Here is a 57,671-nt window from a genome sequence, read left to right as displayed (position 1 = left end):
TCTCAATAACAATATTCCTCCAAGCAGAAAGTAGGCACCAATAATAATACCAATGATTTTCAAAATATATTGCGAATAGTTAACGCCCAAGAGACAGAATATCAGTATCCAAACTCCATTAATAATTAATAATAATCTAAACGCTACAATTGCCATTTGAATTCCTTCATATGCTAAATATGAAAGCAATAGATAAACACCCAACACAGAGATCTTGACGAATAACATTTTATTATAATGATGACTTATCTTGTATTTATATAAAAAATCAATAAATTCAACAGCCTCAACAGCAACGAATACTAAAATCATGATATTCCTACGTTTAATTAGCCTAAGTATATTCTTATATAGACTGGAACAGTACATATATATTAATGAACTTATGTTATTATACATACAAAACTCCAATATATTATTTATTGTATAATGAATATATGTATTATTAACTTACATACATGGCCTTGTCTTTTGAAATTCTTTTCTATAGTGTTTTACTGCCTCATCTACATCATACCATATCCAGTCAAATCCTGCATCCAATATCGAATATTTATTATGTAAACTCTCCCACTCTTGTTTATAACATTGATCATGTATTGCCTGCTCCTTTGCCTTCTCCAAAATTTCATTTTTATAATTTAATATTTCAAATAATGTACTTAACAGTTCAAACTCAAAAATATAGTGTTCCTTAAGACCGTGCGAGTCTACCCAATTGATCGGATCACTTAAGCAGTACCCATACAGGTTCGTATCCCCACCCCCAAAGCCGATCGGATCCTTTGCCGTCCAGCGTCCCACTTCCGGATCATAGTCCCGGAAGCCGAAGCGCACAAGGCCGGTGTCCGGGTCGTGGAGGCCGCCCGCAAAGCCGAACGGAACATAGAACCCCGGGTTGGTGTCGCCGATGAGATTGCCGAAAGAATCGTAGACGAGCTCCTTCACGACGGCGCCCGATGCGTCGGTCACCGTCCTGAGCGTCCCCACCTGGTCGTAGGAAAGGGAATATTCCGTGCCCCCCTTCGTGAAAGACAAAGGCATCCTGCCGTCGGCATACCGGAAGCGCAGGATCAGATCGTCGTTTCCGCCAAAAACCGCAAGCAACCGGGTACGCCCCTGCCAGAGGTATTTTTGCGTGATCGTCCCGTTCACTTTCTTGGCGATCCGCCTCCCCAGGGGATCGTTGACGTACTCGATCCGTTTCCCGTCGGGCAGGGTCACGGATAATAGCTCTCCACGTGAAGAATACACGTAGCGGGTCACCGCCGAGCCTTCCGTCCGGGTGGTGAGAAACCCGTCGGCGTCGTAGCGGTAGACGGTTCCGCCCGAAGTCAGCAGGTGGTCCTCCTCGGAGTAGGTCGAAGTCCTTCCGATGATGCCCAGCAGAGTGTTGGTCTCCTGCGTGCGGTTGCCGTTGGCGTCGTAGCGGTACTCCTCCGCCGGCACCCCGTCCCGCCGGACCGCCAGAAGCCTCCCAAGGGAATCATATTCGTAGGCGTACTCAACGGTTGAACCGTTCACGGTTTCCGTTTTGGTCGCGATCCTTCCCGCCGCGCTCCGGGAAACCGACCAGGAATGAACGGGATTGTCCATCGACCGGTACTCCACCCCGTCCAGTTCCCCGTAGCCGTTGAACGCCCGGTTTTGGGCAGTGGTCGCCCCCAGAACCGCCTCCGCAAAACCGCTTGTCGCATCCCGGCGAATGGTGAAATCGGTGGTTCCGGTCAAGAGGCCGTCGTTGTCGTAGGTATGGGATTCCGTTGCCCCGGCGTAACTCAGCAAGGTCACCCTGTAGTACTCGTCATAGGAATACTTCAGTGTCCCGCCCAGCGTCCCCGAGAAGGTCTCGGACGTCACGAGCGGCCCGTCGTAACCGTAAGCGATTCCTTCCCCGCCCCTGTTGATCGATTCCGGAAACCTGCCGGAGCACAGGTACCCGTATTCGATGTTGCCTTCGGGAGTCTCGACGCGAGCCAGGTTCGCCTTCTCGTACACATTGCGGATTTCCTTTCCCGAAGGGAAGAGCACCCGGGTCAAACGGCGGTCCCGGTCGTAGGAATACAGGTAGCTCCCGCTGAGCGGGGTCTGATACGACCCGTTCAGATTCACCCGGTTGTAGCCGAAAGCATGGGGCGTGCCCGCCGGATTGGCCAGGACCGTTATATTGCCGTTCAGATCATAGCTGAAACCTATGGTGCTTCCGTCCGGGCGCGACACTCCCGTCGTTCGGCCGACAGCGTCGTACGCGTATGACGTGGTCCGGTTCCCGGGGTCGGTCACGGAACCGAGACGGCCTTGATCGTCGTAGGCCAGCTTCGTCTCACGTTCGCCGATTACTATCGAAGTCGGGCGCCCCCGGGTGTCGTACCCGAAGCTCTTGTCAAGATAGCCCGGCACCCTGAGATCCGTCGTGAGCAGCGTATGGGGATCGTAGAAGGAGGTGACCGTTCTGCCCTGGGGGGACGTCAACGTTTTTCGGTGCTGGACCGTGTCATGAACGAGAGTCGTGGCCTTCCCGTTGACGGCGACGGTTTCCGTGATCCGGTCGGGAACCCCGTTGGAATCCGTGTCTTCATAAGTTCTGTACCGCTCGGTGATCCTGTCCAGAAAGCCGGTCGTGGTATGCTCCCTGAGCTGCCTGGTGAACCGGAAACCGTACTGGGGGTCATAGTCGTAGCGGAACTCCAGAAGCAATCCACAGGCGGACCACTTCAAATCCTGGAAGGCGGCCGGAAACGACCTATAGAACGTCGCAGCCCCGTTGGGGTCGGTAATCGTGGAGGTGAAGATCCCGCTTCCGTCGTTTTTGTCCACGTAGGACGTGAGGTTGCCTTCCCCGGTGAGCATCTCCGCCCGGATTTCCCCGGTTGAGGTCACTTTCTGGGAATACCGCCAGTGCCCGCCCTCCTCATCGATGATGTCGGTCAGCTTCCCCGCGGCGTCAAAGCCATGTTCGAACCGGTTTCCCCCCTGCTGGACCTGGACCGTCATCAAACCTCCCGCGTTATATTCAAATCGATATGAACCGCCGTCCGGGTAGATGATTTCTCGGAGGCGGTTGGCGTCGTCAACGACCAGGCCGGTGGTGTGACCGTCGGGAGAGACGATCGCAGTGGGCACCCCGTCGGCATTTCTGGCGAGGGTGGTCCGGTTGCCGAACCGGTCGGTAATGGAGCTCAACCGTTTGCCCTCATCATAGTCGAATTTATAGACCAGCGCCCCGGTATCGAGATCCACCGTTTCTCGATGACGTCCCCCCGCGAGTGCATACCCCAAGCCATTGTCATCGGCAACGACCGTCCCTCCCGCACTTTTCACCTCGACAAAAGGAGAACGGCCGCGGACTTTGCGAACCCGCTGGTTCCACTGCTCCGTGGCGTACAAGTCCCCCCGGGGATCGACCGCCACATCCATCGGAAAAGCAAGCCTCGCCCTGAGCGCCAACCCTCCGTCCTCGCCGAACGTTCCGTCATCGGAGCCCGCCACGGTGGTGATGATTCCCATGGTGTTCACGGCCCGAACACGGTTTATCCAAGGGTCCGCGAAATACAGGTTGCCCCCTCGATCGACTGCCAGACCTCGAGGAGACCCTATGTACGCCTGAGTTGCCGGGCCTCCATCACCCAGGGTTCCTTCCCAATCATGACCAGCCACGGTTGTGACGAAACCGGTAGGGTCTATCTTGCGTATGCGGCCGTTGCCCTCGCCATGGGAAAGATCGGAAACAAAGAGGTTGCCTCTTGAATCGGCGACCACCCCAACGGGGCTCAAATGAAGCTGGGTCGACGGCCATCCGTCGGCACCCGAACCAAGCTCTCCATCGCCGGCCACCGTGGAGATCGTGCCGCTCGGGGCCACCTTGCGAAGGCGCCGGTTGCCCGTGTCCGCGATGTAAAGGTTGCCCGATGCATCCGTGGCCACACCCGACGGATTGTTGAGCTTGGCCTGGTCGGCGGGCCCCTGGTCTCCGTCGAAGCAGGGCGCGTCGTATTCCTGGTAGCCGCCATAACCGTCTTCCACCTTCAAATGGCACAATCCGGACCCGGCCACGGTCGTGATGACGCCATCCGGTCCGACCTTGCGGATGCGGTGGCTCTCGGTATCGGAGATATAGAGGTTTTCCCGCGAATCCACCGCCACGAATGCCGGATACCCGAGCTGCGCCTCGACGGCCGCTCCCCCGTCGCCGGAGTAGCCGCAACTGCCGTTGCCGGCAACCGTCGTGATGATACCGTAGGAGTCCACCTTGCGCACACGGCAGTTGCCGGAGTCGGCAATGTACAGGTCGCCTTTCGCATCAACGGCAACACCTGTCGGCCAATTCACCTCCGTATGATTTGCAGCGCCCCCGTCCCCGCCGTAACCTGCGGTCCCGTTGCCCGCAACCGTGTCGATGATGGATGAATAGAAGAACGACCTGGACTTGTGGCTCGAATTCTTCTCCTCCAGGATAGTCCCATCGCCTTTGTGCAGCACGGGCAGGACCCAATCCGCCTGGTGGTGGTTCGAGAGGCTCCAGCCTTCCCCCATGGATGTGGCTTCTCCGACCTGAAAAGACCGGATCACCATCTGATGGTGCTTCCACGCGATGGCCTCCCTCGCTTCCTCCCGGGGCCCGACGGGGGTAACGATCAGCCCCAGCGATGCAAACGCTTCCTTGATTTCCTCAGGCACCGCGTAGCGTGTTTCGTATATAAACCCTATGCTGGTATTGGCGATTGCCGAGGCAGTCCGTCTTCCGAGGCAATCCAGACCGTCCCATACGAATTCGGTGCCCTGGTTGGGCAAGGGAGGGAGCATCTTCTTGAAAACACGGCCGGCAACTTCCAGCTTCACGACAATTCCCCTGAGACTATCCGGCAGCACGTCATTGCCGCTTGCCGGAACCGCGATGATGTGTTGCGTGCCTTGAACGCGGCTGCTCGCATAATGCAAAGTCAGTTCAGTCCCGGGGACGGGAATGTCTTCATGGTAAGTCCGGGCCCTGTGAGTGGCATACGAGTTCGTCTGATTGGAGCAGTCATCCTCCTCTTTTCTTTCGTCGTCAACCTCCGGATCGCCCAAGGGGTTGGGGTCTATGAAAGTACCCAGGTATTGATCAACCACCGAAGGCGCCCAGTTGAAATCGAACGGACTGAAATGCTTCACCTCCACGCGCCAAAACGACGCCCCCGCCGGGTACTTCTGCGGATTGTCCAGGCCCGCGACCTCGTCGGCGAAGGACCCGTTCCCGTTGAGATCGTCGGCCTGCCCGTCGCCGTCGGCATCGAGCGCGTCCGCCACGCTGTCGCCGTCGGTGTCCAGGAGCCTCACCACGCGCCCGTTCGGCTGCGGCACCCACACGCCGCGGTCGCGGTCGTAATAGCCCACCGGAACGATAATCCCGACGTCGAATCCCAGGAAATTCTCCACCCACAGCGCGACGGGTTTCTCGAACCGCACCCGTTCGGCTCCGTCCACCTGCAGCTCCGCGCAGTAGGTGTAGGCGGAAGTGGGCGGGAGTTTCGCGGGCATGGAGTCCTCGGTGGCGTACTCCGTCGCCCGGACCGTGACGGTGGTGAGCTCGGCGATGGTATTGCCGCCCGCATCGACGGAATACGCCCGGTTGTCCCCGGTGAACACCATGGTGCAGGAGCGGCTGCCGGAAACGTCGCTCACCACGCTGGAGCGGTGCGTGAGCACCGTGTCCGGGTTGCCGTCGAAGGTCAGGGCGGTCGCTGCGGGATCCTCGGGAATCATCCGCAGCGTCTCGGCCACCGCGAAATCGTTCCACGGCAGGTTGACCTGTCGCTGCGACGGGAGCAAACCGGCCTTGTGGTAGACGACGGTGAGCGTGCCCCCGCCCTCGGCCGGCAAAGTGAAGCGCCCCGCGGCATCCGTCGCCGCCGTGCCGTATTCCGGGTGCGAAAGAATCGACACGACGACCCCGGCGAGCGGCACGTTGCCGCGTCATTCACGATTCCCGTGACGAGGCCGAATCGCCTGGGGTTGTACTCGGCAATCGTGGCGTCCCGCGGCACGAGATCCCGGTAAAAATATCCGAAACTCCCCTCCGGAAGCTTGTCCGCGGCGGGCGACCCCGCCGCGGGAACGGCGAGGTTCGCGGCCGGACCCGAATTGCCCGCCTTGTCCCGCACCGCGATGGAAAGCGTTTCTCCCGCCCGAGCCCCGATACTCACCGTAAAGCTGCCGTCGGCGTTCGCGGTGACGATTTTTGTCTCTCCGGTGACACTGTTTGTCACCACCACCTCGGCCCCGCCTTCCACGCTGCCCGCGGCACCTGTGACGGTGACCTGGCCGTCGACCGGGTCGCTCACCGCGATGAGCCCCAGGTCGGGAATGCCCGGAGCAACGGTGTCCAGGGTGAGGTTCAGGATGAGCCGGGCGTTGTTCCCCGCCCGGTCCACCGCCATCAGCTCAACGGTGTTCGTCCCTTCGCCCAGGGTGATGGTTCCCGAAAAGCTCAGACCTTCCCCCAGGGTGAGCGGCAGCCCGTTAGAGGTGAGCGTTGCCGGCTCGCTCACACTCCCGGCAATCGCCTGTCCCGCCTGGTTGGTCACCAGGCCCTGCGGCGGGGCGCTCAACGTGATCCCGGGAGGCACCGTATCGATCGTGAAGCTCACCTGCGCCGGTCTGGAGACGTTCCCCTCGTAGTCCTTCACCGTGGCAATCACGGTATTTTCCCCTTCCCGCAGGACGGCCGGAAGGGCGCAGAGGGCGCCGGTATCGGTGGCGCTGCACACCCCCGCGCAATCGCTCCCGTTGACCCTGAAGAAAAGGCTCCCCGGGTCCACGCCCGTTCCGGCGTCACTGTAAGTCACCGCGATTTCCGGCGACGACGTGTTGATCCGGGTTCCCTCGGCAGGACTCGTGATGCCTACCGCCGGGGGCGCCGCGTCCCGGTAGAGCACAACGGCATGCAAGCGGGTCCGGTGGGCGGCGTCGGGATCGAAAACGCTCGATACCGCTCCCGTCGCGCTCACGTGAGCCAGGAACTTCCCGTTCACGACCCAGGCGGAACCGTCCAAAACGTCCGGAGCAAGATCGTTCGGGCCTCCGCCTTCCCGCCCTTGGAAAGGATCGACTTCAAAGAGCGTCTTCCCGTCGCGATCCAGGCGCGCGACCGTTCGCTCCCTCGCAATCCACAGCCCGCCCCGGCCGTCCGCGCCGATCCGCCGAATCCGGTGAAACCGTTTTTCGAAGAGGAGCGCTCCGTTATCGTCATAGCGCTTCAGGAAGTGATCGAGAGCGATCCAGAGGCCCCCCGAAACGGGGTCGAACGCAATGTCGCGGACTTCGGAGCGACGACGAAGCTCGATTCCCCCGACGGCATGCCCCTCCTGGTCGTAGGCGGTGACGGCCCGGTCGGTCGCAACCCACAGGTGCGACTTCGAACGATCCAGGGCAATCCCCCGAATCGGGTGGTGCAGCTTGAGGGAAACCTTGAGCTCTCCCTGCACGTCGAACCGGAACAGCCATTCCCCCGCGGCATGCCAGACCGCCCCGTCGGCGGGATCGACCGCAAGACGCGCATCCTCCGTTCCGACAGGACCCGGCGGTCCGCAACCGTCCCGTTCGTGGTGGTGCCGGTACGGAAAAGGAATCCGCAACAATTGCGCGCCGGCGAAATCAAAGGCGTAAAGAGCGTGATGCCCCCGCGCCCAGACCCTTGCGTTCCATTCGTCCACCGCAATCGCGCCGACTTCTCCCGCGGTATCGACCCGCAAAAGGAGCGCTCCCGTCCCCGGGGCGACTTTCGTCATGCCCCGCGAATCCCCGATCCACAAAGCGCTGACGGCATCGGGACGGGCCGATTTCAAGGTCTCGCTGTGAATGGAAAAACCCAGGAGGAGAGTGACAAGAATTGTCATCACGATTGCCGGCAATGAATTTCTTCTAGAAATCGCTTTTTGCCCCCATTCGTTCTCGTGTTCGCGATTGATTCACAGCTCATCTGCATCCAAGGGCAAGGAATCCAAACACATTCACACGGGCTACAGTATCCATCGGAATGGGTAAACCACTGACCTAAGACCAAGATTTGCATATTTTGAACGTCAGTGAAACACTACGCAATAAATGTGCCGCAAGGGGTCAAACCTACACTTTTCACATTTCTTTATAAACCGGCGGCTCACATCAATGCATAACGATTGGAATCGTCATTCCCGAGGGGATCGGCAAGGTGGGCAGGGGTCCTGCGTGGCCATGATCAGGCTGAGCCTCATGCACCCGCCCTTGTCATGATCGATGTGAAACCCGGCGGACGCCGGCCCCTCCAGGTGGGCGTTCCGCACGTGAGCTCCGGATCGTTTATAACACCGAGCCCCGGGCCAAGGGCATTAAAGCCGTGGGCTGCGCTGCGCTTGGCGCACTCCACAGGGCCCCAATGGCCGGCAGGATTAAGGCCCGCGGGCCTCATGATTGTGTGCTGCGCCGTCGCGCACCCCACCCTTGTATGTTGGGTATGACGGCAGGGAAAATGGTATTGAGACCGTGAGTTGCGCTGTCGCGCACCCCCCGCCTTACGCGACTCAATACTCGAGAAGGAACACTGTTGCTATGCGATTTGGCTTGCCGTGGGCAGATCACAACGAAGGATGAAAATGTGCCGGGCCGAAACTATTCTCCCACGAAGATGCGGGCGACGATTCTTGCGGGTGCGGGCGATGATTCTTGCGGGGCGGGTCTTGGTGCGGTCAAAGGGGTCCGGTTTCGTCATGCGGTGATACCCCTTAGCTTTGACGCCGAATCGGAGGAATTCGAGGAACTTGAGGGGAGTCGGGGCCCAGCAGGCGGGACTACCCCTTGTCTTTCCCCTTGGTGAGCTTTGCCTGCTGCTTGGTTTTCTGGGCGGCCGCGCCTTTCTTGGAAGGGCAGGCAGCGGCCGACCGGGTCGCTTTCGAAGGCTTTTTGGATTGGGCAGCGGCGCTTTTCTTCGCGTTGCCGGACTTGCCGGTATCCTTTGACTTCGCGATCTTGTCCCGGGAGGATCTCGTCTTATTGACGGCCGCCATTTGTTTCCCGGAGCCGGCTTTTTCCGCCACGCGGAGATCCTTTACGGGCTTTCCTCGAGCGGTCCGCGCGTTGATCTTGCCGCCCTTTGCGGACGTGTCCCGGCACACCTCGGCCGGGGCTCTCTTCGAAGACTTACCCGAGGACTTCGCAACCTTCACCGCCTTGTCGCGCCCGGACACCTTCACCACCTTGTCATGCCGGGACGATTTGCCCGACTTGGCCGTCTTAGAGAGCCTGATCCGCGCGGCTTTTCCCTTCCTGCCGGAGCCGGCCGGGACCCTCACGTACGACGGCCTTTGTTCCCCGAAGTCGTCGGAGGCAAGGGTTGCATATCTCATGTCCGCCAGTTCCGGAGCGACCTCCGCGAACCCCGCTTCCAGCAGCTTCGTCGTCTCGCGCAGCCGGACCCCCGGAGTGGGCGCTCCCAGCACCACCGCGAGGATGCGCGTGTTCCCGCGCCTGGCGGTCGCCGTGATGTTGTAGCCCGACGCGCAGACGAACCCGGTCTTCAGACCGTCCACGCCGGGACAGGTCGCGAGCAGCCGGTTGGCGTTGTGGTGACTTGAAGTGCCGTAACTGTAGGCCTGCATCGAATGGATGGTCAGCGAATCGGGAAAGCGCCTCAAATAGGCGATGGAAAGCCTGGCGATATCCCGGGCTGTCGTGAGCTGCCCTTTGGCCGGAAGGCCGTTCGGCGTCATGAACCGGCTGCTGTTCATGCCCAGTTCCCGGGCCTTGGCATTCATTTTCCGAACGAACGCTTCGACGTTTCCGCTGATGTGCTCGGCCACGGCCACGCAGGCATCATTGCCGGACACCACCGCCATGCCCTTGATGAGCTCTTCCAAGGACACGCGCGTGCCGGCCTTCACCCCCATGCGGGACCCGGTCGTCTTCGCGGCGCGGGAGCTGATTTCCACCCGGTCGTCCAGGCGGATGCGGCCTTCCCTGATGGCGTCGAAAACAATGTAGAGGGTGAGGACCTTGGTGATGGAAGCGGGAGCAATGAGGTCATCGGCATTCTTTTCGTAGAGAACCACGCCGTTGGACATATCGACGACCATTGCCGATCGGGCGTTCACGGTAAACGGCGCGGCCAGGACCGATTGAACCGATACGACACTCAACGCCAGCGCCAGCCCCCATGCCGCAAACCGCCATCGATCCCGCATCGCTCTCCCCCTCCCCGTCGAATCGGCACGGCGCCGATCCGACTCCGCGTATCACACAATTCCGATTTGCCGTTCGCCCCCGCCGACGGCCGGTACCCTCCCCGATCCCGGCACAGTCGCGACTTCACGAAAAAGCTCAACGATTAACAGTGTATCGTTAGACTCGACTGATTTGTCAACAAAAAAACTTCATCATCAATCCATCATCGTTGATGATTTTTCCACTCTTACACTCTTTACGGAAAGAAAAGCAAAGTCCATAACGGATAAATTCTCGGATATCGCCCGCGGTGAACGAACTTTTTGCAAACGGCTCGAAACATTTGCTATAAGGGGATGATCGACGGCAACGGACAGAACCCACACTACAGCGCAAATTGAGGAAGGGAAACGAAAAATGATCGGTCGCATGCTCGACTTTCTCTCCAAGGACATGGCCATGGATTTGGGTACTGCAAACTCGCTCATTTACGTGAGAGGGAAAGGCGTGGTTCTGGACGAACCTTCAATGGTCGCCCTCGACAAGGAAACCAACCAGGTGATTGCCGTGGGCAACGAGGCCAAGAACCTCGTCGGGCGGCACGGGAGGAACACGCTGATTTCCCGCCCCATGAAAGACGGGGTCATCCATGATTTCGAGACGGCCACGTTCATGATCCGATCGTTTCTGGGGAAGGTGTTCAAGCGGTTGCCCCTTTCAAAGCCCAAGCTGGTGGTGGCGGTGCCGGCAGGGATCACTTCGGTGGAGAAGCGGGCGGTGATCGAGGCCTCGGAGATGGCGGGAGCGGGTAAAGTCAGCCTGATCGAAGAGCCCATGGCCGCGGCGATCGGCACGGGCCTGGCGATCGATCAGCCCGCGGGGCAGATGGTGGTGGACATCGGCGGCGGGACCACGGAAGTGGCGGTGATCTCGATGTTTGCGGTCTCCTGCAGCGAGTCGTTGCGAGTGGCCGGAGACGAGGCCAACGAGGCGATCTGCCAGTTCATGCGGCGCGAGCACGGGATGAACATCAGCGAAACCATGGCGGAAGTCATCAAGATCAAGATCGGCTCGGCCGTGCCGCTCAAGCGAACCCTGGAGGTCAAGCTTCGAGGCAAGGACCTGGCCACGGGCATGCCCAAGGTCGTCTCCGTCACCGACGCGGACATCCGCGATGCGATCAAGGAACCGACCATGGCCATTGTCGAGGCGGTGCGCAGGGTGCTGGAACGGGTTTCCGCGGATTTGGCTTCGGACCTCGCCGAAAACGGCATCTGGCTGGCGGGGGGCGGGGCTCTGCTCAAGGGCCTGCGCATGTTGCTCCACCAGGTCACGGGCCTGGAGGTGAAAAAGTCCGAAGACCCTCTGCGCGCGGTCATACGGGGCGCGGGGGCCGCCACCGAACATTACGACTACTACCGGGACGTCTTCCTGAACTGATGGGCTCCATCCAAGGCGACGGTTTCACTGCAAAGCAATGGAGCGAGGGAATGATTACCCAGCCTTATCCGGGTTGCGGCCCGCGCACAGGCGCGAGGCCGGCTTGAAGTCGCGGGACGAAAAGAGCCTGCCGCGGACGGCCTCCCCCGGCGTGCCCGGCAATCCCCCCGCCCGGCCCGGACGGCCTTTTCCGTCCAACCGTTCGCCCGGTCGCTCCGGTGCGTCAAGAATTCAGTCCTTCACCGGTCGTCGCAACGCCCACCATAGAATTCGAGCTCGAAACCGACACCGAACCCCGATTCGCGGGACAGGTCGTCGCAATCGTTCGAAAACTTGATGTCATCCACTATCACTTCATGATATGTAGAGCTCTGCGTGATACCCCCCCTTTCGCGAACGCCGTTTGACTGGATAGCGACGGCGTCCGGCAACTTCAACGGCCTCACTTGTTCAGGCGTTCCGATTGAAGCTGGAACTGTCGAGTTTTCGATGGAGCTGTCGGCGCATACCGACGGGAGACGTTCGTGAGTCGAGGGAACGAGAAGAATTCTCGGTTTTCAGATAGTGTTACATTGACAGCCTCAAGCCTTTCCGTTAGCATTTTTTTGGGGTGGACCGGGGCTGCAGCAATACGAGTGGGCGGATGTTCCGCGCTCGATTCCCGTCAACGGCGGCTGACCGATCCGGCAAAACGCAGGGGAACGCCATGATATTAGGGTTGGATGTGGGTGGCACTCATACCGATGTCGTTCTCATCGACAAGGACGGCATTCATCGCCAAACGAAAGTCCCCACGGACCATGCCGATTTGCTGGGGTGTGTCCGGGCGGGCATCGAAGGGGTCACCGGCGGAATCCCCCCCGACGGCATCAGCCGGGTGGTGCTGAGCACGACCCTGACGACGAACGCCATTATCGAAGGCAAGACGAATGAAACCGCAGTGATCGTATCCGCCGGCCCGGGTGTCGACCCCGAATTCTTTCGGACCGGCCCTCATTACTACTGCGTGGCCGGCTCCATCGACCACCGCGGCCGTGAAATCCAGTCCGTGAAAACTTCGGAAATCCAGGCGATCGCCTCGAAGCTCAAGACCGACGGGGTCCGGCAGGTGGCGGTGGTGAGTAAGTTCTCCGTGCGGAATCCGAAGCACGAGACACAAGTCCGCGACATCCTTGGAGATTCCTTCTTCAACGTGGTATTGGGCCACCGCCTTTCGGGAAACCTGAATTTTCCGAGGCGTATCGCCACCGCGTACCTCAACGCCGCAGTCTGCGAAACCCATCGCAGGTTTTTCGATGCGGTCCGGGAATCGCTTGAAAAGAAGGGATTGAACGTTCCCATTTACGTGCTCAAGGCCGACGGGGGCACCATGAGCCTCGAGGCATCGCTCCAGTGCCCGGGCCAGACCATTCTATCCGGGCCGGCGGCGAGTGTCATGGGTTCCTTGCCGTTCGCCTCGGAGACCGAGGAAACCCTCGTCCTGGATATCGGCGGGACTTCGACGGACATGGCGATATTGATCCGGAAAGTGCCGCTCCTGGACCCGCTGGGATGCGAGTTGGGCGGGTACAAGACATTGATCCGCGCGCTCAAGACGGTCTCCATCGGCCTCGGCGGGGACAGCGTCGTCCGCCTGGCGGACGGCGGGCTTTCCATCGGGCCCGACCGGAAGGGCCCGGCCATGGCTTATGGAGGGCCTGTGCCCACCCCCACCGACGCGCTGTTTGTGCTGGGCAAGGTGAACGACGGCGATGCGGGGTCTTCCCGGCGCGGGCTGCAGCCCATTGCCGACGGCCTGGGGATGTCCCTGGAGGATACCGCCAACCGTGTCTTCGACGAAGCCTGCCGCAAGATCCTGTCCGCAGCGGGGGAGATGATTTCGAACATCAACAGCAAGCCCGTGTATACGGTGCAGGAACTGCTCGGAGGTTACCAGGTGCGGCCCGGCGAAATCCTCGTTCTCGGAGGGCCGGCGCCGCATTTCGCCCGGCGCCTGGGCGACTTCACGGATTCACGGGTGCGGGTTGTCCCCCGTTGGCAGGTGGCCAACGCCCTCGGAGCCGCCCTGGCCAAGAACACCTCCGAGGTTACGCTCTTTGCCGATACCGAGAGAGGTATTGCGGTGGCACCCGAAGAGGATTTCTACAAGACGGTGAAGCGCGACTTCGACCGGGAATCGGCGGTCCGGTTGGCATTCGATCTGCTCCGGGACAAGTGTGTCAAGCAGGGGGCGGTAGAATCCGAGCTGGAAATGGAAGTCATCGAAGACATTCAGTTCAATATGGTCCGGAGCTTTTACACCAGCGGCCGAAACATACGCGTGAAAGTCCAGGTCAAACCCGGCCTGATTCCCGGCTACCGGGAAATTGCGGACCGGCTGGCCGAATCGGTCCCGCCGCAGACATGAGGCGTCCGGTCCGCCCGGCGTTCTTCGAGTGAAGGCGGCAAGCCGGGCGGCGTTATACGGGAACTCCGCCCCGAGCCGTTCGCTTGCCTGAAAGGAGCGAGGACATGCTTACGAGCAAGACGAGAACGGGTGTGGTCTTCTTCCCCGCCTTCGACTGGGCGATCAGTGCGACCCACCCGGAGCGGGAAGAACGGCTGCTCTACACCCAGGACCAGGTGTTCGAGGAAGGGTTGCTCGACATCGAAGGCGTGATCGAGTTCAAGCCGGACCTGGCGACGGTTGACGATATCAAGCGGGTCCACTTCTGCGTGCCGGATGAAATGAGCGTCGTGACCGAATCACACCTGATCAGCGCCGGCGGGGCCAAGACCGTCGGCATCCAGGTGATGGAAAAGCACATCGAGCGGGGGTTCGCCCTGGTCCGTCCGCCCGGTCACCATGCCATGCGGGTCGTGCACGGCGCGCGGGGATTTTGCAACGTGAATATCGAAGCCATCATGATCGAGTACCTGCGGAAAGCCTATGGCATCGACCGGGTGGCCATCGTCGACACGGACTGTCACCACGGTGACGGAACCCAGGACATTTACTGGCACGATCCGGACACGCTGTTCATCTCCCTGCACCAGGACGGCCGAACGCTCTACCCGGGCTCGGGGTTTCACTACGAAATCGGCGGCCCCACCGCGGCGGGCATGACCGTCAACATTCCGCTGCCGCCACGAACTTCCGAGGAAGGGTTTCTGTATGTGCTGGACCAGGCGGTGCTGCCGATTCTCGAAGACTTTAAGCCGGAGCTGATCGTCAACTCGGCGGGGCAGGACAATCACTACACCGACCCGATCACGAACATGAGCTTCTGCGCCCAGGGTTATGCGGAGCTCACCCGCCGCCTCAAGGCCGACATCGCGGTCCTCGAGGGGGGCTACTCCATCGAGGGCGCCCTGCCCTACGTCAATGTGGGAATCCTCCTGGCGATGGCGGGACTCGATTTCAGCCAAGTGAGGGAACCGGACTACCAGCCCGACAAGATCCGCCAGTCCGGCGAGGTCACCAAGCACATCCACCGGGTCGTGGAAGAGGTCCTGGCCGGATGGAAAAAGGCTCCCGAGATCCGGAAAAAGCAGCTTTCGGGCAGGAAGTTCGCCGAACGCGAGCGGTCCATCTACTACGACACCGACAATATCCTCGAATCCCAGCGGGAAACGCTGCGGGTCTGTCCCGACTGCAGCGGGGTTTTATCCATTGATTCGTCAACGGACACGGGCTACCATATACTTGCGGTGCACATCCCCAGGAAAGCCTGCAAAGAGTGCGTCGACCAGGGGGTCAAGTGGTACGATTCCGCGGACGCCCGTCGTTTCAACAGGATTTTCCTGCAGGACAGGATGAACGATCAATATCTGGTGCGCAAGGGTTGAACCCGTCCGATATGGAACCGGTTTGCGTCAAAGATTTCACGCTTCCCGAGCTTGAAGAGTGGGTTCAGGGCATCGGGGAGCGTTCTTTTCGGGCTCGGCAGCTGTTTCGCCACGTCTACGGGCGTGGCGTTCGCAGTTGGAGCGAATGCAGCGATTTGAGCAGGATGTTCCGCGTTCAACTGGAACACGGCGTGGAGCTGGACGCCCTGAGTGTCCTCAAGAAAGAACAGGCCGACGACGGCACGTCGAAATACCTGTTCGGCCTGCGCGACGGTCATTCCATCGAAGCCGTACTGATTCCCGACCTTCCCCGCTCGACCTTGTGCGTTTCGAGCCAGGTAGGGTGCGCCCTGGGGTGCAAGTTCTGCCTCACCGGGTCCCTGGGGTTCAAGCGAAACCTCTCCGCGGCCGAGATCGTCGACCAGGTGTGCCAGGTGCAGCGCGACCTCGGGTCCCGATCGCGCATCACCAACATTGTGTTCATGGGCATGGGAGAACCTCTGGCCAATTTAGATTCGGTCCTGAGAGCGATACGCGTCATCGCGGAGCCCAACGGAATGGCGTTTTCTCACCGCAGGATCACGCTTTCCACGGCCGGGTTGGTTCCACAGCTGCGCCGGCTGGGGCGGGAGTCCCCCGTGAACCTGGCGGTCAGCCTCCACGCCGCCGAGAATGAACTGCGCGCCGAGCTCATGCCCGTCAACCGGACCTATCCATTGGAAGTGCTGATGGCCGCTTGTCGCGAGTACCCGCTCCCGCCGCGCAAGCGAATCACCTTCGAGTACATCCTGCTGGACGGAATCAACGACGATCCGAAGCAGGCCAAGCAACTGGTGAAGCTGCTCCACGGCATACGGGCCAAGGTGAACCTCATGCCTTTCAATCCACACCCGGGCTCGGTTTTTCGAAAACCTTCCGAACAGCGCGTTTTGGCTTTTCAGGAAGCGCTTCAAAACGCACGGATCACCACCCACGTCCGGCGCAGCCGGGGCGGCGAAATCGGCGCCGCCTGCGGTCAGCTCGTGGCGGAATACGGATAGAACGCGGCGACTTTTGTTCTGAAGGATACGGAGCTTCGGGACGATTATGAAAGATGGAGAGGAGCGTTGACATTGGATCCCGATTTTTCTAAGAATGATGGGTTGCTCCCGGTCATCGTGCAGAGCGCCGACGATGACAAGGTCCTCATGCTGGCCTATATGAACGAGCTCGCCTGGCACAGAACCCTGGAGACCGGCAAGGCGCACTACTGGAGTCGGTCCAGGCGGAAACTGTGGCAGAAGGGCGAAGAATCGGGAAACGTTCAGACGATTCGGGAGATTTTGCTGGACTGTGACCTGGACACGATACTGCTCAAGGTTGTGCAAACGGGCGGAGCGGCGTGCCACGACGGGTACGAAAGCTGTTTTTACCGGCGCTATGCGGACGGGAAGCTCGAGGTGGTCGGCAAGCGCGTGTTTGATCCGAAGGAGGTTTACAAGAAGTGAAGCAACTGGCTCTGGGCGTACCCAAAGGAAGCCTGCAGGAATCCACGATAAGGCTGTTTCGCCAGTCCGGGTGGAAGATCTCCCTCTCCGACCGGAACTATTTCCCGGAAATCAACGATTCGGACATCAACTGTTCCATATGCCGCGCCCAGGAGATGTCCCGCTACGTGGAGAGCGGGACCTTCGACGTGGGGCTCACCGGCCGCGACTGGATCATGGAAAACGATTCCGACGTCATTGTGGTGACGGATCTCGTGTATTCGAAGGTGAGCCAGCGTCCCGCCCGCTGGGTGCTGGCCGTGCCCATGGATTCCCCCGTGCGCGATCTCCAGGACCTTCAGGGGAAGAAAATCGCCACCGAACTGGTGAATTTCACACGCCGTTATTTTGAGACCGAGGGGGTGAAGGTCAACGTGGAGTTCTCCTGGGGCGCGACGGAAGCCAAAGTCATCTCCGGGTTGTGCGACGCCATCGTGGAAGTCACCGAAACGGGAGCGACCATGCGGGCCAACGGCCTGCGCATCGTCAAGGAGCTCATGCAGTCCAACACTCAGCTCATCGCCAACCGGCAGGCATGGGAAGATCCCTGGAAGCGGGCGAAAATCGAGCACATCTCGCTGCTCCTCCAGGGCGCGTTGCGCGCCGAGGACCTCGTGGCCCTCAAGATGAATGTCCCCGAGGAAAAACTCAACGAGGTCATCAAGCTGCTTCCCAGCCTCAACGCGCCGACCATCGCGCATCTTTACATGAGCACCTGGCTGTCGGTGGAAACCGTGGTCTCCAAGAATATTGTCAGAGAGTTGATCCCCAGGCTCATTCAAGGGGGAGCGGAAGGCATCATAGAGTATTCCCTCAATAAGGTGATCTGATGTTAAGGACAAAAAGGTTGCAGCTGTTGTGCGTCGTTGCGGTTCTGCTGTGCGTGGCGTGCGCCACGCCGAGTAGTAAGAGTACGCCGGGACAGTACAGCGCCGAACAATTGCGGGTAATGGGAGAGAAGTTCCTGGCGGCCGGCGATTCGATTCAAGCCGTGAAGTATCTCACGGCCGCGGAACAGAAGACCCCCAAGGATCCCACTCTTCTCTACTATATCGGCGTTGCCTACAGCGGTCGGAACATGCACGCAGAAGCGCTCTCCTACTATCAGAAGGCACTCGCGGAGAAGCCGGACTACCCCGAAGTCTATAACGCCATGGGGGTGCTCTACGCCGGTCGGGGGCAGTACGATCAGGCCCAGGCCGCCTTCCAGAAAGTGCTCGCCAGCCCGTTCTACGAGACGCCGCAGTTTGCCCGGTACAACCTGGGACTCGTCTACGAAAAGAAAGGGGACCAGCAAGCCGCTCTCCAGCAGTACCAGGAAGCCGCCCGGCTCCAGCCGACACATGCCCTGTCCCATCACCGCACGGCCATGATCCTTGAAGCGCAGGGTCGTGCCGGTGAAGCGCAGAAAGAGTTCGCGATGGCATTGCAGTACTCGCCCGACCTGGCCGAGGCGCACATGCACTACGGCATCCTGTGTTTCGGCACGGGGGATTTCGACACCGCCGTCCATTCGTTTGCCCGCGTGATCAGACTCATGCCCAATACGGTCGAGGCGGACGAAGCCCGCAAATACCTGGACCGGATCGCCGCGGCCCAGGATGCCGCCTCGCGTTCCATGCCCTTTCACCCTCCCGAGAGACGGGTCCGCATGGAAGTGATCCCGCAACCCGATGAGCGCTACTCGGAACCGCCTCAGCCCACGTTCCGGACGCTTCCTTCCAAGCCGTCCCCGGAGCCGTCGCGGATGGAACCTCCCGTACGAGTCGAAACGGCTCCAGGGGTGGATGCGGCAGTGAGGATGGAACCGCCGGCAAGACTCGAGCAGCCTGCCGGTCTGGAACCGCCCCCCAGGGTTGAGCCGCCGCCGAGGGTGGAGCCCCCCGCCGATGCCGGACCGAGCAAATCCGAGTTGAGCGTCGTGCGTGACGGAAATACGATCAGAGTGGAACAGATCCCCAAAGCAGGACTGCCCCTCAAAGCGGAAGAACCCGCAAGAATGGAGCCGCCGGGAAGGATCGACCAGGGCGCCAGGGTTGAACCGCCTGCCATGCCGGAGCCGCCCGCGCGAGTGGAACAGCCCGTCAAGGTGGAAGAACCGGGCGGCAAGGAAGCGATCGCCGTCACGGACAAGGCCCCGCCCGCGGGCGCGGCGGACGCGCCTGCGGTCGAACCCGACCAGGCTCCGCCACCGCCGCCCCAGTTCAAGTTCGTGGTGCAGGTCGGGTCATTTCCCGAAAAAGCAAATGCCGAGGAAATGCAGGCCTCACTGCTCAAGAAGGGCTATGCGACGGTGCTCAGACGGGTCAAGGACCGTACCCGGGGCATGGTCTACGTGCTGCAGCTCAAACCCGTCGAGTCCCTCTCCAAGGCCAGCACGCTGGCGACCCAACTGGAAACCGAAGTCCAGGGCACACCGACGGTTCTGAGGGTGCGGGCCGACTGATTCGTTTTTCAGGCAAGAACGTCCAATTCCCCTGACGCCGGGCAGGATCGAGTGCGCGCCTGCCGGCGGTAGAGGGTGGAATATCGCCTTCCCTTCGGCGCCCAGCCGGTTTATCATGCATTTCGAGTCGACGGTCCCACTACACCTCCACATCTCACGCTCATGCGGGAAGCTCTGGAAAGGCGGGTATTATCATGATCTGCAGACGAGTCGAGGAACTCAAGTCATTCATCGTCATGGACGTTCTGGAACGCGCCCAGGAAATGGAACGGGCCGGGCAGTCCATTATTCATCTCGAAGTGGGGGAGCCCGATTTCAACACCCCCGAAGCCGTCAAACAGGCGGCGGTTCGCGCCTTGGAGCGGGGAGAGACCCATTACACCCACAGCCTCGGCCTCGCGCAACTCCGGGAAGCGGTCTGCGATTACTACGAAGAAACTTACGGCGTGAGCAACCTGGAGCCCGAGCAGGTGCTGATCACGTCCGGGACTTCACCGGCTTTCCTGGTGGCCATGGGCACCATCCTGAACCACGGCGAGGAAGTGATTCTCTCGGACCCTCACTACGCCTGTCATCCCAACTTCGTCCGCTTCCTCGAGGGCATTCCGAAGTTCGTCCCCGTGTACGAAGAAGACGCCTTCCAATACAGGCCGGAAGCCATCCGGGCGGCCTTGACGCCGCGGACGAAGGCAATCCTCATCAATTCGCCCGCAAACCCCACGGGAAATCTGCTGGAACCCGACCGCATGGCCGAAATCGCGGACATGGGCCGACTCGTTTTGAGCGATGAGATCTATCACGGTCTGGTCTATGAAGGGCGGGCCCGCTCGATTCTCGAATTCACCGATAACTGCATCGTCTTCAACGGCTTTTCCAAGCTTTTCGCAATGACCGGCTGGCGGCTCGGGTACCTGATCGTCCCCCCGAGGATGGTCCGTCCCATGCAGAAGATGCTCCAGAACTTCTTTATCTCCGCGAATTCCGTGGCACAGGCCGCCGGATATGTCGCTCTGACCGACCCCTGTGTCCGGGAGGACATCCGGCATATGCTCGACCGGTACAACAAGCGCCGGCAGTTCATCATCCCGCGCCTGAGGGAAATCGGCTTCGGAATCACGGTGGAGCCCACGGGGGCCTTCTACGTTTTCGCCAATGCCCGGCGGTTCACCGGCGATTCCTATGCCTTTGCCTTCGAAATCCTCGAAAAGGCCAAGGTCGGCATCACTCCCGGCGTGGACTTCGGACCGAACGGAGAAGGCTACGTCCGGTTCAGTTACGCGAACTCCCTGGAGAACATCGCCGAAGGGCTGAACCGGATCGAGGACTACCTGCGCAAGCGGAGCTGAAGGAGCCGATGCCATCCGCCATGGTGATCAAATCCGCCGAATTCAAGACCGCGGCCGTGCGCTCAGGCCAGTATCCGGACGATCATCTTCCGGAAGTGGCCTTTGCCGGGCGTTCCAACGTCGGGAAGTCCTCCCTCATCAACTGCCTGTTGCAGCGCCGGAAACTGGTACGCACGAGCCGCACCCCGGGGCAGACGCAGACCATCAATTTTTTCCTGATCAACGGGCTTTTCTACTGCGTGGATCTCCCGGGATACGGTTTTGCCCGGGTTCCGATGGCGGTGCGGGCCCAATGGGGTCCCATGGTGGAATCATACCTGGGGGGCCGGCCGAACCTGCGCGGCGTGGTCCAAATCCTGGATGCACGGCACCCGCCCAGCCCGGATGACCTGAAGCTCTGGAACTGGCTCATCGATCGCAAAATCCCGGCCGTTCCGGTTTTGACCAAAGCGGACAAGGTTCCCCGTACGAAATGGGATGCAGCCGCATCCCGGGCATCTCTGAGCCTCGGAATCCCTCGCGACAGGCTCCTCCTCTTCTCCTCCGAAACCCGGCATGGGCGCGATGCGCTGCTGCTCCAGGTCGCCGCCTGGATCGATCCTTGATACCCATTGTCCTGGAGACACCCCCCTTCATGCTCCGGGGTATCGCCCGGTATAGGGCGATTACTTGGAAAATACCGGTCTTCACGCCTCCCGGGTGAGTCTGCCTGCATGCTTCGCGGGTGACGCGGTCGCCATGGGCAATTGCATTCAAGATGGGAGCCGTGACGGGAGGGCATGAAGTCCTCCCCTTGTATGTTGGCTATGACGGCAGGGGAAAGGGTATTGGGACCGTGAACTGCGCTGCCGCGCATCCCACCCTTGCTGGGCGACTCAAGCGTTGACAAGGAACACGATTGCCGTGTCCGACCGGCATATTGGTCCGCAGGAGCGGTTATCCCCGCCTGCGTCATCCCTCCCGCCGGGCAGGTGATGTGTAATCTTGAACGCGAACCGGCATGAGGCGGTTCCGGGAGACAACGTCAGAATGCTTCCCCCGGATGGTTTCAACGAGCCGCTAATCGGCGAAAATCACACGCAGTACCCGGTCCGCCTTGCGCAGCTCTTCTTCGATCCTTCGGCATTCCGTACCGCCCAGTTTGCCCTGCCGGTTCAATGCGGCCAGTTCCTGGAGCGACTTGTAGAGGAAATCGAACGCCCCTTTGACGTTCAGATCGTCGTTCATGTGTTTTTCAAAACCCGGCAGCAGACCGTCCACCAGCTTCTTTGCCGCTCCCGGGGACTTGTCGGGAGCGGTTCCGCCGGCCTCGCCGGTGCATCCGATTTCGCCCAGCACCTCGGTCAGATCGTCGAGCTTGCGGCTCAGCGTCTTGAACCGGTCCATCGTCAGGTTGATGGTCTTGCGGTGGTTCCCGTATATGAGATAGAAGCGGATGTGCCGATGCTCGGCCCCTTCTTTGAGCAGGTCTTCCGGATAGAGGATGTTCCCGACGCTCTTCGACATCTTCTTGCCGTCGACGAGCAGATGCTCTCCATGAATCCAGTAGCGGGAGAACTCCTCGCCCGAAATTGCCTCGATCACCGCCAGATTGTAGTCATGGTGCCGGTAGAGATTGTCCACGCCGCCGCAGGCGATATCGATCGTGTACCCGAGATGCCTGGTGATCATCGCGGGGTCCTGGATGTTCCAGGCAGGCCGCCCTTTCCCGATCGGAGTGTCCCAGTAGAGGGGGTCCCCCTGCCGGTAACCGTGCCAGAGCACGAAATCGCCGAGGTTCCAGCGCCGCCCGGGATAGGTGTCCTGCTTGAAGCGTCGCTTCGCCTTGGGCCACTTGCTCATGTCGAGCCGGAAGAGTCTGCCGAAACCCTTGACCTGGAGCGGATCGAAGAAGACGTCGCCCTCGTGCCAATAGGCAATCCCCTTGGACAAAAGGAGCAGGATGAGCCTGACCGCTTGCTCGACGGTAGTGGATGAGCGCGGGACCAGGCTTGGCAGCTTGATCCTGAGTGCCCCCGCTTCCTCGAAAAAAAGCCGGGTGTTCCTGTCGGTCAATTCCAGAACGGTAGTACCGGCCTTCTGCGCCTCCGAGATCGCCTTGTCCTCCACGTCCGTGAGGCTGAGTGCCCTCTCGACCGTGAAACCGAGATGCTCGAGATACCTCTGAAGCACATCCTCCCAGAGGAAACTGCGATAGTTGCCCACATGCGGTCTGCCGTATATGGAGGGACCGCAGGAGAACATCTTCACGGCCCCTTCATTCCTGGGTTCGAACCGCTCCTTGCGTCGGGACATGGTATTGTAGAGTTGAAGCATGCCGAATCCATCCTTTGCCGTTGAGAATTCCCGCGCCTGCGGCCGTTCACCGCCTGCGTGAGGGTTGGTCGACTCCATGCCGGGACCCCGCTCCCCGTCCTTGAAATGGTCCCTTCGAATGCCTTCCCTGCCGGTCATGACCCGTTCTTTTCCAACGGGATCACCAGTACGAACCGCTATGCGCGAAACGTCCAGGCGGCCCCTCGGGGAAAACGACTTCCCGCACACCGCGCTCATCGGCCGGGCAATTCACCACAGCGTCCTTCCGGGCGCCGGAGCGAAGCCCCGATGACCCGCCCGGTCCGGCAGCCGTGGCACCACGCCCCCCGGTGCAGGCCGTCGTCCGCCGCTCGGCGGAGGATCATTCCGACGGTTCCGGCGACTCCTTGTCCACCGCCTCGATAAAAACCTTGTCGACGCGATGCCGATCCATATCGACGACCTCGAAGCGCCAGCCGCAACACTCAAAGTGATCGGCCGTCCTGGGCACACGCTTCAGGTAATTCATCACGAATCCGCCCAGTGTCTGGAAATTCCCGGCCCTCTCCCCGGGCAATTTCCGAATGTCGAGATAGACCTTCACCTCGCCTATGGGCAACGTGCCGTCCATGAGCCAGGAGCCGTCATCACGCCGCACCACCCGAGGCTCTTCGGATTGGTCCTCCGAGGGGATGCTCCCGATGATCGCCTCCAGCACGTCATTTATCGTCACCAGACCTTCAATGGTCCCGTATTCGTCGATGACCATCGCAACCTGCATGCCGGAATCCCGGAAAAGCTCCATCACCTTGAGCGCATGCATGCTTTCCACCACGAACAGGGGCTTCTGGATGCAACACCGCAGGTCGATGGCCTGTCCGGCCGCAGTGTGTGTGAAAAGATCCCTGACATGGACGATGCCGAGGATATTCCCGAGCCTTCCGTGGCATACCGGAAATCGGGAATGATTGCTCATGGCGACTTTTCGCTTGATCTTGTCGGCGGAATCGTTGATGTCGATCCAGGAGATCTTCTGCCGGGGCGTCATGAGTCCCCCGACCCTTCGGTCGCCCAGCCGGAAAACCCGTTCGACCAGGTCCTGCTCGGTCTGCTCGAAAACTCCCGCCGTCGTCGCCTGTCCGATCATAGCCCGAATCTCCTCTTCCGTGAAGGGAGGTTCCGTGGATGGCCGGACCCGCAGCAACCTGAGCGCCAAATCCGTCGACATGCTCAAGAGCCGCACCACAGGTGACCCCGCAATCGACAGCCAGCGCATCGGGCCGGCGCTCAGGGAGGCGATCCGTTCCGGGCTGTTCAAAGCCAGCCGCTTGGGAACGAGCTCTCCGATCACAAGCGACACATAGGTCAGGGCAAGGACCACGACGGCCACGGCGATGGTTTCACTGTAAGGGCGGAGCATCGGATAGGACGACAGGAGACCCGCCAGGCGGTGCGCTACCGTCGCGCCGCCGAATACGCCGCTCATCACGCCCACCAGGGTGATGCCGATTTGTGCCGTCGAGAGGAACAGGTTCGGGCTGTTTGCGAGCTCCAACGCGTTCCGCGCTTTCACGTCCCCCTCTTCCGCCAGTCTCTGCAGTCGTGCCTTTCGGGCGGAGATGATGGCGATTTCGGACATGGAGAACAAGCCGTTGATCAGGATGAGGAAGAGAATGACGACGATGTCAAAATCCCCGAAGGACATTCCCGATTTTCCCATGACTCTTCTTCAGACCTCACCTTTCGGTCGAGTCAAGTCGGAAGCACGCTCCATTTTCGACGATACCGGCCCCCCCATCCCATCGCCCCCCACGGATGTAACCGGGAACCGGAGGCACCCACCGACGATTCCAAGCCGGCATTGGCTCTCGAAATCCCCGCGGTGCCCGGCGGCCTTGCCGCTTCCCGGCCTATATCACAAAGACCGAGCTCGCCTGCGATCCCTTCTCCCCTTCCCTTTCGACGAAGCTGACGGGGGTCCCCACCGCGAGGTCCTTGAACTTTCCGTTGAGCAACGCGTTTTCGTGAAAATACACTTCGCGACCTTCGGGTGTCGTCAGAAAACCGTATCCCTCCTCGGAAAACAACCGGCTCACGCGGGCGACCGGCCGTTCCTCATGGTATTTCACCTCGCCGCGCTGTTTCTCTGCGACTTCCTTGAGCCGGCGTTGCGCGGTCTCGAAGGAACCGACGATGGCCGCATGAAGGTCCTCATCAGGCTCCCGTTTGATGACGATGTCCCGACCGGGGACCGCCAGTTCGATGCGCACGCTGTACAGGATGCCGCTGCGCTGACTGCGATGGGGTATCTCCACCCGCACTCGGCATCCAATGAGCTTGTCGTTGATCCGGTCGAGCTTTTCCGCTTTTTCACGGATCAGTTCTTCCGTGGCGTCCGAAATATGAACGTTGTGAGCGCTGATTTCCAGTGGAAGCTTCATTGGTTGATCTCCAAACCCGTTGAATTGGAAGTTGATGTCCTGCCGGGCCATTTCCCGGCCTGGAATGAATCGAACCCATCCCGGTGGATGACGGCCATCCGCCCCGGCCCGATATCCCTCTCCACGCCCGGCAATCCGCGCCGGGCCGGCATCTCGCCCGCCCGACCGCATCGCCCTCGCCACGCCCGGCGGCGGTAATCCAGTACCCCGTTCGGAGGCTGGCACCCCGAACCTTTTGTCACCGACACCCATTTCCATAGGGGACGACGCGAATTGCGCGAATCGGCGGGCATTGACAAAGGACAACCCGGGCAGGCGCAGGCCCGTGCAAAAATAAAGCTCAAACCCGAAGCATTCAAGCATTTTCTGCACTTCCCGGCTCGAATCGAGAAAAAAGATCTCATTCAACGCCGTTTCGAGCCGGCGGCGGCTCTTTCAGGTGCGATCTGACCTCGACCATCGAATGCAATGTGCGGTGCACCGGGCACTTGTTCGCAATTTCGAGCAGCTTCTGCCGCTGAGCATCATCAAGAGGGCCGGAGGGTTCGATCTCCCGCTCGATGGAATCGATCGTCCTGCTCCCATCCTCGCAATCCCGGCAATCATCACGGTGGATTTTGCGATGCCGCAGCCGCACGGTGATGGACTCCAGCGGCCATCCCTTGCGGTCGGCGTACATCCGGAGCGTCATGCCGGTACAAGCTCCCAGTGCCGACACCAGGTAGTCGTAGGGAGTGGGACCGGTGTCGGCGCCCCCGACGGCAATCGGTTCGTCCGCGATCAACCGGTGCCCGTTGGCCAGGATCTCGGTTCGGTATCCCGTCCTCCCGGTGCGTGCCACCACGCGGTTGTCGGTGAGGTCCCTCAGGGCGGCGGTCGTTTCGGGCATCTCCAGGTACCTGGACGCCCACGCCGCCAGCACCGAGCCGGCATAAAGGGAATCCGCACGGTTGGACAGAAGATGGTCGGCGGTATCCAGAGAAACGAAGCTTTTCGGGTGTCCGGCAGCCTGGAAAATTCTGGCCGCGTTGTCCACGGAAACGATGCTGTCCAGGGGGGAATGCATGATGAGCAACGGCTTGCGCAGGTCGCGGATGGTCTGCTCCATGCGCTTTTCCTCCAGGTCCTCGAGGAACTGCCTTCGGATGACGAAGTCACGGCCCGCAAGTCTCACCTCCGCCTCCCCCCGGGCCTTGATTTCCGCCCTGGAACCGCCCAGAAGCTCCGCCACGTGGGCCAAGTCGGACGGGGCGGCAATCGTCGCCACCGCCATAGCCGACGGGATGAGTGCCGCCGCCTGAAGCACCGCCGCCCCGCCCAGGGAATGGCCGAGCAGCAACCGTGGCGCTTCGAAGTGCGATTCCAGGAACCGGGCCGCCGCAACCAGGTCGGATACATTGGTGGAGAAATTCGTCTCGGAGAAATCTCCTTCACTCTCGCCCAGACCGGTGAAGTCGAACCGGAGCACGGCAATCCCCCGGCTCGACAAGGCGCGATTGACGTTGACCACGGCGTTGAAGTTCTTTGTGCATGTAAAACAATGTGCAAATATGGCATAAGTCAAAGGTTTCTCATCGGCGGGCAAATCGAGCCGCGCCGAAAGGTTCTTGCCGTCCGCGTTTCTGAAAACGAGCTTTTGAAAATGCATTCGCCCAAGACCTCCTTGTGACGACGGTTCGAGGAGTGTCGCTCCGAACGCCCGGTCCGTACCGGGTCGGACGTCAATTAGAAGTTTAATCATTTCGGACTGCGTGGCAATTCGAAATCCTGCCGGATACTCCCCGGCGGCAGACCGCAGACGTTCCCGCCGACTTGTTCCCGAGCCTGTAGAGCCGCAATCGCCGCAATCGGAGAATAAGTTGCTTGACATCTAGAGAAATTCTTCACTAGAATGCAACGAGTTTGCTTGTAAACCGGTTACAGCTGACTTTTTTAAAGAGGAGAGAAGGAGAGTAGAATGAGGAGAGGTTCAAAGCTGTTTTCATGCGTGAGCGTAGCGGTCACCCTGATTTTCGCTGCTGCGGTGTTCGTGTTCGCCGCCGAGAAAGCGCCCGACGTGATCACCATCAAGGATGGGCTCTGGCCGACTCCGACCAAGGCGGCGGTGGAATTGACCCACAAGAAGCATGCGGAAGACTACAAGATCGCCTGCGCCGAGTGCCATCACGTCTACAAGGACGGAAAGAATGTCTGGAAGGAAGGCGACGCTGTGGACAAGTGCAGCAAGTGCCACAATGAGCCCACCATCCAGGGCGAGCTCAAGCTTCCTCCCGAGCAGCAGAAACTGAACCTGAAGATCGCATTCCACAAGAATTGCCAGGAGTGCCACAAGAAGCACAAGCAGGAAAAGCCGGACACCAAAGCTCCGGTCACCTGCGCCGGCTGCCATCCGGCACCCCAGAAGTAAGCAGTCATACCGACCATCACGGACCCGCCTCGTCCCGGGACGAGGCGGGTTTTCTTATGTCGCCGCTTGGACGCAAAAAAGCCATCCGGACGACCGGATGGCTTCGGGTACCGACAAAATGTCGCGAATATGCGCGGGACTAGACTTCTTCCACGGTGATCGCGCCCTGCTCGCACACTTCCACGCAGCTCTCGCAGCCGAGGCACTCATCCTCATTGACCGGTTCGGCCTTGCCGTCAACCAGTTCGTACACATCAACGGGGCACACATCTACACATTCGGCATCGCCAACGCACTTATCCTTATCAACCGTAACCTTAAACATCTTTTTTCCTCCGTCGTCGCTTGAAATGAGTAACATGGGCATTGAGTTACCGGGCAGACTTCCTGTTCTGGTCCCTGACCTTTTCCGAGTCTTTTCCTCGTAACCCCTTCCACTTTCATTGTCAAGCTGAATCGATAAACCTAAAAGTTCACCTTTTCCCTTTCACTCGACATCCCCTCCGGCTCACGGATCGCACGCGGCCGAGCGCCTCGAAGAGACCCGGATGTTCTGAGCATTGCTTCTTATCACCGGACGGATTTCAGAGCAAGCACAGAAAGGCAAATTGCTCCCAGATTTTCGGAAAGAATGGGAACTGTTTCACATGAACGGACCACGCGGCGCTCCAAGGGGCTTTGAGGAAAGTGCCGAAATCGCGCGGGGGGAGGGACACCAGGGCGGGAGAACCCGCCCTGGCGCAACGATTCGACGAACTAGACGCAACCGGTGGGCTTGGGAAGACCCGCCATCTTACAGGCGCCCTTGCCCGGTCCCGACGGGAACAGCTCGTAGATGTATTTCAGCTTGTATCCGGTCACCTTGGTGAGAATCCTGACCATGGGGGCGATACCATGCTTCTTGTAATAGTCCTGAAGCACGTGGATGACCTTCCAGTGCTCTTCGGTGAGGTCCGTGATGCCTTCGGAGGTCTTCACATATTCAACCCAGTCGGGATTCCACTGATCAAAGCTGCTGATGAAACCGTCTTCATCCACTTCAAACTGCTTGCCTTTGAATTCGATCTGTCCCATGGACAATTCCTCCTTTAACAATCAGTTAAGAAACCACAGATTCCCGACACACTTCGTGTGTCCACTCATTATCGATAGATCCGTGCGCTTTGGCCTGCCGAAAGCACAAGGCTGCGCGTACCAGCCCTTCAGCCCAGCAGTCATGCCCCACGGCATGGATGTGGGAATAACTGGCCAATACGTTCTTATAGCACATTCCATCCCAGCCCGCCACAATGCCGTGTCCCTTTTCCAACCGGAAAACGAACGGAAAATCCCGGGCCGGACCGATAATCCTGGAGTAGTGAAATTCGTGCCCTTTGCACGATTGCCCCACTCCGAGGAAAGGATTTCCCCTCACGCATTCCATGACCGTGTAACCATGTCCCTGCGGCCTGCTTCCCAGCACCACATCGAACGGGAACACACCCGTCATCGGAAACGAATTCCCTCCCTGGAGGATCCCCCGGCACAGATACATCAGACCGCCGCATTCCGCGTACACGGGAAGGCCGATTTCGATCCGGTCCTTCAAGGATTTTCGAAAGGTCTCGTTGAGTGAGAGGCGTTCGAGGTGGGTCTCCGGAAAGCCCCCCCCGATGTACAACGCATCGACGTCGGGAAGCGGACGATCGGCGAGGCTGTTGACCTCGACGATGGCAGCACCCCGTTCCTCCAGCGCTTCGATGTTCTCGGGGTAATAGAACTGAAACGCCGAATCACGGATCACCCCTATGGACACGGGTCCTCTCATCCCGGCACCCGCCTGCAGGTCCGCCATCCGGGTGGGCCATCCAAGCGGTTCGGCAGTGGAGGCAATGTCCCACAAGGCGTCCAGATCGATGCACTCCTTCATTCTGCCCGCGGCAAATTCCACGGCACCGGAAATGTCCCCCGCCTCCTGGGGCGGAACGAGCCCCAGGTGACGCTCCGGAAAGAAGTTCGTACTCTCCTTGGGAACCACCCCGAGCACCGGAATCCGGCAATAACGCTCGATGGCCCCACGAAGAACCCGTTCATGCCTCCTGCCGGCCACCTGGTTGAGAATAACCCCTGCGATTCCAACCTCGGGGTCCAGGTGTTGACAGCCGAGCACCAGGGCGGCTGCAGTGCGTGTCACCTTGGTGGCGTCGAGCACGATAATAACCGGAGTTCTCAACAACTTGGACAATTCGGCGGTGGAGTAACTGCCTTGAACATCCACTCCGTCGTAAAGCCCACGGTTGCCTTCGATCACTGCTCCGTCCCCCTTGTTGGCGCGTCGGAGAAAGGAGCACAGCATTTCATCCGGTTTCATCAAGAACGGGTCCAGATTGTAACAAGCGTGCCGTGCCGCCGCGGACAGCCAGGCGGCATCGATGTAGTCCGGTCCCTTCTTGAAAGGAACCACCCGCAACCCTTTGTACAGACGCCAAGCGGCCGCGAGCCCCAGGGAAACGACGGTTTTCCCGGACCCGCCACGTAGCGCGGCAATCATCAGGCGCGGTTTCTCAAAAGTCATCGAAAACATCTCGCAGGGAAGGTGCCGGCGTGCAACAAGTCCGCAGCCGACACCCGAACAAGATCATTTAGAACTTGAACTGCGTCGTGGTTCTCCAGGTCGTCATGGCAAGGCGGTAGTCGTCGATGTGCTCGTGCCTGAATTCCAGGCCCGTCTTCTCGAAGAACCGTTCCCAGCCGATCCGGTTGATCCACTCGCCCACGCGCTCGTAGCGGCGGCCGCCGGCAGCGTATTCGGTCACGATCTTCTTGACCGTTTTGACCGCGGTCGGCCAGCGCGGCGGCTCATTGGGAATGTAAGGAACCGCCAGCTTGGAGAACATCGGGACGGACTTGACGTTGGAGACCTTTCCGCCGACCCAGATGGCGATTCCATCGCCCTCGCCGTCGGCCAGAGGCAGAGCCGGGCACATGGTGTAGCAGTTGCCGCAGAACATGCAGCGGTTCTGATTGATCTCAACGCTCTTCATCTCGCCGACCTTCTTGGGCTTGATGGCGGCCGTCGGGCAGGCGGCGATCACGAGAGGAATCTCGCACACGTTCTGGACACGGTCATGCTCGATCAAAGGCGGTTTGCGGTGCACGCCGAGGATGGCGATGTCCGAGCAGTGCACGGCGCCGCACATGTTCAGGCAGCACGCCAGGGCGATGCGCACCTGTGCGGGGAGCTTGTGCGATCCGAAATACTCGAACAGCTCGTCCATGACGGCCTTGACGACGCCGGAAGCGTCGATGGCCGGGGTGTGGCAGTGGGCCCAGCCCTGGGTATGAACGATATTGGTCACGCTGTTTCCCGTACCGCCGATGGGGAACCAGTTTCCGCGGCTGCGCAGATGATCGATCAAGGGCTGCAGCTTGGATTTGTCGCTCACCAGGAACTCCACGTTGTTCCTGGTTGTCCAGCGCAGGAATCCGCCACAAAATTTGTCGGCGATGTCGCACATTTCGCGAATCAGATCGACACTGATGAGGCGGGCGGACCCGATGCGCACCGAGTAGATTTCGGCGCCGGATTCGGCAACGTGCACCAATACACCAGGTTCCAGGATTTCATGATACTTCCACTTCCCGAAGTTTTCCTTGATGACCGGGGGGAAGAACCTGTCGTACTTCGGAGGACCAATGTCGGTTATCCGATCTTGCATGAGATTATTGGGATCAAAAGCCATAATCAAAACCTCCTAAGCTTGGTGCCGTTGACGGAAAGCTACGCCATCATGTTCCCAACCACCGGGGACCTCGGCCGGATCGTAGAAAATGTAGGGATTGTACCGCGGGGTGTTGATCATGCGAGGATCGGGGGTCAGGTCGGTCGCCTTGAGGAACTCCCGCAGGCCGACCCGCTGGATCATCTCGCCCAGCCGCTCGCGGTTCTTCCCATTTTCCATCCAGTAATCCCACACCTTTTCGACGAATTCCTTGAACTCCGCGTAAGGCGGTTCCATTTTCATAAAGGGAATCACCACGCTGGAGAGCTGAGCGCCTTCAAGGATGGGGGCCTTCGCGCCCACAAGGATCGTCGCGCCGGTGTCGACTCCGGGCCGCAGAGCCCGAGGCATGACGCGGATGCAGTGCATGCAGCGGGTGCAGTCTTCATCCCAGATTTTGAGGGCCTTTCCGTCCCATTCCATGCATTTGGTCGGACAAAGGTCGATCACTTCCGCAGTGATGTCAAAAGCGCGTTTCTCTCTTCCACCGGCTCCGGCGTGCGGAACGAGTTCCCCAGCCGCGTAGGCCTTCACCGCATCCTGATCGATCCGAATCTTGTCACGCCAGGTCCCGATGATGGAGCAGTCGGAACGTGCGATGGCGGCAACGCAGTCCATCGGGCAGCCGGATGCCTTGAACTTGAACTTGTAGGGGAACATGGGCCGATGGAGCGCGTCCTGGTATTCCATGGTGAGGTCGTAGATGATGTCCTGAGTGTTGATGCAGGACCATTCGCAACGGGACATCCCCAGGCAGCCTTCAGGGGTTCTCAGGTTGGAGCCGGAACCGCCGAGGTCCATCTCCATTTCATGAGTGAGCTCGTAAAAGATGGGTTCCAATTGGTCCGTGGTGGTGCCGAGGAGCACGATGTCGCCGGTGGAACCGTGCAGGTTGGTGAGCCCGCTGCCTCTCGGTTCGAAGAGATCGCACAGCTTGCGCAAAACCTCGGTGGTGTAATACTTGCTGGCAGGCTGATTGATTCGAATCGTATGGAAATGCGCAACATTCGGGAACAGGTCGGGTCGGTCGCAATAACGCCCGATGACCCCTCCGCCGTAGCCGAGAACGCCGACGATGCCGCCGTGTTTCCAGTGGCCTTCCTTATCCCGGTAGGACATCTCCATGATTCCCAACCAGTCCTCGCACATGCGATTCTTAGGGGCCATGCGCTTGACGTCGGTCACGAAACTCGGCCAAGGTCCCTTCTCTAATTCATCAAGCATAGGAGTTGCATGCTTCAGTGCCATTCCATCTACCTCCATAGGCCAAATTCTCTCATCACTCCAATAGTACTCATCCTCATCTTCCCTACGAAGAATCTTCGAAGCCCTCCCGTTTCACCTCCTTTTTTTCAAATGAAAACAATCAATTCCAAAATGTGGACAGACGTCTTGATGGTATATACCCGGTTCGATTACTGAGCAATGGCAGGGGGAGTCGGCGGGTTAGTTCATACCTTTTTCTTCTTTTTCCACGTCGCCCTCTATGGGGAGCATATACATCGTGGTGCTTCCGCTGGACCAATATTTCAACTTGCCCTCGGCGACAAGCTCGTTAATGATCTTCTTCGCCTGCATCATTTTGATTTCCGGCACCGCTTTGCACAAATCGTTGAAGTAGTGTTTCGTCTTCTTCTGCTCCTTGACCCATTCGATGATCCGCTGCTTTGCATCCTCGCTCATGCTTGTCCTCCATGGTCTGACCAGTGATGCGTTCATTCAAAACAGGAACAGGGATGTTCCTGTCAACCTCGAAAATTCACTGAAAAAACGGAAAACATCGAATCATTTGATTAACGCGACGAGGCTGCTTTGTCAATAGAAAATTCCCTATAAAATCAGCACAAAACCGGCTCCAGGATTGAGAAAACAAGCACATGAAAACCCCTTTGTTGACATCATCTCCGCCTGTGGTTAACAATCGCTTGGCCCGGTGGTTACATTGGCGGTTCAATCCCGTGAATACCGCCCGAAACCGTGCGAAAGCGTATACAAATCGGCACATTGCCGATGACATTCAAACCCCGGCCCTCCCGCGGCGATCCGCCCGGCGGGGTTGGAATGAAAATCACCCATGCATTGAAGGGGCGCACATCCACCATGACACATCCGGACCAAGCCGAAGCAAAGTTGAATCTCTACATCAAGTTCTTGAAGGAAAGGCTTTTTTTCGAGCCGCAATCCGCCACGCTCCACTATAACCTCGGCCTCGCCTACTCTCAAAAGCAGCTTGAGGACGAGGCCATTTCCGAATTCAAGCAGGCCCTCGAATGCGACCCCGGACTTGCCCAGGCTCACGTGAACCTCGGAGGGCTCTATCTTCGCAAGGGCGACCATGCGCAGGCGCTGGCGGAGAATCTCAAGGCGGTCGAGCTCGACCCGAACCTGCCCATGGCCCACAACAATGTGGCCTTCGCGCGCCTGCAGGAGGGCGACTACGAACGGGCCATCGAGTCCAGCCGGAGGGCCGTCGAACTGATGCCCGGACTGATCCAGGCGCACAACACCCTCGCCGTGGCGCTCATTCAGGCCGGCGATCTCGACTCCAGCATCGCCGTCTCCCTGGACATGCTGAAAATGAACGAACGGTTCGGACCGGCCCACTACAACCTGGCTGTCGCCTATAAAGTGAAAGGGGATCTGGAGCGCGCTCGAGTTCACTACGCTCAGGCACTTTCCCTGGGAGGGCCCGTGGATCCCCTGCTGGAAGCCGAGCTGAGTCTCGAAGACCGCCGATCCTGAGTGCCCGCGAGTCGGAAAGCGCTTTATCCCCTCCTCAACAAGGAACACGAAAACCGCTCCCGGGTTTTGCCGCGAGTCCCCGGCGCAGGGCGGTTCGCGGATGAATCGCGGCAGATTCCCACAATACCGGAGAAATCATGGAGCAGGATCGATCGGGCATGGAAATAGGGCAGGATATGTTCGCCGTCATCGAATACACCGTGCAACTGGACGACGGTTCCTTCGTGAAAGGGGAAGACGGGCCGGTATCCATGAACTTCGTGGTGGGCTACAACCAGATCATGCCCTCCCTGGAACTAAAGCTCATCGGACTGCGCGAAGGCATGGAAAAGGAGTTCGTCATCCCGGCCTGCGACGCCTTTGGAGAGTACGACCCGCACCAGGTCCGCATCAGACCCCTGGAAGAGTTTCCCGAAGGCCGGAACCTGGAGGCAGGTAAATGGGCCATCGCGACCAATCCCGAAACGGAGGCCCAATTCAGCTATTTCGTCAGGGAAAAGACCTCGGAAACGGTCACGCTCGATTTCAACCACCCACTGGCGGGGCGGGCTCTGCATTACCGAGTGCGCGTCATGCGCGTCAGGCCGGCCGACGAGGAAGAACTGCTGTACCTGCGGCCCTGCGGACAGGAAGGAGAGCCGGCCCCGGGGGAATGACGCTTCGAGGCGGCCGGTCCCCGGTTCCCGGGACAAAAACGGGCATCATGCCCGGTCCCGCGCAGCCCCGTTCATTGATTCTCCATCCTCTTTCTGTACCAGACACAGAAATCGCCTATGACACGTGCCCGCCTGTCCCCCTGGAGAAACCCCCGGCACAGGTCGAACAACTCCTTGTGCAGCGACACCGATTCTTCCTGGTTGTGCTGTGCCTCGTAGAATTCCTTCAGCAGGGCGGTGGCCTTGACCGAATCCGAGCCGAAGATCCTTTCCCGCGGATCCTTGGGTTCCTGGAACGGGTCCCAGTTCTCGTACCCGATCCTCAGGATGCGCTCCTGTCCGCGCTTGGACATCGTGTCAAAGATCGCCCGTTTTCTCATCTCGTATTCTTTTTCATCGACCGCCATCCGACCCTCCAGCCGCCTGTCACCGGAGCCGCCACGCTCCGCAACCCCCGCGGTCACGCTCAGCTCCAGAAGAGTTTTAGCCTGATTTTCTTGAACTCTTTCGTACTGAACAAAATCTCGTATTCTTTCATGCCGATCGCTTCCCCCAACCGCTCCGCCACCTTTCGGCAATCATCCGCACTGCGGCCGTGAATCATCGCGTAGAGGTTGAACGGCCATTCGGAATACGAGGGTCTTTGATAGCAGTGGCTCACCTCAGGATATGAGGACAGGATTCGCCCGTATTCGTCGATCCGGTCCCGGGGACAGTTCCATACCACCATGCCGTTGGAGTTGAACCCGACCTGGCGGTGATTCAATACCGCCGCAAAACGCCGGATGAACCCCTGTTGAAGCCACCGGTTCATTGTCTCGATGAGCTTCGTCTCCCCCATGTCCAGGCTTTCGGCCCAGGCCCGGAAGGGGGCCTCAACCAGAGGCAGGTCCTCCTGAATGCAGCGCACGATCCGGATGTTTTCATCCGTCGCTTCAAAGGCGACGGTGGACTCAATCGGGGGCAAATCGCCGCGCTCCTCACTCAGTTCCCCTTCCCCCTCCTCCAGGACATCGAGCACGACCGCCAGCTTGTACTTGCGGATGGCGGGAAGGATCAGGGCCGGCCAGCCGCCGGCGGATTGCGCGAGTTCCCCTACGGTTCTTTCGAGCGCCTTTCCCGGCGGCACGGCAACCGTGAACCACATGTTGTAGTTGCCCGGTCGAAGATAGTTGTGACTCACCCCCGGATACCGATTGATCGCCGAAGCCGCGTGCTCCAGGTCTTTTTCCGGCACGGCCATCGCCACGAGGCTGCTCCGGTACCCCAGCGCCCCCGTGTTGAAGATCGCGCTGATCTGCCTGATAAGCTTGCGTTCCTTGAGTGTTCCGATGAGTTCGCACACCCTTCCGCCACTTATTCCAAGACCTTCCGAAAGCGCGTGGTAAGGTTCCGGCACCAGTGGAAAAGAGCGTTGCACCCGATCGAGCAATATTCGGCTCATTGAATCCAAAATGTTCGCTCCTTGACGAAGGAGTAGCCAGACTCCATCCGTTAAGATCGATCCGGCAACAGACGCACACGTTCGGTCTGTCCCGGATTTGCAATATATACCGCTGCGATGCCACAGACAAGCATGGCGATCTCCCGGCCGAATCGATTCGTGGTGGACAAAAATCGGTTCGCAGGTGTAAGACGGTTCACGTCCTGTTCATCCCCTGCAAGGAGGGACTTCACTCCTGCCCGTCGAGGCTGCCGAATGCGGCAGGGAACCATTGATTCATGTCGGAAGGACGTCGTGACACCGCAACCTTTTCCGGTCCACCTGCTGGTGGAACTCCCCCGGGGCGCCGTTCCCCTGGATGCGCGACTGGCCCGAACGCCACTCCCCGGCGGCCCGGCTTCGGCTGCGCCCGGCGGCGGCATCCTTTATGGACCGTACCTCGAAGCCCTGGCCGCGTTTCTCGCCCGGGACTCCTTCGCGCCGCTGCGCAATGCCCTCAGCAGGCTTCTCGATCATCCCGTGCCTCTGGAAGCCGTTGAAGCCGTTCGGATTACCAGCGTGAAACACGGCGCCATCTATCACGTCGCGCGCATCACCGCGCACGTCGCCTCGACTGAATACTCACTGGCGGCAAACACGGCAATGGAACCCGCGCAACAAGCATTCCTGGAAAATGAGTTCCATGTCCTGCAGGAGCTGCAATCCGCTTCGGCTCCCCCCCGCCTGCCCCGCGCATGCCTTCTCGGAGAGGCAACGTACCGGGACGGTTCCGCTCCGCCCAGGCCGTTCATGCTGTCTATCCTCGAATGGTTCGAGGATTTCCATGAGTTCCATACCTCCCGCGGGGGGCCTCGGAAGGGCCCGGCAGTCCGGGTCTGGGCCGGGACCCGGGACGACTTGTTCCTGAACGCGGAACAGGAACGGATACTGTACGGCGGTGCCTCGGCAATCCTGACCGACTGTCTCGATACCCGGGACTTCCGGCAAATATACCCGTGGCATCACGCAGCCGGTGATTTTGTGGTCCGCCTCCAGGGCGATGATCTCCGCGTGCGGCTGATCACGGCCCGGGATTACCGCAGTCTGCTCGCTCTCGACAACGCTCCCCAGGCGATCTGGATCGGCATTGCCCATTTCTTTCTGAACCTCAGCATGCGCATGCGCCTCGATCGCTGGGAAGGGACGGGGGATCTCGCCTGGGCCGGCGCTCACATCCTCGACGGGGTCATCGCCGGATTCGTGAATGCCTGGTCCCGGAAAAGCGAAAAGCTGCCGCAGCTGCCCTCGGCCAAAGAGGTCATGAGCGTGCTGCGCAGCTTCAGCGAAGACGAATGGCTCGCTCTGGCGGAAATCGTGCTGCCTCAAGCAATGGTCGAAAAGGAAGAGATCGCCTTCCTGGAAGAACGTCTGGGAACTCACGTCACCGAGCTTTCATCCGCACTGGCCGGTGACGGTTTCCGCGAACGGGCCGGGAGGATCGGGGCCTGATCCTTACCCCTCAGGGCTTACCCCCGCCACGTTCAGGCGGAGTATCGCGAGCACACGGGCTCCACTCGTCGGGGCTTCCCTCTTATTTCACCACGACCGAGTAAACGGCCGTCCTCGCGGGGGGCACTCCCTTTTCCCAGGAACGTAGATATTCCAAGCGGATGGAGGTCATCCCCACGCCTACCGCCTGAAACGTCCACACTTCCGTTCCTCCCTCTCCGATCCGTCTGCCGGACGATGCCTTGTACTCGGAGCCCACCAGCTTCAGAATGCTCTCGTCCAGAGGGGCCGCGAGCCTCCACTGGAATCCAGTGCTCGCGTTTGACTTGAGAGTGAGCGAGAACTCGCTCCCTTGCTCCACTACCAGTTGATTCACCGGGAGAACCTGCTCTCCGGACGTTTGTCCTTCATTCACGGCTGCCTTCTGAGCTTCTGCGTCACCCGTCTGTTTTCCGGCGATCAGAAAGGGCACACAGAGTACGCCGATCAGGACGAATAGTAAGGACCTCCCGCCGACCCGCCGGCCCTGTGCCTCCGGTTTCGCTCTCACCTGTCTGCAGTTCATTGGATCGGTGCGTTTCACATCGTATCCTTTCGCGTGCTCAGGTGTCACTCCGACTCTCGCGACTCCTCCGGCCCCGTGTCGTCGCCGACACGCTCCGGTTCCCGCGCGCTATCCCTTGTCGCCGCAAACGTCCCCACCCGCGCTCCATTTCCGAGCCTGCCGTCACCAGCGGTGATTCCACCATGAACACGGGAGCGTTGCCGGCTGCCGTTCGCGTTGTCACTGTACCAAATCTTTCAGCTTTTGCGGAGAAATTTCAATACGGTCGCCCCCGCCGACCCGTGAGGGAATACGCCCGGCCATCAACCATGAGCCCGAGAACGTCAGGCAAAGGGTACCGGACGTCCCGCGCGGACCGGAACCGCTCCCCCCGACGCGCTCTCGCCCCGCCTGCCGACGAGCCGTCGAATACCGGCCTCTTCGCCTTCACCCGTCACACAAGCTTCGCTGCGCCGTGCGCCTGGGTCTTCGCCCCCTCAAGAGGACGGCCCTTGCCGCGGCGAAGAGCCCGGACCGGAAAGCCTTTCGGAAAACCCCGACTGCCCATGAAAAGAAAACGCCCCGCCGGGGCGCAATTCACAGTGCATTGTGCGCCGTCAGCTCGGGGCGGCTTCTGATAAAATGAGGCCGTCACACCTCCGTATGACGGCCTCCGGGTAGTCTTCCCGCAATTCTGCTTCAATGATGCTGATCTTCACGCGCGCAGTCGGCCTGAGTCCCGGCGACGTTCCCGACAACGGCGAACCGGCTGGAGACCCACGCCGGCCTTCGAACCCTCGCAGAACGGCACGTCGGGCTCAAGCCCGCCAATACAGCGAACGCATTACGCCGCGGGACATCAAGGGCACTCAGCCATGCAGCGGCTGCCTAGCAGTGGCACGATGTGGACCCGCACCCCCCGCCGCCCACCGGCACCTCGGCGGTCAGCTTGAAACCTGCACCCATGCCCGGGTGAACCACATAGTCCACGTTCACGCTCTTGACCTTGCCCAGCAGTTCCCTGTCGATCACCATGGTAAAACCGTTGATCTTGAATACTTCATCTTGCTCTTTAGGTTCATCCAGAACCATAGACAACGACGGACCGCTTCACCCTCCCATCTGGAGGAAAACACGTATGGGAACGATTTCCTTTTCCTTGAAGTAGTCCTTGAGGACCTCTTCGGCCTTCGTAGTGATGCTGATCATCAATCTTCCTCCTGTTATTATTTGGTAGCCATTATTTAAGAGTAATCGATTGCAATGTCAACGGCCCATCGGCTGCAGGCGGGCAGAACCGAGTCCGCGGGTTGCACGGGAGCGCCCGCCCCGGTTCGCACCACCACGGAAATCGCTCTGAAGCCTTGATCAAAGCCAATCCATATTTCAAAAGCCCGGATTCGAATGCTACCCTTTAACATATAGAACCGGAAGGGGAAACCCCCAAACACCCCCAAACACCGGGTATGGAGACAATAAATCGGCAGAACTCCGGGCGTGTGTCGGCTGAGGATTGCCGCAAGGTCGGTGAAGGGGGGGGAGCGATGCGCGGGAACACGCGGAGGCGACGGCGCGGCCCGGGGTCGGAACACCCGCCGAACCGGCATGCTGCAAGAATGAGGAGGTTTCGCCGCTCCCTCGTATCGGGACATCCGGTTCGCTCACCCGTCGTTCGGGGAATCGGCAGCCCGCCGGTCTGCGGACACACGTCGGCATGTGGCGTGCCGGGTCAGACCCGGAAGCACGCTACGGTGTGCGATCAGAGGGCGTGGAGCGATTCTTCCAGGGTTGGGTGTATCGGGAGTATCGTCGCAATACCGGACAGATCGAAAATCTCCCGGATGTAGTCCTTCATCGAGCACAGGCAGAGCTGCCCGTCGATGCGTTTGAGATCCTTGACCGACTTGATGATCACACGGAGCCCGGCACTCGATATGTAGTCGACTCCCCCCAGGTCGAGAACCAGTTTGTTTTCTCCGGCCTGGATCAGGCTGTACAGTTTTTCTCCGAATTGGTCGGATGTATTCGAATCAAGGCGCCCTTTCAGGACGAGAATGGTGATTCCGTTCTCTTTCCTTTCATCCACTTCCATTCGTCTTCTCCCCCAACGGCTGACCGGTTTTTCAGGATGCAGGCTCGAAAATCTTCTTCATCCGGATCAGATTTTTGCCATCGCGCCGTTCATATTTGATTTCGTCCATCAGCCTGCGCAGCAAATGCAGTCCCATTCCCCCGATTTCCCGCTCCTCGATGGGACAGGTGATATCGGGCTCCTCGGCCTGGAGCGGATCGAAAGGGGCGCCGTCATCCTCCACGGTCAGCGTGACTGCCCCGGACGCGCAGGCGAGACCGACCATGATGTTGTACTTGCCGTCTTCTTTCCGACCGTACTTGATGGTATTGGTGATGAGTTCGTCCAGGGCGAGGTTCAGCGCGAACACGACTTTGTCCGGAAGATGGTGTTCTTCCCCGAAACGATGGACGATCGTGGCAAGACGGTCCAATTCGGACAAATTGCCCTCGACGCGAAAGGAAACCTCATCGGCCGTCATGCATGCCCCTTTGAACGCTTCCGCAGCCCGATGCGACATAATCTTACCCTTCGAAATCATAAAGGATGCCCCCGAACCGGTCAATCGATAAGTAATGCATTGTGTCTTTGCCGGGGTCATTGTATTTACATGGGGGAACGCTCACACAGTAAGGAAAACGAGCGGGTGCTTCCTTTCGGGTCTTGATGCCGCGCGTGTCGCTCGGAAGAAGCGCTCTCACCGCCAATCTGTTCCGGTGTAAAAGCGGCCGACCCGGATCGGATCACAGCCATGCCGGCTCCCGAATCGTGCATGCGCATTTGACGATTGCACCCGATAACTCCAGGGGGAATGAGTTCCGATGATCACCAAACGCCCGTTGTCCTATTGGGTCAAGACCAGCAACATGAAGCTTCAGGTGCTTCTGCTGGGGCTGATTCTGATTACCGTCGCAGCCAGGGTGTTTCCGCTGGAAATGCAGAAAAAAATCGTCAACCAGGCCATCGGAGCGAGGAAAGTCGACCTGCTCTTTCTCTACTGCGGATTGTACCTGGCGGCGGTGCTTCTCGCCAGCGGTCTGAAGTACGTCACGACCGTTCTCCAGACGCACATCGGCCAGGAAGCCCTCAACCGTATCCGAAAAGGGCTTTACGAACACATCCTTACACTCCCCCTCAGCTTTTTTCAGAAATCCTCGCCCGGTATGGTGGTGTCGTCGCTGGTGACCGAGGTGGCCAATGCGGGGGAATTCGTCGGCGCCGCCATCAGCACCCCGGCAATCAACCTGCTCACGCTGCTTGCCTTCGGCGCATACATGTTTTACCTCAATCCCCTGCTCGCAGTATTGAGCCTGGCCACCTACCCCATTGTCATCTATCTCGTCCCGAAGCTCCAGCAACGATCCAACAAGGCGAACAAGCAGCGGGTCGATATCACGCGGAAGATCAGCAGCAAGGTGGATGAAGCCATTTCCGGGATCCACGAAATCCACGGGAACGACAGCTTCCGCATCGAGAACCGCAAGTACGGGGCACTGGTCGACCAGCTCTTCAGGGTCAGGGTGATCTGGATCCTCTACAAGAACGGGGTCAAAGTCCTGAACAACCTGTTCCAGAATCTCGGTCCGTTCATCCTGTTTCTCGTCGGGGGCTATCTTGCCATCCAGGGCCGGTTCGACCTCGGAGCCCTGGTGGCGTTCCTGTCCGCCTACGAGAAGCTCTACGATCCATGGAAGGAGCTCATGGAATTCTACCAGGTCTACCAGGACGCAAGCGTCAGCTACGAGCGGATCATGGAATACTTCGACGTTGCGCCCGAGCACCTGCTCGAACCGCCGGATCGCGAACCTTACGCGTTCAAGGGTGAAGTCACGACCAGGGACCTGTCTTTCACGGTACCCGGCGGCATTCAGCTCCTCAAACAGATCAACCTCGAGCTGAAGCCGGGAGAGCAATTGGCCCTGGTCGGCTTTTCGGGGAGCGGGAAGAGCACCCTGGCTCACTGCATCAGCCAGCTCCACAAGTACACGGGGGGCACGGTCGAGATCGACGGTCACGAGGTGTCGGACCTGACGAAGATGGATATGGCCAAAAACATGGGCATCGTGGCCCAGTCCCCATTCATATTCGACGGGACCATCCGCGAAAACCTGCTCTACTCATGCGAGGCGGCGCTGGGCAAGAATGAGGACCCCGAAGAGCTTCCCACGCTGGATGAGATGATCCAGGTTCTGCAGCAGGTTGGCATCTTCGCGGACGTGCTGCGTTTCGGACTGAACACGATTCTCCACCGGGACCGCGAAGCCGAGCTGGTGGAGAAGCTGATCCGGGTGCGCCACAACTTCCAGGAGGAATACGGCGAGGAGCTTGCGGACTACTTCGAATTTTTCGATGAACGTCACTATCTCACCTATTCCGGCATCGCCGCAAATCTGATTTTCGGCAGCCCGAATCTGGACGAATTCATGATCGACCGGCTTCCCGAAAACAGGTATTTCCTGGACTTTCTGGACGAGGCGCAGCTCAGGAATCCGCTCATCAGCCTCGGCCGGGACCTGGCCTCCATGACCGTTGATATCCTGGGCAATCTTCCGCCGGACGAGGTTTTTTTCCGCAACACGCCGGTCACTTCGGACGAATTCGCCGAGACCAGGGCGCTCGTCAATCGCATGGAAAACGTTCACCTGCACGAACTCCGCGAAGAGGACCGGCTGATGCTGCTCAGGCTCGCTTTGAGGTTCACGCCCGGAGTTCACAAACTCATCGCCCTGCCGCCGATGATGGAAAACCTTATCCTGGAAGGCCGCCACCTGTTCAAGGACAAGATATCGCGGGAGCGGCCCGAAGCGGTGACCTCTTATGCAATGAACGACTACATATACACCCAGACCATTCTCGACAACATTCTTTTCGGCAAGCAGACCTCCGATCATCCCAAAGCACAGGAACGCATCGGTCAGAGCATTGTACATCTGCTTGTGGAGGAGGACCTCCTTGAAAAGGTGGTTGAAATCGGGATGGAATTCAATGTGGGCACGAAGGGCGACCGCTTGTCGGGGGGCCAGCGTCAGAAGCTTGCTATCGCCAGGGTGTTCCTGAAGAACCCGCCCATACTCGTGATGGATGAAGCCACCTCGGCCTTGGACAACGCTTCGCAGAAGCGGATTCAGAACCTCCTGGAAACCCGCTGGAAGGGCAAGAGCACGCTGATCGCAGTGGTTCACCGCCTCGACACCATCAAGGGATTCGACAAGGTCGCCGTGATGAAGGCGGGGAAGATTGCCGAATTTGGGGCATACGACGAACTGATTTCCAGAAAGGGATTGCTCTATGAACTCGTACACGGACCGCGGGCATCCGCCTAGCGAATACCAGGAAAACCTGGAAATCCTTCTTCAGATTCCCGTATTCTCCGGCTTGCCCATGGAAGCCCAGAAGGTTCTGGCTTATTTGTGTACACGGGAAGTCTTCAAACCCGGCGAATTCCTTTTCACGGAGGGGGACACGGACGAACACGCCTATTTCATCCTGGAGGGAAAAGCCGGACTGATGCTGACCGTTGACGGGACGAGCGAGCAAGTGAGAGAGTACGGGGAAAGCACTTTCCTCGGGGGACTCTCGCTTCTCTGCCCGGCCAAGCGGCTCTATTCCCTGAAAGCCCTGACGCGCATGCGATGCGTAATCTTCGCCCGGGACAAGTTCCAGCGAACCCTGGAACAGTTTCCCGATCTCGCCCGCATGGTGATCCAGGAGATTTGCACCCTCATTCACCAATGGGAATCGAGCCTGATCGTCGAACACGCCCGGCATTGCCCCGATTGCAGGGGAAACGTCGGGGTGAGCCTGATTTAGCGCTGCGTCCCTGAAGCCCTTCGGTGTCCGGTGGCGCCCGCCGGAGTCCGGTTCGTCGTTCCCGCGAACCGCACAGACCCGGGAGCAAGATCACAGGATGGGCACGGCTCGGCCGTGCCGGCGATCCGAGTGGGCTGACTGTATCGGGGACAAGCACTCAAAGCGTCCCCCCACTCTCGCGGCCCGAGTCGCTCCCGTCCCCATCCCGCCGGGAAACCCCGTTTTGGGCAATCGCGGCGTGAAAGTCTCGCAGAATTCCCCACCTGATAATGGATGATGGGGAGGTTTCCCGCCGCTCTCATCTCGCAATCCGGTCCGGGAGGCCGCATTCCCGGTCTTGCGCCCGCCCCGTGCTTCATTCGGCGCCATGACCTCATCGGCTTTCGGCATCCATGGGCAAAACCCGATCCTCCCAGAATGGCCGCGCCCTCTCGCAGGTCAGCTCCGGAGCCGTGAAGGTGGCCATATCCCCCAGCATCACCTCGAACCCCGTGAAATCGCTGCGCACCCAGGGCGCGTAGTTGCCGCGCACGGCAAGGACCACCCGGAGCTCGAGATCGTCCGAACCGTCTTCCAGGAGCAGCAATCCCAGGTTGTACCCGTTGCGGCCGAGACTGCGGTAGAATTTCTGAGCGTTCAGGATGCCCCGGGCCAACGACCGCCAGTCGTCGTCCAAAACCTGCCGCAGGGAGCTGACGCCGGGCAGAATGCCCCATATTTCAAAAAAGGCTTCGGGAGCAAAGGCGGCCAGCCAATGCCATGAGCCGACGGCGCCGATATAGCGCTCCCCCGACCGCTTCTCATACTGCAGGTAGTCGGAAAGAAGGCGTGTACCCGTTTCAAGGCGATACTCCATTGCGCGGCCGCGCAGGAATCGCTGGCAATTGGCGGGTGTGCGGTCGGCCTGGACCTGCAGGTGCGGGTGGATCATGGAACCGCCGGCCGAGGGGAGGTGATTCTGAGTGATGGCCATGAAGATCGCCTCGGAATCGTAGGCCAGGACCCTCAGCAGATAGTCCCGGCAGTTGAGGAGACTGTCCGTGTAGGATTGCAGGGTTGCCGTGCCGATCTCCACGAAATGTGCTTCGTCGAAGAGGCTGACCGCCGAATAGCGGCCGTATGGAAAGAGATTGGGAAAAAGCGTGGAGGTCCCCCGGGTCATGCGTCCTTGTGCGCACAGCTCGGGCGGTAACCGCGGCGTGCTCGTGGAGACCCGTGCAGGACAAAACGGGCACTTATCCCGCTCCCCGGCAAAGGGCGGCGGCGCGGGCAAAGTCTCCGCACCGGGTTCGCGTTCCTCTCCGCGGCTGTAGGTGATCCTGCAGGTGCGTCCCGTGATGGGGTGAGTGCGGATTTCAATGAGGCGGTCCGCCGGAGCTCCATCGGGCAGTACGATCCGGGAATGAAATCTCTCGCGATCAAACCGAAGCATGCGTCTTTTCCTCTGAATTCACGTGCGTGAAAGACCCCGGCTTCCTCCTGCCAGGGACATCGATTCCTCCTGGTCCGGCACCTTTGGCAGGCGGTTTCGTCTGAAGGCCGACAAGGAGGCACGACAGCTCATCCGGCCCTGGAGAAGGTTTGTACGGGAAATCGGATGGCGACGGCGCAGCTGGGATGGAGAATCGTCGCGGAGGAGAAGCCCTTCGGGAGTGGTGCGGAATCGGGAACGCCCGCCTGACCGATAGGTTCCCAAGGCACCGCGTCGGGTTTCGATATCGGCAAAACCCGTCATCCGCCGGACCTGGAGCAGTCAGTGGATTCGCGAAGTCCATTCATGCAGCGAATTGGTTCAGCGTGCATACACAGCGCCTCAAGCGGATACTCGATCTATTATCTCAGCAGAAGAAAGGATGCAAGGAGATTGTGCCTGATCCATTTTAAATATCATGAAATTTCATGCATTTACCTCTTCCTTGCTTTCTTCTTGGAGCAGTTCCCGAATTCCGCGGTGATGGGCGGAAATCTTGTTGAGTCCCGCTCGGCTATCAGCTAATAATACTTGTGTCACGACTCGCTATGCATTCCGGTTATCCTTGGGTAACGGCCTTCTCCCCTCGCACCGGATGCGCCGCGGGCGCTTTTTTCAGTTTGTATCCCCGCCGAAACCAGGAATGCCGGTTTGAAATCGGGGGAGTAGACCGCAAATCGGTCGAACACCCGGCCGGTGTGCAAGCCCCCTTAGCAACCACTCGAACCTCCTGCAGAAAGGGTCGCGGTGCAGTCTTGCCGCCCCGGCTCCAGAAGACGAGGAACCCTTTGGAAGCGACCATCCTCTCCAGAATACCGATATTCTCATCCCTTCGTCCCGAAGAGATCAAGCATTTGCTGGACCGCCTCCGGCCGGTGCAGCTCAAGGCGGGTGAAGTGCTTTTCAACGAGGGCGACCCCGGAGAATGTTTCTATGTCATTCTCGAGGGGCGGGTCGAAGTCAGAAAGGCCATGGGAACGCCCGACGAGCGGCTGCTCAACGTCCGGGGGCCGGGAGACTACATCGGTGAAATGAGCCTCCTCGACCCGGATGGATTGCGAACGGCCAGTATCGTCGGCGCCACCGAAACCCGCCTGCTGCTCATGGAACGCGGGGATTTCGAATTCCTTCTCAACCGGAGACCGGCCATCGGCCAGGAAATCGCGCGCACTCTCAGCCTGCGCCTGCGCGACACGGACAATGCCATTATTCGCGATCTGCAGGAGAAGAATCGTCAACTGAACGAGGCTTATGAAAACCTGAAGGCGGCCCAGGCGCAGATCATCGAGAAGGAACGGCTGGAACGCGAACTGCAGGTCGCCCTGGAAATCCAGATGAGCATGCTCCCTCGCGAGCTGCCTTCAGTTCCCGGATATGAGCTTGGAGCGAGAATGGCCCCGGCGCGCGTCATTGGGGGAGACTTCTTCGATTTCGTTTCACTGGATGAAGATCACTTGGGTATTGCCATTGGCGATGTCTCCGACAAAGGCATCCCCGCGGCAATCTTCATGGCGATGACTCGCAGCCTGATGCGCTCCGAGGCAAGACGGAGCGAATCCCCCAGAAAGGCGTTGAAGGGTGTCAACCGGCACCTGTTGGAGATGAACGATGCCGGGATGTTCGTAACGGTGCTCTATGGCGTCTTGAACCGGGTCACCGGCAAGTTCGACTATGCCCGGGCCGGGCATACGTTGCCCATGATCTGCCGTGGCGGCGAAGCCGTCCTGACACCGCCGCCGGGATTGGGTCAACCTCTGGCGGTCTTCCCCACTCCCGCACTGGACAAGCAGACCATCACACTCGTTCCCGGGGATGTCATGCTTATTTTTACCGACGGGGTTACCGACGCCGTGGATTCGGAAGGGAATCTGTTCGGCCTTGAAGGGCTGGAAAAGGTCTTGGCGGCATCGTATCATCGAACTGCCCAAGGCATCTGCGACGGGTTGATAGAGACCTTGACGTCGTACCAAAGCGGACAGTTCCAAAACGACGACATCACGCTGGTCACCGTTCGCAGGCTGCCTTTGTGAGGCTCGGCCCGTCTCAATCCCTCGCCGGTTGCCCTCGGGTTGTCATGGAACGCACTGCCCCGATCCCGCCGCCGATTCCTTCGTGATTCCGCGGCCGTCCGCCGATGTGTGAATCAATGCAGCCCCCGGAATATTCCGCGTTCCGCGATGATCGGTGGAATGGCCACAAGCATCGTGTTATCTTAAAAATCTGAGGAAATACTTGTGCCTGGAATGGAGGGGCCCATGGGCTTGTGAACTCCCGGGCCCACCGCGGTTCTCGCGGCTTGAAGGTCGTTCCGGCAGCCTCATAACAGGGTTCGGGACGGGACCGGAAGAAATGGGAGCTCTTGGAGAGACCATCTGGATTTGGGATGCGAGGATGGAGAACACGATCGGCAAGGACATGAGAAAGACGGGCAGGTGGCGCCGCGCGAAAAAATACGTTTGTGAGCTGTGCAGCCGGGAGCAGCTTTTTTGCTGGACCTGTCCCTGCGGGTTTATGATCTGCCCGGACTGCATGGAAGAGAACTTCTGGGGCATGACCTGCAACGGCATCAACTGGACCTGTCCCGAGTGCGGTGCCATACGCCCTTTCGGGAATGACTGAACGAAATGTGAAGGTGCAATGAAATGAACGCGAAGCGAGTTGTCGTTATCGGGGCCGTCGCGCTCGGGCCCAAGGTGGCCTGCCGCCTGAAGAGGCTTCATCCGGAGTCGGACGTGGTGATGGTCGATCAGGACGAGTACATTTCCTACGGCGGATGCGGCATTCCCTATTTTATCTCCGGGGACGTGAGCGACGTCAAGGAACTGATGAGCACGAGTTACCACATGGAGCGCACGCCCCGGTTCTTCGAAGATGCCAAGGGGGTCCGGGTCCGCACCCGCACCCGCGCCCTGTCCATCGACCGCAAGGCGAAAACGGTCCGCGTGAAGGACCTTCGTTCGGGACTGGAAGAGGACCTGCCCTACGATCGGCTCGTACTGGCCACGGGCAGCGAACCCAATCGCCTCTCCATTCCCGGCGTCGACCTGCCTGAAGTGATCGGCGTGTCCAACATCGCATCGGCCATAGCGGTCAAGGAAAGGATCGCCAAAGGACAGGTGAACAAGGCGCTCATCATCGGCGCGGGCGCCATCGGCTGTGAAATGGCGGAAGCGTTGAGCGATCTCTGGGGCATTGAAACCACCGTGGTGGAGATCGCCGACCAGGTCCTTCCGATCGTTCTCGACCGGGGTCTGGCGCGCATGGTGCAAAAGCACATGGAGGAGAAGGGCGTTTCGATTCGGCTGCGGGAAACGGTAAAAGCCATTCGCCGCAACGGTGGAACGTCCGCGTTGACGGTGGCCACCTCACAAGGAGAAATCGAAGCGGACCTGGTGATCGCTTCGATCGGTGTCCGCCCGAAGTCAAACCTGGCCCGGGAAGCGGGGCTGGTGACCTCACCGCGCGGGGCCGTCGTGGTCAATCGCCGCTTGCAGACTTCGGACCCGGACATCTATGCGGGAGGCGATTGCATCGAAGTTCTGCACCTCGTCACGGGCAAGCCGGTTTTCTTTCCCCAGGGCTCTCTCGCCAATCGTCAGGGTAGAGTGATCGGCACCAACCTAGCCGGGGGATTCGCCACTTTCAACGGCGTGGTCGGAAGTTTCTCGATCAAGATCTTCGATCTGGCCGTCGCTTCCACGGGAATACCGCTGCACACAGCCCTTAACGAGGGATTCGACGCCGCCCGGGCACTCGTCGTCCAGGCGGATCGCGCTCACTTCTATCCCACCCAGGATCTGATGTACCTCGAGGTGATCGCCGACCGCAAGACACGCCGGGTGCTGGGCGCGCAGGGGATCGCCCGCAACGGCGACGCGCTCACGGGAAGAATCAACGCCATCGCCGCCATGCTCCCCTACCGACCGCTGCTCGAAGACCTGGCGAATATGGAAGTGGCCTATTCGCCGCCCTTCGCCTCCGCGCTGGACATCGTGAATGCTGCGGCAAACACCGCGGAGAACATCCTCGACGGCATCAACCGGCCCGTCGACCCGGAAGAATTCGAGAAATGCTTCCTCGATGCGCAAGCCGACGACGCCGTTTGCCTCGACGTGCGGGGCCCGGCCAACGCGGCCCCGTTCGTGGCGTATTTCGGAGAGCGGTGGCTGAACGTTCCCCAGGAAACCTTGAAACAACGCATGGCGGAGGTTCCCCGGGACAAACGGCTGTTCGTCCTCTGCAATTCGGGAGCCCGGTCGTACGAAGCCTTGCGGCAGCTTGAAACGGCCGGTCTGTGCGAGGCCGTCAACGTTCAAGGGGGAGTGGCCGCCCTCAAGAAATCGGGGTTGTTGGAACTGGATCATGAAGAAGACACAACGGAGTGATTCCCGCGCCGCCGGATTCCCTCCCTGGCGAGGCGCTCCGGTGGCGTTGCTCTGGGACCAGTCCATGGTCTGGGGGCTGATCTGCGTCGAGACGCTCAATCGGCTCGGAGTGTCCCACCACGTCCTCGGCGCATCCGATGTTGCCGCGGGGGCCCTTGGCGGTTACCACACCCTGCTGGTGCCGGGCGGCTGGGCCTCCCACAAGGTGAAGGCCCTCGAAGGCGCCGGAAAGGAACGGATCGGGGAGTTTATCGCAGCAGGCGGGGGCTACCTGGGGTTTTGCGGCGGCGCGGGCCTGGCCCTCTCCAGTCCCCCCGCCCTGGGCTTGGTTCCAATCGAAAGGATGCCGGTCAGGGAGCGGCTCCCCAGCGCGAGTGGGGGCGTCTGGATTCGATCCGAAACCGCTCACCCGGCATGGAAGGGTCTGCCGCAAACCATCCCGGTTTCGATCTGGTGGCCATCTCAGTTCAAATGGCAAGCGACGGCTGAATCCCTGTGTCTCGCCTCCTACTGGAAAGCGGGGAACGATTTCTGCGTGGCGGATCTGACGGTGACGGACATGAAAAACGAAGCCGTTTCATGGCCGCGCTGGGAACGATCCTACGGAATCAACCTCGATCCCGGCCGCCTTCTCGGGCATCCCGCCATCGTCGAGGTCCGACGGGGCAGAGGCAGACTCGTCCTGTCCTATCCGCACCTGGAAACACCGGGGGATCTTTGGGGCAACCGGCTCTTTCACAATCTGCTGGTTTTCCTCGACCTCGAAGCATCGCGGGACTCCGGCCCGAAGAGCCCGCCCGAAGCTCCTGCGGCGCGGTTCTCCGCCCCGCCGGGCAAGGGGGCGCTCCGGCTGCTGCAGAGCGCCAAGGAGTCCGCCGAAGCCCTTATCGAGTTCGGAGAGCGGCACCTCTTCTGGCGATGGCGAACCGACTGGCTGCTCAACTGGCGCCGGGGGATCCGAGGACTGGAATACGGCAGCATGGCCGTTGCCCTCCGGTCGCTCTTCGCGGAGGCGTCCCGATCCCCGGGAATCCCGGACGATCCCGATCCATGGGAAGAACCCGCGGGGCGCCTTGAGAGCCAGGTGCGCTCCTTCTGCACCCTTGCCCGGCGTCTCCTCCTTGAAGAAAAACGTGCCGCGCAGAACCGCGTCCTCACCAAGCTCGGCACTATCGACAAGACCGTTGACGAGCTGAGGGGACATCTTTTCGGGCGCAGGATGGATCACGGCGGAGTGTGCCGGGACCTGTTCGACGGGGTGGACGACCTCCTTCTTCAGGCGCTGCGATTGAACGGCCAACCGGGATGACGGATTGCGGCCGGCGCTGAATCCAGGCGTGCGATCACGCCCGTGGATCAGACATTGAACCGAAAGTGGATGACGTCCCCGTCCTGAACCTTGTAGGTTTTCCCCTCAAGCCGAACGACGCCCGATTTGCGGGCCGCCGCGTAATCGCCGGCTCGACGCAGATCCTCGAAAGCAACCACTTCCGCGCGGATGAATCCCCTCTGGATGTCGGAATGCACCGCGCCTGCGGCTTCGAGTGCGGGGAGGTCCCGGGTGATGGTCCATGCCTTCACTTCGTCCTCGCCCACGGTCAGGAACGTGGCGAGGCGAAGCAGACTGTAGGAGTGCTGGATGATTCGCGTGAGGGCCGATTCGGCAATGCCGAAATCCTTCCGGAACGCCTCGGCTTCCGATTCGGGCAACTGGGCCATCTCCATCTCGAGTTTTCCCCTCACCACCATGGCTTCGGCCGATACGACGGGGAAGGCCGGCAGGACGTCGTCTTCATCCGCATTGTTCACGATCACCAGCAGGGGCCTTGCCGACAGGAAGCCGAATCCCTTGAGCTCGGGCACACCGGCGAGATCCGGCCTGGTCCGAAGAGGTTTTTCGGCATTGAGGACTTCGGCGCAGTCCGCCAGGAGCTCCTTTTCCGGCCCCTGGATCCGCTTGCCCCGCTTTTCCTCCATTGCCAGCTTCTCGAGGCGTTTTTCGATGGTGGCCAGGTCCGCGATCAGGAATTCGTCCTCGAGCTCTTTCAGATCCCGCGCCACGTTCGGTTCTCCCAGGGCATCATCGGGGAAATTGCGCGCCACCAGGAGGAAGGCATCCATGGCCCGCATGTGCGCGAGCAGGTGGGCCATGTACTCGTGCTTGTTTTCGACCACCCCGGGCATACCCTGAAGGTCCATGTAGGTGACCTGGGCGTAGGTGCTCTTCTTAGGCCTGTAGAGCCCGGTCAGCCAATCCACCCGGACGTCGGGAAGGGGGACGACCCCAAGCACGGGCACCATGTGGCCTCCGGGCGGAACGGATTCGCCGCTTCGCTGGGTCAGCGCATTGAAAATCGTGGTCTTGCCGGATCTCCCCAGTCCGATGATTCCCAGTTTCATTCAAACCCCTCCCCTTGTATGGTATATTATGACGGACTGCCGGGTCCCTGCGTTCCCGATCGCTTCCCGGGTAAGCCGCGAAGGGCTTCCCCGTTCGAAAAAGCCCGGCCGCTCGTTCCCGGTTCGCATGCAGCTTGTGGAACATACTGAACCCGATCCGAAACGTCAACGTTCACCCGCCGACCGGATCGATGTTCGCGTCTCTTCTCACGGACGCCAGCCGGGTCGGGGCATGTGGAACGCCGACGGCGAGGTCGGAAGATGCCTGACGGTACCGGAACAACCATTGCCACCCCCTCCCCGCGGTTACGCACCGGACCGTCGAGCTTGGACAGGCTTGTCCGGTTTCTCGATCCGGACGAGTTTCGCGCGGTCTGCGTCATCGACTGTCTTTGCGCCCGGCTGCCCCCTCCCAACGACCCGCCAGTCCATGGATTCCTTGCCGAGTGGCTGCGCACCGCCGCCCGCGGCGATACAGCCCTCAAACACTGGGTCGTGGAGCATTTCGTCGCCTCGAGCCTTCGCGCGGAGGCGTTCGACTCCGCCCGCAGCCTTGCGGACCGGTACCTGAAACGGGGATTCTGGGGCGCCGTGTGGGTTCCGGACGGCTTCGCCCCGGGGAAGGTCCCCGAATGTCCCCCGGTCCTGTTCGGCTTCGGCTCCCTTTTCGCCGCGTCCGGGTGGGCGGCATTCTTCAACTCGCGCAAGGAAAGGCTGCCCTCGCCCGAGAGCACATGGCTCAAAGCCGTCAGGGAACTCCTGCCCGCGGTCGTCTCCAAAGGTGTCGGCCTCGCATCGAGCCTGGGGACCCTGACTTATGACCTGGCGGCGGCGTATGCGGTACGCCGCGGCGTCCCCCTGCTGCTCGTCGCCGCCGCCGGCGTCGAAGCCTCCCGGAAAGGCATGGAGGCATTCGCCGGTCGCTCTCATGAAGGAATCGGCGTCGCGTGCATGCTCTCCGGTCGCTGTGGTCCGAAAGCCCGCCGCATGGCATGCCGCGATCGGCTATTGGCGCTGCTCTCCGACCTCCACGTCATCATCGAAATCCGGTCCGGCGGAAACCTCCTGAAAACCCTCCTCGACCAGCAGTTCTTGCAGCCGCGTGCCCGGTGGATCGTCATGCCTCCCGCCTGGCAGGCCGCCAACGCGGGCAATTTCCAGCTCGCAGGGGAATGCATTCACCGGGTGCAGCGCATTTCCGTCGCGCCCCCCGTAACCGTCGCCGCGACCGGCTTGCCGAATCGCGCGGGGAAACGCCGTCGCCTCCTCTCCCGGGACCTGCGCAGGGATGAATACGTCTATCACTACACCCGTTCCTGCCCCGGTCCCTGGCCCGGCCAGTCCCGTGGGGACTATCTCCGGAGCCTCCTGGAACGGGAGCCGGGTTCAGGTCACAGCGCTTTGGACACCCTCTCGCGGATTCTCGCCGAAGGCCGGATAAGGGGGAGCACCCGCCTCGTCCGCGGCACGGATCCCGTGGTTTCCTGGTCCGCCCGGACGCCGTGGGAGCTGATGTCCATCCGTCACTGGAGCCGCGCGCTGATCCGTTGGACGTTCGAACCCTATGGGATCGCGGTCCGCAAGACCTCCGTAAGGAACCGGGGAGGCAAGCCGGCAGTGTACGTCGCGGCACGATTCCATCAGAGACTCGCGCTGGAAGACCGCCATCGTTTTCAGCGCCACGAACCGCCGTCCTGTGCGTGGAAGCACGAGCGGGAATGGCGGACCGAAGGCGACTTCGAACTGACGGGCCTCGGCGAGGATGAAGCCTTCATCTTCGTCCCCGACAGCCGGGATGCGGACACACTCCAGGCGCGCGTTTCAGCGACTCTGCCGGTCCTGGTTCCGGATGCCGCTCCCGATCCGAAATAGGAACATTCGCCCGAGATGGGCCGGTTGGCAGTGCAAATCCCTTCAATCCTTTCTGCTCGCACGGTGCGAGAACCTCACCGAAGCTTTCATCGGTCTTTGCTTGATGTTTTTCATAATCCGTAAGATAGTCACACGGCGGATCGGTTCAATCCCGGCTGCGAACATTACGAAATGCGTCACCGCACGCCCTCGCGGATTTCCTTTGCTTCCCGTGCGGCATCCGACGGACCGCGGCGGTTCCGGCGGTGACAAATTTTGACCGTCCGGTGTCAATTTTGCGCACTTCGCGCTCGCGCGCTCGACCGAGGAGTCTGCGGACGCCGCATTCCAACCGGCTTTTCCGCCGGGAAACACCGAAATGACGCTTCGGGGATCGCCGGAACGTCCCTTCTTGGAACCGTCGTTCGGGCAATGCTTCAGTTTCGGAAATATCCATGATTATTCATGCGGTTACGATTTATCAAGTATGATGGTCGCGAACAAGAACACGCGCCGGGCGGCTCTTTTCCGATTCGAACCGGTGATACCGGACGTCCGCCGCCCGAATTTGAAGAAAATATAGCGAAAAAATACTGTTGGGCACACTTCATGAATACGATTTAATGATAAGGTACATACCTTGTTGCCGGCGACACGCGCTCCCTAAACGGGATGGTTTGCCGGGTGCCGTAACCGATCAGTTGCTCGGAAACAGTTTGGGAACTCGTGAAAGGTTCCCTTGCAGTGATGTGGATGTAGGGACAGGTGATTGGGCGTGTCCCCGCGCAGGTGAGTTTTCATGCCCAAGGAATCTTCAGGCGTGAGCCGGCGACTGGCGGAACTTCAGTCGGCGGCTTTTTGGGCCGCAGACTTCAGCTCTGCCCGGCTGAGACAGAGGATGGAAAATGATCGTACGATGCCCCCAGTGCAACAGAGAGTACAACGTGGATGAGCGGCTCCTTTCTCCGAAAGGCGCGATGGGCAAATGCAAACCATGTGGAATACGGTTCAAGATCGAACCTCCGGGGGGGAGTGAGCAGGAGGTCACCTGTCCCAAGTGCGGATTCAAGCAGGTGGGAGGAACCGAATGCCGAACCTGCGGCGCGATGTTCGACAAGCTGACCACGGAATCGGCAAGTGAACCCGCACCGGGTGCCGGATCGTTTACGGCTTCCGAACGGAAGCCCGGGGAGAGCTTCGGAGCTCCACCGCCCCTGCGGCCTCTGACGCCTCAGGCACCGCAACTGCGAAGCGCTGCGGGAGCGGGCGGGTCCGAATTCGTCATCGGGGAGGCGATCAGTTTCGGGTGGCAAACCGTCAAGGCAAACATGGGGTTCTTCGTTCTGTTGACGCTTGCGACCATCGTCATAGAGATGATACCGGGAATCTTCCAGGGCATTATCGCGGGAAATTCCATTCTGCTCATCCTGATTTTCTGGGTCATTTCCATGGTCGTGCAGGGAATCGTCACCATGGGATACGTGAGCATCTGCCTGGCTTTTGCGGACGGGCGGAAGGCGGGGTTCGAACAGCTTTTCAGTTGCACCCCTCTTGTCTTGAGCTACGTTATCGCGACGATCATCTGCAGCCTGGCCGTGGGTATCGGTTTTATGCTGCTCATCGTCCCGGGAGTCATTTTCATCATCAAGCTCATGTTCTATACTTTCGCCATCGTGGACAAGAACATGGGACCTATCGAGTCCCTGAGCGCCAGCTGGAACATGACCAGGGACGTCAAGATGGACCTGCTGCTCCTGTTGCTCCTGCTCCTCGTGATCAACATCATCGGCGCCATTCCTCTCGGACTGGGTTTGCTGATCACCGTTCCCGTATCGTCCCTGGCATGTTCATATGTGTACCGCAGGTTGCAGCGGCGGATTGAAGGACCCGCCGCCGCGGGCTTTGCGGCATAGACCGGCGAATTCCGGGGGGCGTTCCGTAGCGCCGGAACGCCTCCCCGAAAGGTGCAGACCTCAAAGTCGGTCGGAGACCCGGGGGCCTCCCCAGGATTTCGCCCCACCGCATGTCCCGGGTCGGGACGCCGGGCGCGCACGGAATTTCAGCCGGGCGGCGCGGCGACGCGAGCGGGAAGCCGCGAGCTCCGTCGGTCCGGAATACCCCGCCCGCGCTTCAAATCTCGCCCGGTTCATTCCGACACGGCACACGGCGTCATTGTGCGGAAAGCTTACTCCATAAGACGACCGGTTCCATTTCCCGGGGGCGCCTCGCCGAACTTTGTCGTTTTGCCGCATTCAGGTTTGATCAAATCAAAGCAAATATGATACCTAAGACTTTACGGCCATCCGAAAGCGGTCCCCGGGCATGTCGGCACCGCCGTGGGCGGGACGCCCGCGCCGGGCCGTGTCCTGCGGCCTGCGGTTCCCGCCCCCATTGCGGGGCCGATCGTCCGAAAACCGTTTTCTTGGAGCCAATCCCCCATTTCTTCTTTTGCGGCGGGTCCCGCGCACCGATGGAGTAGAGAGGACGGGGTTGCGCCCGAAGCCGGAAGCTGGTCGCCGCAGAGTCGACAACGTACCTGAGCGCGAAGGAGGCACGTATGACAAAGGCTCAAGACACCAAGAAAGACGCCAAGAAACAGCCCACCAAGACTCTCAAGGAGAAGAGGGAAGCCAAGAAAGCCAAAAAAACGTCCAAAGGTGCAAAATAGCATCCGCACGAGGCGCCTTCCGGGATGCAGGCAAGCTTTGCCAGACCGTTCGTCCGGCAATGGAGGCCGCGCCGTCGTCCCGGGAAACCCTCCATCAGCCCAGAGCGTCGCTCCGGCGTGAGCCGGGGTGACGATCGGGGCGAATGGGGCGGCGCTCCAGCGTGCCCGCCCATTCCACACCTTGCGAAACAGTTGGATTCTCCCGCTGTTTTGAGCCAAGGTGTTGTGTTCACGACGAATCTTCTCGGAGACCGGAATACTCGATGAGCAACGAACCGAACAAAGTCATTTACTCCATGGTGGGAGTGAGCAAGTACTACGACAAGCGACCCATCCTCAAGGACATTTATCTCTCGTATTTCTATGGAGCGAAAATCGGCGTCCTCGGCCTCAACGGCTCGGGCAAGACCTCCCTGCTGCGCATCCTCGCCGGGGTCGACAGGGAGTTCAACGGCAAAACCGTTCTCTCGCCCGGCTA

General features: G+C 60.0%; 43 protein-coding genes and 1 pseudogene (2 of these 44 running past the window's edge). 22 read left to right on the top strand and 22 right to left on the bottom strand.

The genetic code is table 11. The features are described from left to right. The 4 genes and pseudogenes from SFUM_RS20940 to SFUM_RS22235 form a co-directional block, all read right to left on the bottom strand. On the bottom strand, positions 1-312 hold the 5' portion of the coding sequence (locus tag SFUM_RS20940) for a hypothetical protein (RefSeq protein ID WP_041441188.1). It extends 24 nt beyond the left edge of the window; 312 of the gene's 336 nt are visible here — the first part of the coding sequence; its start codon is at positions 310-312; the stop codon falls past the left edge of the window. 138 nt (positions 313-450) lie between these two features. Further along, on the bottom strand, positions 451-5,922 hold the full coding sequence (locus SFUM_RS22240; RefSeq protein WP_150109598.1) for an NHL domain-containing protein: 5,472 nt from the start codon (positions 5,920-5,922) through the stop codon (positions 451-453). Positions 5,923-6,101: 179 nt separating this feature from the next. Further along, positions 6,102-7,766: pseudogene (locus SFUM_RS23865) on the bottom strand (Ig-like domain-containing protein); the annotation flags it as partial. Between the two features lie 1,038 nt (positions 7,767-8,804). Further along, a complete protein-coding gene (locus SFUM_RS22235; RefSeq protein ID WP_011700840.1) occupies positions 8,805-10,193 on the bottom strand; it encodes a D-alanyl-D-alanine carboxypeptidase family protein in 1,389 nt (462 codons plus the stop codon). A gap of 397 nt (positions 10,194-10,590) precedes the next feature. Here SFUM_RS22235 and SFUM_RS20915 point away from each other — a divergent pair, with 397 nt between their 5' ends. The 9 genes from SFUM_RS20915 (at position 10,591) to yihA (ending at position 21,364) form a co-directional block, all read left to right on the top strand. After that, positions 10,591-11,613 (top strand): rod shape-determining protein, encoded by a 1,023-nt coding sequence (locus tag SFUM_RS20915; RefSeq protein WP_011700839.1) that lies wholly within the window; start codon positions 10,591-10,593, stop codon positions 11,611-11,613. A gap of 706 nt (positions 11,614-12,319) precedes the next feature. Continuing rightward, entirely contained in the window at positions 12,320-14,020 is a 1,701-nt protein-coding gene (locus SFUM_RS20910; RefSeq protein WP_011700838.1) for a hydantoinase/oxoprolinase family protein, read from the top strand. Positions 14,021-14,124: 104 nt separating this feature from the next. After that, entirely contained in the window at positions 14,125-15,441 is a 1,317-nt protein-coding gene (locus SFUM_RS20905; RefSeq protein ID WP_011700837.1) for a histone deacetylase family protein, read from the top strand. 11 nt (positions 15,442-15,452) lie between these two features. Beyond that, positions 15,453-16,481, top strand: coding sequence for a dual-specificity RNA methyltransferase RlmN (gene rlmN, locus SFUM_RS20900; RefSeq protein WP_011700836.1), 1,029 nt, complete (start codon positions 15,453-15,455; stop codon positions 16,479-16,481). A 66-nt stretch (positions 16,482-16,547) separates the two neighbouring features. After that, positions 16,548-16,928, top strand: a complete 381-nt coding sequence (hisI, locus tag SFUM_RS20895) for a phosphoribosyl-AMP cyclohydrolase (RefSeq protein WP_011700835.1) — start codon at positions 16,548-16,550, stop codon at positions 16,926-16,928. Then, positions 16,925-17,797, top strand: a complete 873-nt coding sequence (gene hisG, locus SFUM_RS20890) for an ATP phosphoribosyltransferase (protein WP_011700834.1) — start codon at positions 16,925-16,927, stop codon at positions 17,795-17,797. Before hisI ends, hisG begins: the two co-directional genes overlap by 4 nt. Beyond that, positions 17,797-19,413, top strand: a complete 1,617-nt coding sequence (locus tag SFUM_RS20885) for an SPOR domain-containing protein (protein ID WP_011700833.1) — start codon at positions 17,797-17,799, stop codon at positions 19,411-19,413. Before hisG ends, SFUM_RS20885 begins: the two co-directional genes overlap by 1 nt. Positions 19,414-19,607: 194 nt before the next feature. Continuing rightward, positions 19,608-20,759, top strand: coding sequence for a pyridoxal phosphate-dependent aminotransferase (locus SFUM_RS20880; protein ID WP_011700832.1), 1,152 nt, complete (start codon positions 19,608-19,610; stop codon positions 20,757-20,759). A gap of 8 nt (positions 20,760-20,767) precedes the next feature. After that, on the top strand, positions 20,768-21,364 hold the full coding sequence (gene yihA, locus SFUM_RS20875; RefSeq protein ID WP_011700831.1) for a ribosome biogenesis GTP-binding protein YihA/YsxC: 597 nt from the start codon (positions 20,768-20,770) through the stop codon (positions 21,362-21,364). Between the two features lie 454 nt (positions 21,365-21,818). Here the strand turns inward: yihA and SFUM_RS20870 are convergent, their stop codons facing one another. From SFUM_RS20870 to SFUM_RS20855, 4 genes are all read right to left on the bottom strand, one after another. Then, a complete protein-coding gene (locus SFUM_RS20870) occupies positions 21,819-23,213 on the bottom strand; it encodes a class I tRNA ligase family protein (protein ID WP_041441181.1) in 1,395 nt (464 codons plus the stop codon). 223 nt (positions 23,214-23,436) lie between these two features. Then, complete coding sequence (locus SFUM_RS20865; RefSeq protein ID WP_208597084.1) at positions 23,437-24,774, bottom strand: hemolysin family protein; 1,338 nt, start codon at positions 24,772-24,774, stop codon at positions 23,437-23,439. A gap of 190 nt (positions 24,775-24,964) precedes the next feature. Then, positions 24,965-25,495: an HPF/RaiA family ribosome-associated protein gene (locus SFUM_RS20860; RefSeq protein WP_011700828.1), complete on the bottom strand. Its 531-nt coding sequence runs from the start codon at positions 25,493-25,495 to the stop codon at positions 24,965-24,967. A gap of 400 nt (positions 25,496-25,895) precedes the next feature. Beyond that, on the bottom strand, positions 25,896-27,143 hold the full coding sequence (locus SFUM_RS20855) for a bifunctional alpha/beta hydrolase/OsmC family protein (protein ID WP_011700827.1): 1,248 nt from the start codon (positions 27,141-27,143) through the stop codon (positions 25,896-25,898). Positions 27,144-27,452: 309 nt separating this feature from the next. On the opposite strand from SFUM_RS20855, the gene SFUM_RS22230 reads away from it, so the two are divergent. Further along, positions 27,453-27,902 (top strand): cytochrome c3 family protein, encoded by a 450-nt coding sequence (locus SFUM_RS22230; RefSeq protein WP_011700826.1) that lies wholly within the window; start codon positions 27,453-27,455, stop codon positions 27,900-27,902. A 139-nt stretch (positions 27,903-28,041) separates the two neighbouring features. Here the strand turns inward: SFUM_RS22230 and SFUM_RS20840 are convergent, their stop codons facing one another. From SFUM_RS20840 to SFUM_RS20815, 6 genes are all read right to left on the bottom strand, one after another. Next, the gene (locus SFUM_RS20840; RefSeq protein WP_011700825.1) at positions 28,042-28,227 is read right to left on the bottom strand and encodes a ferredoxin; all 186 of its coding nucleotides are present in this window, start codon (positions 28,225-28,227) and stop codon (positions 28,042-28,044) included. Between the two features lie 431 nt (positions 28,228-28,658). Then, positions 28,659-28,976, bottom strand: a complete 318-nt coding sequence (locus tag SFUM_RS20835) for a TusE/DsrC/DsvC family sulfur relay protein (protein ID WP_011700824.1) — start codon at positions 28,974-28,976, stop codon at positions 28,659-28,661. A 25-nt stretch (positions 28,977-29,001) separates the two neighbouring features. Beyond that, entirely contained in the window at positions 29,002-30,456 is a 1,455-nt protein-coding gene (locus SFUM_RS20830; protein WP_150109597.1) for a cobyrinic acid a,c-diamide synthase CobB, read from the bottom strand. A 67-nt stretch (positions 30,457-30,523) separates the two neighbouring features. Then, positions 30,524-31,624, bottom strand: coding sequence for a dissimilatory-type sulfite reductase subunit beta (gene dsrB, locus SFUM_RS20825; RefSeq protein WP_011700822.1), 1,101 nt, complete (start codon positions 31,622-31,624; stop codon positions 30,524-30,526). A 12-nt stretch (positions 31,625-31,636) separates the two neighbouring features. Then, entirely contained in the window at positions 31,637-32,911 is a 1,275-nt protein-coding gene (gene dsrA, locus SFUM_RS20820; RefSeq protein WP_011700821.1) for a dissimilatory-type sulfite reductase subunit alpha, read from the bottom strand. A 198-nt stretch (positions 32,912-33,109) separates the two neighbouring features. Further along, positions 33,110-33,346 (bottom strand): dissimilatory sulfite reductase D family protein, encoded by a 237-nt coding sequence (locus SFUM_RS20815; RefSeq protein WP_011700820.1) that lies wholly within the window; start codon positions 33,344-33,346, stop codon positions 33,110-33,112. 378 nt (positions 33,347-33,724) lie between these two features. On the opposite strand from SFUM_RS20815, the gene SFUM_RS20810 reads away from it, so the two are divergent. Continuing rightward, entirely contained in the window at positions 33,725-34,405 is a 681-nt protein-coding gene (locus SFUM_RS20810; protein WP_011700819.1) for a tetratricopeptide repeat protein, read from the top strand. Positions 34,406-34,542: 137 nt separating this feature from the next. Then, positions 34,543-35,061 (top strand): FKBP-type peptidyl-prolyl cis-trans isomerase, encoded by a 519-nt coding sequence (locus SFUM_RS20805; RefSeq protein ID WP_011700818.1) that lies wholly within the window; start codon positions 34,543-34,545, stop codon positions 35,059-35,061. Positions 35,062-35,132: 71 nt separating this feature from the next. Here the strand turns inward: SFUM_RS20805 and SFUM_RS20800 are convergent, their stop codons facing one another. Together SFUM_RS20800 and ahbA are read right to left on the bottom strand one after the other, a co-directional pair. Beyond that, positions 35,133-35,468 (bottom strand): hypothetical protein, encoded by a 336-nt coding sequence (locus SFUM_RS20800; RefSeq protein ID WP_011700817.1) that lies wholly within the window; start codon positions 35,466-35,468, stop codon positions 35,133-35,135. Between the two features lie 59 nt (positions 35,469-35,527). Continuing rightward, a complete protein-coding gene (gene ahbA, locus SFUM_RS20795; protein WP_049766444.1) occupies positions 35,528-36,505 on the bottom strand; it encodes a siroheme decarboxylase subunit alpha in 978 nt (325 codons plus the stop codon). Between the two features lie 294 nt (positions 36,506-36,799). On the opposite strand from ahbA, the gene SFUM_RS20790 reads away from it, so the two are divergent. Continuing rightward, complete coding sequence (locus tag SFUM_RS20790; RefSeq protein WP_150109596.1) at positions 36,800-37,993, top strand: hypothetical protein; 1,194 nt, start codon at positions 36,800-36,802, stop codon at positions 37,991-37,993. Between the two features lie 82 nt (positions 37,994-38,075). Here SFUM_RS20790 and SFUM_RS22225 read toward each other — a convergent pair whose 3' ends face one another. The 4 genes from SFUM_RS22225 to SFUM_RS20770 form a co-directional block, all read right to left on the bottom strand. Next, positions 38,076-38,576, bottom strand: a complete 501-nt coding sequence (locus SFUM_RS22225; RefSeq protein WP_150109595.1) for a protease inhibitor I42 family protein — start codon at positions 38,574-38,576, stop codon at positions 38,076-38,078. An 849-nt stretch (positions 38,577-39,425) separates the two neighbouring features. Then, entirely contained in the window at positions 39,426-39,746 is a 321-nt protein-coding gene (locus tag SFUM_RS22220; protein WP_337833061.1) for an IscA/HesB family protein, read from the bottom strand. A 550-nt stretch (positions 39,747-40,296) separates the two neighbouring features. Next, positions 40,297-40,629, bottom strand: a complete 333-nt coding sequence (locus tag SFUM_RS20775) for an STAS domain-containing protein (RefSeq protein WP_011700812.1) — start codon at positions 40,627-40,629, stop codon at positions 40,297-40,299. Between the two features lie 31 nt (positions 40,630-40,660). Then, positions 40,661-41,128, bottom strand: coding sequence for an ATP-binding protein (locus SFUM_RS20770; protein ID WP_011700811.1), 468 nt, complete (start codon positions 41,126-41,128; stop codon positions 40,661-40,663). Positions 41,129-41,429: 301 nt separating this feature from the next. On the opposite strand from SFUM_RS20770, the gene SFUM_RS20765 reads away from it, so the two are divergent. Together SFUM_RS20765 and SFUM_RS20760 are read left to right on the top strand one after the other, a co-directional pair. Beyond that, positions 41,430-43,931 carry an ABC transporter ATP-binding protein/permease gene (locus SFUM_RS20765; RefSeq protein WP_011700810.1) on the top strand — a complete coding sequence of 834 codons (2,502 nt, stop codon included), beginning with the start codon at positions 41,430-41,432 and terminating at the stop codon, positions 43,929-43,931. Then, a complete protein-coding gene (locus SFUM_RS20760; protein ID WP_011700809.1) occupies positions 43,897-44,418 on the top strand; it encodes a Crp/Fnr family transcriptional regulator in 522 nt (173 codons plus the stop codon). The genes SFUM_RS20765 and SFUM_RS20760 overlap by 35 nt, the downstream gene beginning before the upstream one ends. A 373-nt stretch (positions 44,419-44,791) precedes the next feature. On the opposite strand, the gene SFUM_RS20755 is transcribed toward SFUM_RS20760, so the two are convergent. Beyond that, positions 44,792-45,850: a galactose-1-phosphate uridylyltransferase gene (locus SFUM_RS20755; protein WP_011700808.1), complete on the bottom strand. Its 1,059-nt coding sequence runs from the start codon at positions 45,848-45,850 to the stop codon at positions 44,792-44,794. Between the two features lie 827 nt (positions 45,851-46,677). Between SFUM_RS20755 and SFUM_RS22215 the strand changes: the two genes are divergently transcribed. From SFUM_RS22215 to SFUM_RS20735, 4 genes are all read left to right on the top strand, one after another. Continuing rightward, positions 46,678-47,919 (top strand): PP2C family protein-serine/threonine phosphatase, encoded by a 1,242-nt coding sequence (locus SFUM_RS22215; RefSeq protein WP_011700806.1) that lies wholly within the window; start codon positions 46,678-46,680, stop codon positions 47,917-47,919. Positions 47,920-48,238: 319 nt separating this feature from the next. Next, a complete protein-coding gene (locus tag SFUM_RS20745) occupies positions 48,239-48,508 on the top strand; it encodes a hypothetical protein (RefSeq protein ID WP_208597083.1) in 270 nt (89 codons plus the stop codon). Between the two features lie 23 nt (positions 48,509-48,531). Continuing rightward, entirely contained in the window at positions 48,532-50,274 is a 1,743-nt protein-coding gene (locus SFUM_RS20740; RefSeq protein ID WP_011700804.1) for an FAD-dependent oxidoreductase, read from the top strand. Further along, the gene (locus SFUM_RS20735) at positions 50,252-51,583 is read left to right on the top strand and encodes a BPL-N domain-containing protein (RefSeq protein ID WP_041441178.1); all 1,332 of its coding nucleotides are present in this window, start codon (positions 50,252-50,254) and stop codon (positions 51,581-51,583) included. Before SFUM_RS20740 ends, SFUM_RS20735 begins: the two co-directional genes overlap by 23 nt. Positions 51,584-51,630: 47 nt before the next feature. On the opposite strand, the gene SFUM_RS20730 is transcribed toward SFUM_RS20735, so the two are convergent. Then, entirely contained in the window at positions 51,631-52,674 is a 1,044-nt protein-coding gene (locus SFUM_RS20730; RefSeq protein WP_011700802.1) for a DUF933 domain-containing protein, read from the bottom strand. A 327-nt stretch (positions 52,675-53,001) separates the two neighbouring features. Between SFUM_RS20730 and SFUM_RS20725 the strand changes: the two genes are divergently transcribed. The 3 genes from SFUM_RS20725 to ettA form a co-directional block, all read left to right on the top strand. Beyond that, entirely contained in the window at positions 53,002-54,546 is a 1,545-nt protein-coding gene (locus SFUM_RS20725; RefSeq protein ID WP_041441176.1) for a hypothetical protein, read from the top strand. A gap of 884 nt (positions 54,547-55,430) precedes the next feature. Beyond that, complete coding sequence (locus tag SFUM_RS20715; protein ID WP_011700799.1) at positions 55,431-56,438, top strand: zinc-ribbon domain-containing protein; 1,008 nt, start codon at positions 55,431-55,433, stop codon at positions 56,436-56,438. 1,018 nt (positions 56,439-57,456) lie between these two features. Further along, positions 57,457-57,671, top strand: partial view of an energy-dependent translational throttle protein EttA gene (gene ettA / locus SFUM_RS20710; RefSeq protein WP_011700798.1) — the 5' end (the start) only. 1,471 nt of this gene lie beyond the right edge of the window; only the first 215 of its 1,686 coding nucleotides appear in the window; it begins with the start codon at positions 57,457-57,459; its stop codon lies beyond the right edge, outside the window.

The organism is Syntrophobacter fumaroxidans MPOB, from assembly GCF_000014965.1.
In the GTDB taxonomy this organism is placed as follows: domain Bacteria; phylum Desulfobacterota; class Syntrophobacteria; order Syntrophobacterales; family Syntrophobacteraceae; genus Syntrophobacter; species Syntrophobacter fumaroxidans.
Note: the sequence above shows the minus strand (reverse complement) of the source record. Positions and strands in the feature narration are given on the sequence as shown.

What these genes read in the sequence shown, in the direction of transcription:
- SFUM_RS22230 (WP_011700826.1), top strand. Translation starts at nt 27,453, where the DNA reads ATGAGGAGAGGTTCAAAGCTGTTTTCATGCGTGAGCGTAGCGGTCACC.
- SFUM_RS20760 (WP_011700809.1), top strand. Translation starts at nt 43,897, where the DNA reads ATGAACTCGTACACGGACCGCGGGCATCCGCCTAGCGAATACCAGGAA.
- SFUM_RS20740 (WP_011700804.1), top strand. Translation starts at nt 48,532, where the DNA reads ATGAACGCGAAGCGAGTTGTCGTTATCGGGGCCGTCGCGCTCGGGCCC.
- SFUM_RS20805 (WP_011700818.1), top strand. Translation starts at nt 34,543, where the DNA reads ATGGAGCAGGATCGATCGGGCATGGAAATAGGGCAGGATATGTTCGCC.
- rlmN (WP_011700836.1), top strand. Translation starts at nt 15,453, where the DNA reads ATGGAACCGGTTTGCGTCAAAGATTTCACGCTTCCCGAGCTTGAAGAG.
- SFUM_RS20905 (WP_011700837.1), top strand. Translation starts at nt 14,125, where the DNA reads ATGCTTACGAGCAAGACGAGAACGGGTGTGGTCTTCTTCCCCGCCTTC.
- SFUM_RS20770 (WP_011700811.1), bottom strand. Translation starts at nt 41,128, where the DNA reads ATGTCGCATCGGGCTGCGGAAGCGTTCAAAGGGGCATGCATGACGGCC.
- dsrB (WP_011700822.1), bottom strand. Translation starts at nt 31,624, where the DNA reads ATGGCTTTTGATCCCAATAATCTCATGCAAGATCGGATAACCGACATT.
- SFUM_RS20730 (WP_011700802.1), bottom strand. Translation starts at nt 52,674, where the DNA reads ATGAAACTGGGAATCATCGGACTGGGGAGATCCGGCAAGACCACGATT.
- SFUM_RS20910 (WP_011700838.1), top strand. Translation starts at nt 12,320, where the DNA reads ATGATATTAGGGTTGGATGTGGGTGGCACTCATACCGATGTCGTTCTC.
- SFUM_RS20840 (WP_011700825.1), bottom strand. Translation starts at nt 28,227, where the DNA reads ATGTTTAAGGTTACGGTTGATAAGGATAAGTGCGTTGGCGATGCCGAA.
- SFUM_RS20765 (WP_011700810.1), top strand. Translation starts at nt 41,430, where the DNA reads ATGATCACCAAACGCCCGTTGTCCTATTGGGTCAAGACCAGCAACATG.
- ahbA (WP_049766444.1), bottom strand. Translation starts at nt 36,505, where the DNA reads ATGAGCCGAATATTGCTCGATCGGGTGCAACGCTCTTTTCCACTGGTG.
- SFUM_RS22235 (WP_011700840.1), bottom strand. Translation starts at nt 10,193, where the DNA reads ATGCGGGATCGATGGCGGTTTGCGGCATGGGGGCTGGCGCTGGCGTTG.
- SFUM_RS20865 (WP_208597084.1), bottom strand. Translation starts at nt 24,774, where the DNA reads ATGGGAAAATCGGGAATGTCCTTCGGGGATTTTGACATCGTCGTCATT.
- SFUM_RS20915 (WP_011700839.1), top strand. Translation starts at nt 10,591, where the DNA reads ATGATCGGTCGCATGCTCGACTTTCTCTCCAAGGACATGGCCATGGAT.
- SFUM_RS20885 (WP_011700833.1), top strand. Translation starts at nt 17,797, where the DNA reads ATGTTAAGGACAAAAAGGTTGCAGCTGTTGTGCGTCGTTGCGGTTCTG.
- SFUM_RS20755 (WP_011700808.1), bottom strand. Translation starts at nt 45,850, where the DNA reads ATGCTTCGGTTTGATCGCGAGAGATTTCATTCCCGGATCGTACTGCCC.
- SFUM_RS20815 (WP_011700820.1), bottom strand. Translation starts at nt 33,346, where the DNA reads ATGAGCGAGGATGCAAAGCAGCGGATCATCGAATGGGTCAAGGAGCAG.
- dsrA (WP_011700821.1), bottom strand. Translation starts at nt 32,911, where the DNA reads ATGGCACTGAAGCATGCAACTCCTATGCTTGATGAATTAGAGAAGGGA.
- SFUM_RS20860 (WP_011700828.1), bottom strand. Translation starts at nt 25,495, where the DNA reads ATGAAGCTTCCACTGGAAATCAGCGCTCACAACGTTCATATTTCGGAC.
- SFUM_RS20880 (WP_011700832.1), top strand. Translation starts at nt 19,608, where the DNA reads ATGATCTGCAGACGAGTCGAGGAACTCAAGTCATTCATCGTCATGGAC.
- SFUM_RS20810 (WP_011700819.1), top strand. Translation starts at nt 33,725, where the DNA reads ATGAAAATCACCCATGCATTGAAGGGGCGCACATCCACCATGACACAT.
- SFUM_RS20870 (WP_041441181.1), bottom strand. Translation starts at nt 23,213, where the DNA reads ATGACCGGCAGGGAAGGCATTCGAAGGGACCATTTCAAGGACGGGGAG.
- yihA (WP_011700831.1), top strand. Translation starts at nt 20,768, where the DNA reads ATGCCATCCGCCATGGTGATCAAATCCGCCGAATTCAAGACCGCGGCC.
- SFUM_RS20835 (WP_011700824.1), bottom strand. Translation starts at nt 28,976, where the DNA reads ATGGGACAGATCGAATTCAAAGGCAAGCAGTTTGAAGTGGATGAAGAC.
- SFUM_RS20830 (WP_150109597.1), bottom strand. Translation starts at nt 30,456, where the DNA reads ATGACTTTTGAGAAACCGCGCCTGATGATTGCCGCGCTACGTGGCGGG.
- SFUM_RS20715 (WP_011700799.1), top strand. Translation starts at nt 55,431, where the DNA reads ATGATCGTACGATGCCCCCAGTGCAACAGAGAGTACAACGTGGATGAG.
- SFUM_RS20745 (WP_208597083.1), top strand. Translation starts at nt 48,239, where the DNA reads ATGGGAGCTCTTGGAGAGACCATCTGGATTTGGGATGCGAGGATGGAG.
- SFUM_RS20800 (WP_011700817.1), bottom strand. Translation starts at nt 35,468, where the DNA reads ATGGCGGTCGATGAAAAAGAATACGAGATGAGAAAACGGGCGATCTTT.
- SFUM_RS20855 (WP_011700827.1), bottom strand. Translation starts at nt 27,143, where the DNA reads ATGCATTTTCAAAAGCTCGTTTTCAGAAACGCGGACGGCAAGAACCTT.
- SFUM_RS20775 (WP_011700812.1), bottom strand. Translation starts at nt 40,629, where the DNA reads ATGGAAGTGGATGAAAGGAAAGAGAACGGAATCACCATTCTCGTCCTG.
- SFUM_RS20735 (WP_041441178.1), top strand. Translation starts at nt 50,252, where the DNA reads ATGAAGAAGACACAACGGAGTGATTCCCGCGCCGCCGGATTCCCTCCC.